This is a genomic window from Cypionkella sp., assembly GCF_030652235.1.
Lineage (GTDB): Bacteria > Pseudomonadota > Alphaproteobacteria > Rhodobacterales > Rhodobacteraceae > Cypionkella.
In genome coordinates this window covers 1-54,759 of the sequence record NZ_JAUSBA010000070.1, presented here as the reverse complement: position 1 = coordinate 54,759, position 54,759 = coordinate 1, and the positions used below count along the sequence as shown (strand labels likewise).

Genomic DNA, 54,759 nt, shown 5'->3' with positions numbered 1-54,759 from the left:
AATTCCTTCATCCTGGTCTCGACGGCTTGCGGCAAACGTCGCGTCACGACAACGTTTAAGCGTGTTGCGGGCATGAAGGCCTCCCTGCACTTCCAAATCAGCGTATTGTTTGGCAAAGTGGCGGGAAGCGGGGCAAGGCACAAGCCCCCGTCTGTAATTGGGGCGCGGCGGGATGAACAGGAAACAGTTTTTGGCAGGGATGGCGGCGGCTTTGCTGGGCGAAAGTCTGGGGGTTGGTCGGGCGCAGGCACAGGAAGAACTGCCCGTGGCGCCTGCACCAGATGATAAAATCCCGCGCGATCCCAATAAAGGCCCGGTGACCAACCTGCCGCTGCCGCGCTATGTCAGCCTGAAGGGGCGCGAGGGCAATGTGCGGCGCGGGCCGGGGATGACGAACCGCATCGACTGGGTGTTCACCACATCGGGCATGCCTTTGCGGATCACAGCGGAATATGACCGCTGGCGGCGGGTCGAGGATTATCAGGGCATGGGCGGCTGGATGATGTTCAACCTGTTGTCGGGGTCGCGCTCGGTTCTGGTGACGCAAGATATGGCCGAGTTTCGCGACAGCCCGGATGCTCAGGCGCGGGTGTTGTTTCAGGCCGAACTGGGTGTGATCGGCAAGCTTTTGGAATGTAATACAGATTGGTGCCGGGTGAATGCGGGCGGCGAGAAGGGCTGGATCTTGAAAACCGCCCTTTGGGGTGTCGATCCTGCTGAGACTTTAAACTAGCGCCCTGCGGGTCGGCCTTGCTGGCGCAGCACGCTTGCACAGCGGCGGCGGCTTGGGTATGGCGCGGGTCCGGGTTTGAGGAGCGTAAGATGAACACATCCGCCAGCATGAAGTTGAATCTGTCGGCGGGCCTTGCTTCGGTGGCGATTGCCGGGGTGATGGTAGGGCTGAAGCTTTGGGCCTATGGCACGACGGGGTCGTTGTCGGTGGCGGCTTCGCTGGCGGACAGCGCGATGGATCTGATGGTGTCTTTGGGCGCGATGGCGGCGCTGATCTATGCCGCAAAGCCTGCGGACGAGGACCATGCGTTTGGCCATAGTTCAGCCGAGGATCTGGCGGCTTTGGGGCAGGCGTTTTTCGTGCTGATCTCGGCGGGGGTGATCACTTGGGCGGCGGTGGCGCGACTTTTGGGGCCAACCCAGCCGCATCTGGTTGGCGAAAGCGAGGGCATGCTGGTGATGGGCGTCTCGGTGGCGCTGACGGTGGTCTTGGTGTGGTGGCAGGGCCGGGTGGCCAAGCGCACAGGCAGCCGCGTGGTGGCGGCAGATCGTTTGCATTACATGGGCGATCTGCTGCCGAACATGGGGGCGATCATCTCGCTGTGGGCGTCGAAAAGCTTTGGGCTGGGCAGTATCGATTCGGTGGTGGCGCTGACGGCGGCGGCAATTATGGCGGTGGGGGCACTGCGGATCGGCAAGGGCGCGTTCGATGCGCTGATGGACCGCACCGCAGACGAGGCCCTTGTCACGGGAATTGCGGCGATGGCCGCGGCATGGCCGGGGGTGCGCGGCTTTCACGATCTGAAAACCCGGATGGCGGGCAGCAAAGTCTTCGTCAACCTGCATATCGAGTTGGATGGCGAACAGTCTTTGCGCGACGCCCATGCGATTGGCGCAGCCCTACGGCGCGCGATTTTGCAGGCCTATCCGCAGACGGATGTGATCATCCACAAGGATGTGGCAGATGTCACCGCAGCCTCCAAGCGCCAGAACCATTAGCGCAAAGCCTCAGCCACCTTAGATTTCACCGCTTTGTGGTCAAGGTAATTTGCGCTAAACAAGTGACTGTACGCAGCATTGGCGTTTTGCGCATAAACCAGCAAAATTTTCCGTAAGACTTGCAACACCTGCAACTCCGCCTCATATTAACCTCGAATTACACGCTCGTATAACAAGAATGGCTCACGATGGCAGACCGCCGCCCCTACCGCCGGGAAAGTGAAGAACGTCGCCGCGAGGATTTGATCGCGGCGGCGCTTGATCTGGTTGCGCAAGGCGGGCTTCATGCGGCAACCGTGCGGGCGATTGCGGATCGTGCGGGCGTGACGCCGGGGTTGATCCGGCATTATTTCACCTCGAAAGAAGACCTCACCCGCGCCGCCTATCATCGGCTGATGGAACGGATGACCTCGGATTCGGCGGCGGTGCTGCTGGGCGGGCCAGATGACGCCATGGCGCGGCTGGCGAATTTCGTGGTGGCCTCGGTCAGCTCTCCGGTGGCGGACCCAGTGGCGGTAGGGCTTTGGGCGGCGTTTGTGCATGATGTGCGCTGCGATGCTGCGATGCGCGACATTCACACCGCGAACTATCTGGCGTTTCGCAACATGTTGCAGGGGCTGATTGCCGCCCTGCCCCGCTCTGTCAGCGACGCACAACTGCGCAGCGATGCTATCGCCTGCAATGGGGTGATTGACGGGCTGTGGCTGGAAGGCTCGATCCTGCCCGAAGCTTTCAGCCTTGGCGAAATCCCCGCCATCGCCCTGACCTCGGTCGGTGCCATTCTGAACATTGACCTTGTTGCGGCTTATCAGCCAGATCGGACCTTGCCATGAAATATGCCGCCATTACCGAACGTCTTGCCCATCTGGGCGGAGCGAAATGGGAAGTTCACGCCCGCGCCAAAGCCATGCAAGCTGCCGGCAAACCCGTTATTCAGTTGACGATTGGCGAGCCGGATGTGGCCACTCCACCTGCGTTGATTGCCGAGGCACAGCGGTCGATGGATGCCGGGCGTCTGGGCTATTCCGACGGCCGGGGCGAGCCTGCTTTGCTTGCGGCATTGGCCGCGCGCTATTCCAAGCGCACCGGCCGCGCCATCTCCACTGAGCAGATCGCCTGCCTGCCCGGCACACAAACCTCGCTTTATGCCGTGCTGTTGACCTTAACTGGGCCGGGCGACGAGGTTCTGGTTGGTGATCCTTTGTATGCGACTTACGAGGGTTTGATTGCCTCCACGGGCGCGGTCGCGGTGCCAGTGCCATTGCGCGCCGAGCACGGGTTTCGGATGCAGGCGGCGGATGTGGCCGCCCGGATCACGCCGCGCACTCGGATGATTTTCCTGAACACGCCGCATAATCCGACCGGGGCTATTCTGACGGCGGATGATATTGTAGCCTTGGGCGCTTTGGCGAAACAACATGATCTGTGGATGTTGAGCGACGAGGTTTATGAGGAATTGGTGTTTGCGGGTGGGGTGTTTGCCTCGCCGTTGGACAATGCAGATCTGGCAGATCGGGTGGTGGTGGCGGCCTCGATCTCGAAATCCCATGCAGCACCGGGGTTCCGCTCGGGGTGGTGCGTCGGGCCAGAAGAGTTTTCGGCGCGGTTGTTGCCGCTGGCGGAAACCATGCTGTTCGGCAACCAACCGTTCATCGCCGATATGACCGCTATGGCAGTCTCGGGGCCCTCAGAGGTCGCGCGCGGGATGGCAGAGCGCTTCGCGCGCCGTGCCGCGTTGATTTATGAAAAACTGAACGGAGTGAATGGCTTGCAGGTGCATAAGCCCGATGCCGGAATGTTCACCGTGGTGGATGTCAATGCCACGGGCCTAAGTGGTGAGTGTTTTGCTTTGGGGCTGCTCGCCGATGAAGGTGTCGCCGTGATGCCCGGTGAAAGCTTTGGCGCGGCGCTGACGGGCTGGATCAGGATCAGTCTGACGCAAGACGATGCTTTGGTGATCGAGGCGTGCAAGCGGATCGCACGCTATGCGGCGCTGAAGCAAGGACTGGCGGCATGAAAACGGTTGGTGAGCGTTTGGTTGAAGGTCTGGCTGCGCGCGGGGTTGAGGTGATTTTTGGCATCCCCGGCGTGCATACCGTCGAGATGTATCGCGGGCTGTCGGGGTCGCCAGTTCGGCATGTTACGGCGCGGCACGAGCAGGGCTGCGCCTTTATGGCCGATGGCTATGCGCGGGTGTCCGGCAAGCCGGGGGTGGCCTTGGTGATCACCGGGCCGGGGATTTTGAACGCTTTGACCGCGATGGGGCAAGCGGCGGCGGATTCGGTGCCGATGTTGGTGATCTCGGGCGTGAACCGCCGCGATTCGTTGGGCTTGGGCTTGGGCTTGCTGCATGAGCTGCCGGATCAGGCGGCGATGGTGCGGCCCTTGTGCCCGACGCGGCAGATCAGGGATGCGTCTGAGGTCGGTGAGGTTTTGGACTGGGCCTTTGCCACGATGGCAACCGGGCGACCGGGGCCTGTGCATATCGAAGTGCCGACCGACGTGATGCCATTGGACTGTGCGGAATTGCCCGCGCCTGCCGCGTTACCCGTGGCAGCGGTGCCGGATGTTTCGGTGGCGGTGGCGAAGTTGAACGCGGCGCAGTCAGTGGTGATCTTGGCAGGCGGTGGGGCGCGCGGGCAAGAAGCCGCGTTGCAGGCCTTAGCTGAGAAGCTGGACGCTCCGGTTGTGCAGACGGTGAATGCGCGCGGCATGATGTATGGCCATCGGTTGGTGGTGCCGGCCTCGCCCAGCTTGGATGCGCCGCGCGCGTTGATTGCGCAGGCGGATCAGGTGTTGGCGATTGGCACTGAATTTGGCCCGACCGATTACGACATGTATGTGCGCGGCGGCTTTCCCGATCTGTCGGGGATGATCCGGGTGGATATTTGTGCCAAGCAGTTGGAGCGGCACAAGGCGGGCGTTGCACTGCATGGCGATGCCGGGGCGGTGATGGCGGCGCTGTCGCCTCTGGTGTCGCAGAAGAAGACGGATGGCGCGGCGCGGGCGCAGAGGACTCGGGTGGCGGCGCGCGCTGAGCTTGGCGAGCTAGATGTACTGATGCCGGGGCGGCTGGAAATGGTGGAAACCATCCGCAGCGCCATGCCGGGCGCACTGATCGTCGGCGACAGCACCCAAGCCATCTATGCCGCGAACCTGTATTATGATCACGATCGCGCGGGGGGCTTCTTCAACGCGGCCACGGGATTCGGCGCTTTGGGTTATGGGCCGGGCGCTGCCGTAGGAGCGGCTTTGGCGGCACCGGGGGCGGAAGTGATCTGCCTGATCGGCGATGGCGGTTTGCAGTTCAGCCCCGGCGAGTTGCGCACGGCGGTGGATGAACAGCTGCCGATCACCTATGTCGTGTGGAACAACGCGGCCTTCGGCGAGATCGCCGATGCGATGCGCGGAGCAAATACCGAGGTGATCGGGTGTTCGCCCTCACCCCTCAACATGGAACCGTTTGCGGCGGCCTGCGATCTGCCGTTTGCGAGCGTGGCGCTGGACCCCGAGGCGCTGCACGCGGCGCTGATCCAGCCGCACGACGGCCCACGCATGATCGAGGTGCGGGTGGCAAGGTAGCCGATTTTCGCGCGAAAATCGTAGACGGAATTCGCGCAAATTCCGATTTCGGGGCGCAGCTGTTGCGCCCCTTTCTTTTGATCAAATTATTTGGCATAAAGCGATAAGTCCTGAAAGGTTCCCTGATGTCCCAGTCTCTGATCGCCGGAATTCACCCAGACCGTCTGGAAAAGCTGCGCGCCCGCGAAGCCAAACGCTTTGCGCAGGGCCGCCCAAAAGCGCGGGCAGCACTGGATCACGGCGCGGATGTGTTCCTTGACGGCGTGCCGCTGCATTGGATGAAAGACTGGCCGATGCCGCATCTGCCACTGATCACCAAGGCCAAGGCTGCACGGATCACCGATATTGACGGCTATGAGATCGACGATTTCTGTCTGGGCGACACCGGCAGCATGTTCGGCCATTCGCCTGCCCCCGTCGCCAAAGCCATCCGCCGCCAAGCCGCGCGCGGGCTGACCTATATGCTGCCCTCCGAGGACGCTTTGGACGCCGGCCGCCTATTGACCGAACGTTTCGGCGATTTCCGCTGGCAGATCGCCACCACCGCCACAGATGCCAACCGTTTCGCAATTCGCGTCGCCCGCGCCATCACGGGCCGCGCGAAAATTCTGGTGTTCAACGGCTGCTATCACGGCACTGTCGATGACACGATGGTCGAGCTTTCCAACGGTATCACGCAGAACCGCGAAGGGCTGATGGGGCAAGTGGCCGACCTCACCCTTGGTGCGGTTGCTTGCGAATTCAACGACCTAAGCGCGGTTGAGGCGGCGCTCGCCAAGGGCGATGTCGCCGCCATCCTGACCGAGCCGGTGATGACCAATTCGTGCATGGTGTTACCCGATCCCGGTTTTCATGCTGGCCTGCGCGCGCTGTCCCTGAAATACGGCGCGTTACTGATGATCGACGAGACTCATACGATTTCCAGCGGTTTGGGCGGATTTACGGGCGTGCACGGCCTGACGCCCGATATGTTTGTCGTCGGCAAATGCGTGGCGGGCGGTATGCCCACCGCCGTCTGGGGCCTTACCCCGGAAACCGCTGCCCGTTATGAGGCCGTCAACGCCGCCCGCCCGCCGGGACATTCCGGTATGGGCACCACGCTTTCGGCCAATCCGATGCAGTTCGCCTGTCTGAAAGCCACGCTTTCGGACGTGATGACGGCGAAAAACTATGCCCATATGGAAAGCCTCGCGCATCGCCTGGCGCAGGGTCTTGGCAAGTCCATCGCCCAGCACAAAGCGCCGTGGCATGTGGTGCGGGTTGGCGCGCGGGTGGAGTTCATCTGCGCCCCCGGTCCGTTGCACAATGGCACCGAGGCTGCGTTGGCGCATCAGCCGAGCGTCGAATCCGCGCTGCATGTGGCATTGCTCAATCGCGGCTGCCTGATCGCGCCGTTCCACAATATGATGCTGATCAGCCCCGCCACCAAGAAACGTCAGGTCGATCGCCTGATCGCCGCCTTTGACGAAACCCTTTCCGACCTATTTTGAGATAGCCATGACCGATACGCACAGCCCCTCCGGCTCCACCCTCGCCGAAGCCGAAGCCTTCCTTGATGCCCACCCCGAAATTGAGGCGTTTGACATCGTGCTGCACGATGCCAATGGCATTGGTCGCGGCAAGATCATCCGGCGGCATGAACTTTTGGGCATGTTCAAATCTGGGCGGCATTTGCCAATTTCGATCCTTGGCCTCGATATCTGTGGCGAGGATGTGCATGAAACCGGGTTGATCTGGGATCAGGGCGACGGGGATCGGCGGGCTTGGCCGATTCCGGGTACGTTGCGCCCGATCCACGCCACCAAACCACCGCGCGGCGAAGTGTTGATGTGCGTCTATAACCTTGACGGCACGCCGATGTCATCGGACCCGCGCCATGCCATGCAACGCCAAGTCGATGCGTTGGCCACCGAAGGTCTGCACCCCGCAGGCGCGTTCGAGTTGGAATTCTTCCTGCTGGCCAATGAACGCGGCCCTGATGGTAAAATGGTGCCCGCCCGCGATGTTTTGGACGGGCGGCGCAACTCTAAGACTGACGTGTATTCGGTGGATCAGCTGCACGGTATGTTGCCTTTGTTCAACGATGTATACGCCGATGCTGCGAAGGCCGGGATCAAGGCGGAAACGCTGATTTCCGAATTTGCGCCGGGGCAGTACGAGCTGACGTTGCACTACCGCGAAGACGTAATGCAGGCGGCGGATGATCTTTTGCGGTTAAAACGGATGGTGCGCTACCATGCCCGTCAGCATGGTGTGACCGCCTGTTTCATGGCGAAACCGAATGAGAATTACGCCGGATCGGGCATGCATTTCCACGTCTCGATGCTGAATGATCAGGGCAAGAACATCTTCATCGAGGCAGTCGAGGGCAAGTATAACGACGCGGTCCTACACGCGATTGGTGGCCTGCGCGCCACAATGGCCGAGTCGATGCTGGTGTTCGCGCCGCACGCCAATTCTTGGCGCCGCTTTGCCTCCAACTCTTACGCTCCGGTGTCGCCGACTTGGGGCGTGAACAACCGCTCGGTCGCGCTGCGCATCCCCGCAGGCGATATCCGCGCCCGCCGCATTGAACATCGCCCGGCAGGTGTGGATGCCAACGCCTATCTGGTGGCGGCCACCGTGCTGGCTGGCGTGCGGCATGGCATGACCAACCGGATAAATCCGGGGCCGGAAACCACCGGCAACGGCTATACCGATGCGTCAGACGCCCCACCAATTCCGGTCGATTGGCGATCAGCGATTGAGGCGGCTAAGGCTTCATCGTTCCTGAAAGATGCCTTGGGCGAGGATATGCACCGCACCTTCACCGCGATCAAATCGGCAGAATACGCGCGGGTGATGCGGACGGTGTCAGAGGTGGATTTCGATCTTTATCTGCATACGGTTTGAGGGCTGAGAGGTCGGCTGCCTCCGGCGGGAGTATTTAGGCCAAGATGAAATCATTGGCGGCAGGGTCATCCTCTGTGCTCAAATATCCCCGCCGGAGGCTGCTTTGTTCTGCAAAGAGAGTGGCGTTAGCCGCGCTTATACCGACACTCCTGCACACAAACCGGACTTGCCACCCGGATGGCTTCGGCGATCAGGGCTGGGATTTCCGGGCGCAGGCCGAGAGCGGGCAGCAGGGTTCCGCTGAAACCTGATTGCGTCAGGGAGGCGGGGATATCGGTGGTGACATGGCCGCCCGAGGCTGCGAAGAACGGCAGACAGATGGATTGATCTCCGAGCGGGGGGAGGTCTTTCAGTTGGGGGGGCTGGTCGATGAAGGCGACATGAACCTTGCAGCCAAGTTCTGCGTGGATCTTGGCCGCGACATGGGTGGCGATGTCAGACGGGACCGAGGTTTTGGACGAGCCGTGCGCCGCCAGCAGGATCGGGCCTTGGCGGGTTTGCTGGGCTTCGCGTGCCACCTTTACGACGAGGTCGTGCAGGGCGGTGAGGCAGCCCAGCGGCTCTAGCACCTGCCAGTCTTGTGCCCCTGCGGCGGTCAGGCGGGCGGGAAGGTGGGTGCGGGTGAACCAGCCGCCAGCCATGAACAGGGGGAACAGCAGGCCGCCGGGCCCGAGTTTGGCAATGGCTTCGCTGAGGGCTTCGGGTTCGGCGAGGGTGGCCGAGGCGACGATTTGGCCGGGTAGGAATTGCGCCACTTTGGCTGCCAGATCGGCCAGTTCTGCCGCAGCGAGGGCGGGGTTGGAAGGTTGGCCGTGGGCTGTGATCAGGACGGGGGGCATCGGGGTTCCTTTGTTATTTCGCAATCTAGAGCAAGGCGGGCGCGCGGCAAGGGTTTTGCTGTGGCGGGCCTTGTGTCCACGCGTGGACAAGGCGATGGTTTATATGATTTCAAAGAGTTAGATCTATGGCGTTCACGGCTTGTTAAGCTCTGCGCTCTGCCCTGCGCGATCAAAACAGTGCCGCAGCGCTTGACACTTCGCCACCTTGAAGGCCTGATGCGCCCGATCAGAACCGGGATTGCCATGACCGATACGCGCTTGGGCGAGTTGTTGTCCTCCGCCCCTCCAACGCTTTGCGATGCCGAGGCCGCAAAGCTTGCGCGCGCGCATTTTGGCGTGACGGGCGCGCTGAAACGGCTGACCTCGGAACGCGATCTGAACATCCGCATCACGGCCACAGATCAGGCGCCGACGCAGGCATATGTCTTGAAACTCGCCAACCCCGCCGAGCCGTTTGCGGTCACCGATTTGCAGACCAAGGCGTTGCTGCATCTGGAGGGGTCGGGGTTGCCGGTGCCAAAGGTGATCCGCACCACCAGCGGGGCGACCGAGGTGATCATACCGCAGGGCACCTTGCGGCTGCTGACCTATCTGGAAGGGGTGCCGCAGCATGTGACGCCGCGCAGCCCGGCGCAGGCCCGCGCGATGGCGGCGATGGCGGCGCGGTTGACGCTTGGGCTGGCCGGGTTTGCGCATCCTGCGGCAGGCTATGTGTTGCAATGGGATATCAAGCAGGCCAGCGCCTTGCGCCCGATGCTGCCTGCGGTGCCTGATGATTTGCAGGCGCTTGCGGTGGCGGCGCTGGATCGGTTTGACGCGATAGCGCCCGCATTGGCGGGGCTGCGCTGGCAGGTGGTGCACAACGATCTGAACCCGCATAATGTGCTGGTATCCCCGGATAATCCTGACGAGATCGCCGGGGTTTTGGATTTCGGCGATATGGTGCGCACGCCGCTGATCTGCGATGCAGCGATTGCAGCGTCTTATTGCGTTGATCCGGGTAAGCCGTTGCAAAGCCTACTGAACTTCGCGCGTGCCTATCACGCGGTCTTGCCGTTGACTGCCGCTGAGGCGCGGTTGTTTCCCGATCTGGTGGCGACGCGGATGTTGACGACGATCACCGTCACCTCGGCGCGGGCGCAGCGCTATCCTGATAATGCACCCTATATTCTGCGCAATGTCGCCACCGCGCGGGAGGGGTTAACCTCGCTTGCCGCCGTGCCCGCCGCCGATTTGCTTAACGCCTTGGAGGCCCTATGAAAAACGACGGAACCATGGTGAATGCCTATGTGCCGGGCAAAGGCGATTTATCGGCTGCCGATCAGGCGTTGGTGGCGCGACGGGCAAAGGCTTTGGGGCCCGCCTATCGGTTGTTCTATGAGACCCCGGTGCATCTGGTGCGCGGTGAGGGGGTGTGGCTGTACGATGGCGCGGGCAACGCCTATTTAGATACATATAACAATGTGGCGAGCGTCGGGCATTGTCATCCGGCTGTGGTGGCTGCAACAGCGCGGCAGGCGGCCATTTTATCAAGCCATACGCGCTATTTGCACGATACAGTGCTGGATTATGCCGAGCGGTTGTTGGCGACGTTCCCTGCCGCATTAAGTCATGTGATGTTCACCTGCACGGGTTCCGAGGCCAATGATCTGGCGTTTCGGATTGCCCGCGCCCATACCGGCGGCACCGGGTTTATCGTCACGGAAAACGCTTATCACGGTGTGACGTATGCGATGGCAGGGATGTCTCCCAGCCTTGGCGAAGGCGTGGCTTTGGGCGAGCATGTGCGCACCGTCCGCGCGCCTGATCCGTTGCGGATGACGGGGGATTTGGGCGCGGACTTTGCGGCAGAAGTGCAGGCGGCGATTGACGATATGCTGCGGCATGGCATCAAGCCAGCCGGGCTGATTGTCGATACGATTTTCTCGTCCGATGGCGTGTTTGAGGCGCCCGCGGGGTTTTTGGCCCCAGCTGTGGCGGCCATTCGGGCGGCGGGTGGGGTGTTTATCGCCGACGAGGTGCAACCGGGATTTGGCCGCTGTGGCGAGACGATGTGGGGGTTTCAGCGCCATGGTCTGGTGCCCGATCTGGTCAGTTTGGGCAAGCCGATGGGCAATGGCTATCCGGTGGCGGGGCTGGTGATGCGGCCAGACGTCATCGCGGCGTTTGGCGCAAAAGCGCGGTATTTCAACACCTTCGGCGGCAATGCGGTGGCTGCGGCGACGGCGATGGCGGTGCTGGAGGTGATCGAGTCCGAAGGCTTGCAGGAAAATGCGCGGCTGGTGGGCGGCTATTTTGCCGATGGTCTGCGCGGGCTGGCTGGGCGGTTTGATTGCCTTGGGCCGTTGCGGGCGGCGGGGCTGTTTTTGGGGCAAGAGATTGTCTCGGGCGGGCCGCTTGCTGCGGATGCAGCGAAAACCGGGCGGATCGTCAACGGCTTGCGCGCGGCGCGGGTGTTGATCTCGGCCACCGGGCCAAGGTCGAATGTTTTGAAGATCAGGCCGCCGCTGGTGTTTTCAAAGGCCAATGTTGATACGTTCATGGCGGCGTTTGAGGGCGTTTTGGCTAGGGTGTAGGGTGGGGTTTCACCCCACCGCGCATGTCATGATGGGGTGAAACCCCATCCTACATCTCGACCCAGAGCGGGTGATGATCTGAGGCGATTTGACTGTTATCTGTCCAAGCGTGGCGCAGATATGGGATCAGATCGGCGGTCACAAAGCAATGGTCCAACTGGCGCAGTCGGGTTTGCCCGGCGATGATTTTCTCATGTGTGTGCAGGGTTTGGCCCAGATGCGCGACGGCGTTGGTCAGGCCATCGGCATAAAGCGCGCCGGGGTGGTAGGGCGTAGCCCCCGTGATCCGGGCGTGTTCGCGGCTTTCGGGTTCGCAGTTGAAATCGCCCATCCAGATCGCGGTTTGTGGGCAGGGCGGTTCGGGCTGGGATTCGGTCCAGTTGCGGGAGGGTTCGTCATCTGTGCCGCTCCACGGGCCGCCTGTGCGCGGGGTTTGGGCATGCAGGTTCAGCAGGTGGTCGATTTGGGTCAGACGTTCTTCGGTGCCGACATGCGCGAGGTGGATCGACAATACGCGGATCGGGCCGAGCGGGGTTTGGATAAGGGCTTCCAGCGCCGGGTTTTGGGTGTTGAGCGGGGTGATCATCCGGCGCATTGGCAAGAGGTGCAGGCGGGTCCAGATGATCGGCCAGCGCGACAGGATCATGGTGCCGAACTGGCGGCGGCGGTTGATCACGCGGGTGCCATCGGTGGTGGAGGCGTCCATGTCGAATGCCGGGCCGTAGGCAGTGTAGTGGTTCGGCAAGAGGCGTTCGAGGATGGCGGGTTGATCGTCGTGGCCCGTGCGCGACCAGTGGCGCTCGACCTCTTGCAGGGCGATGATATCGGCACCGCCCACGACTTTCGCGGCGCGGGCAAGGTCATACTGGCCGTCGGCGCCAAAGCCGTATTGGATGTTATAGCTGAGCAATTTCATGAGGTGCAGGCTAGCGGAGATGCCTTGGCTTGGCTAGGCTGGGGGCGACATGGGATGGGGAAACGTGATGATTATTCGGCCAGTGGCGGCGGCGGATTTTGCGGCATGGGCGCAGCTTTATACCGGCTATGCAGCGTTTTATGGCGTGGCGCAGACGGATGCGATGCGGGCCACGGTCTGGGGCTGGTTGATGGATGCAGGCCATGGCACCGAGGGGCTTGTGGCTGAGGTCGATGGCGTGGTGGTGGGGCTGGCGCATTACCGTGCCTTCGCGCGGCCATTGTCGGCGACGATCGGGGGTTTTCTCGACGATCTGTTTGTTGGGCCTGAGGCACGCGGATCCGGGGCGGCAGAGGCTTTGGTGCAAGGGGTGGCGGATGTGGGGCGTAAGCGCGGCTGGTCGCTGATCCGCTGGATCACGGCAGAGGATAATTACCGCGCGCGGGGGTTGTATGACCGGGTGGCCGAGAAGACGAAATGGGTGACCTATGATATAAAAGTTTAGGGTGTCCTTTGCCTTCGGTTACAGGCTGTGACGCTTTGATGACCACCGCGACAGTGGGTTAACTCTGATTTGGGCGGATTGTGACAACACATCAACCTTGTTGCACCACCCACGGCTGTGGGTAGCGGTATTCTTCCAGGTTCGCGCTGGGGCCGATGCGGTCCACGACCACGAACAGGCCGGGCGCATGTAGGGGGGTGAGGACGCCGTGCCAGGTGCCGCGGTGCAGGTTGATGGCTTGCGCGCCGTTGGTGAGGAAGGCGCGGGGTTTGTCGGTGGGGTTGGAGGCCACGATCACCAGAAACGGGTGTTGCGTCATTGGGATGAAGGCTTGGCAGCCTTCGGGATGACGCTCGATCAGATCGAACATGTAGGGCAAAGCGCGCGGGGTCGCGTTAAAGATTGAGAGGCCGGGGCGGTTTTCCGGACTGACTTCAGGCGCGAAATCGAGGCGGGCGCGGTCGTGATGGCGCTGGCAGAGGCCGTTGTTGATCAGGCGGAAATCGCCCGTTGCTGCGAGCACATCGCCGAAGGGGGCGAAGGCTGAGGGCGTCAGGGGTTCGGTGCGGATATCGGACATGACATGATATGCTTTGCGGCTGATGGTGGGCTGGGGGTTTCACACCCCCAGACCCCTGTGGAGTATTTTTGCCAAGATGAAAACTTTAGATAAGTTTTAAACAGATTTAGCGGCTGGGGCGATAGCCTCCGGGGCCGCGCAGATTGGCGTGGCGGTTTACATCTTTGTAAAGCAGGTAGCGGAACGGGCCGGGGCCTGCGGCGTAGCAGGCTTGCGGGCAATAGGCGCGCAGCCACATGAAATCGCCCGCCTCGACCTCGACCCAGTCTTGGTTCAGTTTGTAAACCGCTTTGCCTTCCAGCACATAAAGCCCGTGTTCCATCACATGGGTTTCTTCAAACGGGATCACGCCGCCAGGCTGAAACGTGACGATGTTGACATGGGCGTCGTAGCGCACATCGGTCGGGTCAACGAAGCGGGTGGTGCCCCAGACGCCGTTGGTGTCGGGCATCATGCTAAGGCGCACGTCTTTTTCGTTGATCACGAAGGCGGGGGGGATGTCGACGCCGGGGGCGGGCTCGTAAAGTTTGCGAATCCAGTGGAAACGGGCAGGCCCACTGCCCTCAGCCAGCAATCGCCATTTTGCCCCCGGAGGGATAAAGGCGTAGCCGCCTGCGTCTAATTCGTAGCCTGTGCCGTCGATGGTCAGGGTGATCAGGCCGCCCGTGACGAACAGGAAATGTTCGGCCCCGACCTCAGCGTCGGGGGCGTCAGAGCCGCCACCTGGCTGCACCTCCATCACATATTGACTGAAGGTTTCGGAAAACCCCGACATCGGCCGGGCGATCAGCCAGAGTTTGGTGTGCCGCCAGCCGGGCAGGCAACTGGTGAGGATGTCGGAAAAGCAGCCTTTGGGGATGAAGGCATAGGCGTTGGTGAACGTAGCACGGCCTGTCATCAGCGTGGTTTGCGCGGGCAGGCCGCCGGGGGGTGTGTAATATTGGCTCATGGCAGTTGATCCTTCAGGCGCAGGGCGGCGATGCGTTCGACTTGGGCGCAGGCGGTTTTGAATTCGATTTCGGTAGTGTTGGCGATGCGGGTTTCAAAAGCCGCGAGGATGCTGGCTTTGGAGTGGTCGCGCACGGCGATGATGAAGGGGAAGCCGTGCTTTTGGGTGTATTGGGTGTTCAAGGTTTGGAATTGGGCGCGCTCAATGTCGGTGAGGGCGTCCAAGGCGGCAGCGGCTTGCTCGGAGGTCGAGTCGGCGGTGAGTTGTTTCGCGGCGGCGAGTTTCCCGGCGAGGTCGGGGTGGGCTTGCAAGACTTGCAGGCGTTCGTCAGCGGAGGCCGTGCGGAAGACGCGGGCCAATGCGTTGTGCAGGCCTGTGGCGCTATCATGCGCGGGTCCGAGTTCGAGATCGAAGGCACGGTCAGCGATCCAGGGCGAATGTTCGAAAATTGAACCATAAGCTTCGATGAAGCGGTCGCGGCTCATCTGCGTTGGCCGCTTGAACCGCTTGTGCGGATGGACCTTTGCCCAATGCTCGGCTATTTCGATGCGGCGGGGAAACCACACGTGATTGTGGGATTTTGCATAGTCGAGGAAGCGCTTCAGCCCAGCGATTTTACCCGGACGGCCAATCAGGCGGCAGTGCAGACCGATGGATAACATCTTCGCCCTGCCCTCTTGGCCCTCGGCATAAAGCGTGTCGAAGCTGTCTTTCAGGTACTGGAAAAACTGCTGGCCTTCGATGTAGCCGGGGGCTGTCGCAAAGCGCATATCGTTGGCTTCCAGCGTGTAGGGAATCACCAGTTGATCGCGGGGCCCGACCTCGCGCCAATAGGGCAGATCGTCGTCATAGGTGTCAGATATCCAGTCGAATTGACCGGTTTCTGCCGTCAGATCCACGGTGTTGAGCGAGCAGCGCCCGGTGTACCAGCCGCGCGGGGGATCCCCAACGACTTCGGTGTGCAGGCGGATGCTCTCGGCGATCTGGCGGCGTTCTTCCTCGATCGGCATGTCGCGGTGATCGACCCATTTCAGGCCGTGGCTGGCGATCTCCCAGCCTGCGGATTTCATTGCGGCAACCTGTTCGGGGTTGCGGGCGAGGGCTGTGGAGACGCCGTAAATGGTGACCGGAATATCCATGCCCGTGAACAAGCGGTGCAGCCGCCAGAAGCCCGCGCGGGCGCCGTAATCGTAGATCGATTCCATGTTCCAATGGCGCTGACCGGGCCAAGCGGCGGCCCCTGCGATGTCGGACAAAAACGCCTCGGAGCCTGCATCGCCGTGCAGGATGTTGTTCTCGCCGCCCTCCTCGTAGTTCAGCACCAAGGAGACCGCGATCTTTGCGCCATTTGGCCAAGCGGCATCGGGGGCGTCTGGGCCATGGCCTCGGAAATCACGGGGGTAGCGGGGCATGGGAGACTCCTGTTTAGTCTAGACTATATCGAATATTGACGAGGGTTTATCAAATAATCCCGAAAAGAGTTTTGCGGCTTGGCAGGGGGTGCGGGGGCGGGCAAGCTGGCGTAGGCTGGCGCAAAGGGGAATACTGATGGGTCGTTTGACAACGCATGTGCTGGATACGGCCAAGGGCAAACCAGCGGCCGGGGTGAAGATCATGCTGTATCGGATCAGTGGCATAAGCCACAACAAGATCGCAGAAACCGTGACCAATGCCGATGGCCGCACCGATGCGCCGATGCTGGAGGGCACGGCGCTGACGGCAGGCGTTTATGAGCTGGTGTTTTGCGCGGGGGAATATCTGATAGCCTCGGGGCAAGCCTCGGCTGAGGTGTTGTTCCTCGACGAAATCCCGATCCGGTTTGGCGTGGCGGACCCAGAGGGGCATTATCATGTGCCGCTGTTGATCTCACCCTTTGCGTATTCGACCTATCGCGGCAGTTGAGGGGCTTGCCAAAGCTATCGCGCGGCACATCTGAGAACGACGGAATAGGCTTTGGCGCGCGTACAATGCCCAAAGCGGCAAAGGGTGCAGATGCAAAGCAGCGATGACATTGCCAGACTATTGGCGGGGGCTGGGGCCAAACGGCGGCGCTGGCCTTGGGTGGTGTTGCTGCTGGCGGTTTTGGTCGCAGGCGCGGGTTGGTATTACATCGGCAGCAAGGCCGGGGCGGCGGAGGTGCTCTATACCACCGAAGCCGTTGCCAAAGGCGATCTGGTGGTGGTGGTGACAGCCACCGGGACGGTGCAGCCGACGACAGAGGTTGAAGTGTCTTCGGAACTGTCGGGGACTTTGGCCAGCGTTTTGGTGGATTACAACGATACGGTTACGGTCGGGCAAGTGCTGGCGCAGTTGGACCCCACCAAGCTGGTGGCGCAGGTTGATAATGCGCGGGCACAGCTGGCCTCGGCCAAGGCGCGGGTGACGCAAGCCGAGGCTTCGGCACGGGAAGCGGCGGCGGTGTTGAAAACCCAGCAGGAATTGGCGGCGCGCGGCGTGGCGACGCGCAAGGATATGGTGGGGTTTGAGGCCAGCGATCAGCGCGCGCAGGCGGCGGTGGAGATCGCGCGGGCGGATTTGACTTTGGCAGAGGCCAATCTTGATCTGGTCAGCGCCGATCTGGGCAAGGCCGAAATTCGCAGCCCAATCAATGGCGTGGTGCTGGATCGCACGGCTGAAGCCGGGCAGATCGTCGCGGCAAGCTTTGAAGCACCTGTGCTGTTCAAGCTGGCGGAAGATCTGGAGCGGATGCAGTTGCTGGTCGATATTGATGAGGCCGATATAGGCAAGATCAAGGTCGGCAATCTGGCGGATTTCACCGTCGAGGCCTATCCAGCGCGCAGCTTTCCCGCCGTGATCACGCAAGTGCGCTTCGCGCCGGAAACCACCAATGAGGTGGTGACCTACAAGGCGGAGCTGTCGGTCGCCAACCCGGATGGTCTGCTGCGCCCCGGGATGACGGCGACGGCGGCGATCACGGTGGACAGGGTGACAGGCGCGCTGCTGGTTCCGAATGCGGCGTTGCGCTATGCGCCGCCGCTGCAAGAGGCTGAGCGCGGGCCTTCTGGTGGTCTGGTTGGGTTGATCCTGCCGACGCGGGGCGGTCGTGGCTCGTCTGGCCTTGGCAGCGGCAAGTCGGTCTGGCTGTTGCGGGCGGGGACTCCGCTTGAGGTGGCGGTGAGCTTGGGGGCGACGGATGGGCGCGCGACTGTGGTGACAGGGGAATTGGCGGAAGGCGATGCGGTGATCACCGATCAGACCGCAGGATCGCGTTGATGGTGCCGCTGATCCAGTTGTGTGGCGTGTCCCGCAGCTATGGGCGCGGTGAGGCAGAGGTGCGGGCGCTGGATGGGGTGGATTTGAGCATCGCACGCGGCGAGTTCGTCGCGATCATGGGGCCGTCGGGATCGGGCAAATCCACCGCGATGAATATCATCGGCTGTCTTGATCGGCCAACGGCGGGGACATATCTGTTTCAGGGGGTTGAGGTGCAAGATCTTGACCAAGACCGCCGGGCGCTACTGCGCAGGCATTGTCTGGGCTTTGTGTTTCAGGGCTTTAACCTGCTGGCGCGGCAATCGGCGTTGGAGAATGTCGAATTGCCCTTGATCTATAAGGGGTTGCCGAAAGCGCAAAGGGTGGCGCGGGCGCGGTTGGCTTTGCAGAAGGTTGGGTTGCAGGGGCGTGAGGGCCATGATCCGTCGCAGTTGTCAGGCGGCCAACAGCAGCGCGTGGCGATTGCCCGCGCGCTGGCGAGCGATCCGATGGTGATCTTGGCGGATGAGCCGACGGGGAACCTCGACAGCCAGCGCAGCCATGAGATCATGCAACTGTTACAGGGGTTGAACCGCGACGGCATCACCATTGTGATGGTGACGCATGAGCAAGACATCGCGGCCTATGCCCAGCGCTTGCTGGTGTTCACCGATGGCAAGCTGAGCCATGACGCGGCCACCCCTGCCCCCGTTGTGCGGAGCGCCTGAGCATGCTGTGGGAGACCATAACCCTTGCCTTCACCACGATCATCCGCAACAAGCTGCGCACGTTTTTGACCGTGCTGGGCGTGGTGATTGGGGTTGCTGCGGTGATCGCGATGGTGACGATTGGGCAGGGTTCCTCCGCCCAAGTCAGCGCCAGCGTGGCCGCATTGGGCACCAATGTGCTGACGGTGCGCCCCGGCACCCGTGGTTTTGGCCCACCGACCGGAGGAGCTGCCGCGCCCCGATTTAGCCTGAAGGATGCCCAGGCTTTGGCGGATTTGCCCGTGGTGGGCTTTGCAGCACCAGTGGTCAGTTCGGGGCAAACCGTGGTGTTCGGCAACGCCAATACGGCGACGCAGGTCTATGGCACCAGTGGCGATTACACCCGCGTACAGAATTGGGCTTTGCGCACCGGCCGCAGCTTTGAGCCGCATGAAGAAAGTGCCGGATCGGCGGTTTGTGTGCTGGGCCAAACGGTTGCGACAAAGCTGTTCGGAAATTCTGATCCAATCGGCCAAAGCATAAGGGTGAAAAACGTCGCCTGTCAGGTGCTGGGGGTGCTGAGCACGCGCGGTTCGGGCAGTTTCGGGCAGGATCAGGATGATCTGGTGTTGATGCCCGCCAAGGCGGTGCAGCGGCGGCTGGAAGGCAATGCCAATGTCGATAGCATCGCAGTGGCTTTGCGCAAATCAGTCAGCGCGGAAACTGGCATCGCGGCGGTGCAATCAGTGCTACGCGAGCGTCGGCGGATCGGCTTGACGCAGCCGGATAATTTCAGCGTATCGGACAGCAAAGAGCTGTCGAATATGCTGGGCGGCATCAATACCGTGCTGACCGGGCTGCTGTCATCTGTGGCGGCGGTCAGCCTGCTGGTGGGCGGCATTGGCATCATGAATATCATGCTGGTGTCGGTGACAGAGCGCACGCGCGAGATTGGCATCAGGCTGGCGGTGGGGGCGAGTGCGGGCCAAGTTTTGCTGCAATTTCTGGTCGAAGCGGTGGTTCTGTCGCTTTTGGGCGGGGCGATTGGCATCGGCTTGGGGCTGGCGATTGCCTATGGTGGGTCGGTGTTGATGGCGATCCCGTTTGCGCCCTCGGGTGCGGTGGTGGCGCTGGCCTTTGGGTTTTCGGCGCTGATCGGGGTGGTGTTTGGCTATTTCCCGGCGCGTAGGGCGGCACGTCTCGATCCGATTGAGGCGTTGCGCTATCAGTAGGGCTTGCTGCGCGCAGTCAAACTGGATGGACTTGTGGCAACAAGAAAGGCCGCCGTGCGGGTGTTAGTCTGGGCTATGCACAACCTATGCAACCAAGCCCAGCTATTCCGCTTCGATTTCGCTGTGGATGGCGTGAGCTTTGAGATCGGCATGGATGGGATTTCCGCAACGTTTGATCTGCCAAAGCTGGGACAGAAGGATGTGGCGCTAAGCCTTGGCCCATGGCGCATGACGACTAGGCTGCCGGTGGGGGATGTGGCCGCGCCGTGACAGTTTGCCTTCAAGCTGGACAATATCGCGACCAATGCGGCGGAATGGGCGGTGCTTGACCCAAGCGCCGGGTTTGGGCATGACCCGGCGCAGATTGATCTTGATCTGTCGGGCGTGATGACGATGTCGGTGGCGCAGATCCTGGCAAAGCAGAATGCCGTGATCTATGCGATGGATCTGAACCGCTTGGTGCTACAGGCGCTGGGGGCTTTGTCCAAGCCTAACAATAGTGGGCTGGCGGGTGCATTCGTCTAGGGTATGGCACAGGCCTTGCTGCCCGCCGCTCTTGCCGGGGCCAGCATTGCCGCCGCGCACTATCGGTTCGCGCCCGAGGCGATGGGATTGCTCCCGGGTTTGATGCAGATTCTGATCGCGCTTGACCTGTTCAGCGCGGGTGCGTGGCTGCCCACCAGCCTGCGGATGGCCGGGGTTTGGTATTTTCTGGTCGGGATCGGGTCGCTGATTTTGGCCAGCACTGGCGGGCTGTCGCCGTGGCGGATGGGGCTGCCGTTTGGTCTGGGGTAACTGTTGGTGATGCTGTGCTTGTATCTCGCGGGGCGCCATCATGGTTAAACCGCCACTCGATAAGCCTATGATGGGCTGGACCGGGTGATGCATGAGAAGGCACGGCCAAGTTTGCTGACCGCGCGGATCGCCGATCCGAAGGGGCTGTCGTTCACCGAGTTGAAGCCACATTGCGGCCTGACCGATGGCAATTTTAGCTTCCATATGAAAGAGTTGCAGGACAGCGGGCTGATCGAGGGGTGAGGGGCTATGAAGACACGTAACCCCATACTGCAGTGACGATCACCGCAGTGGGGCAGCGGCACTTTATCGACGACCTCGGCGTGCTCGCGCAGGTGCTGCGCGCTGCGGCCCCCCTTGGCCGCAAGTTTTCCCGCCATATTTCGCGATACCGAACCGAATTTGGCCTGAGCTTTTATCTGTGAGGTAACTTTGCAAAGTAACTTGCGAGGCGCCGAAGCCTTGCTGTTGCCCGCCTGCCCTTGCTGTTGGAGCGCGCCTTGCAGTCCGCGGCTGCGTTCAACGGCTTTAAGCTTCGTGATCCGCGCCCATTCGAACCGCCGCGGCACTGAGCATTGCGCGCCGACCCTTTTTGCGGTGGCCTTGGTGTTTATAGCCGAGCTGTTGAACACCGCCCTTGAGCATTTCTGCGTTGTGATCTCGCCGCAGCCCCCCCCCAATCGGCAAGACCAAAGACGCAGCAACGGCTGCCGTGTTGATCGCCGCCCTGACTGCCTGTGCGGTGCTGTGCGGTGCTGGCGACGATCCTGCTGCCACGGCTGTTGCCCGCCGCCAACACACTCTGCGGTGGCTGAGGCCTAACAGCGCAGTTCATAGCTTGCCCTTCTGTCGCCAGATGCGCCAAACTGCAGCCCTGACCAGATTTCGGAACCATGGGGCGTGTTGTGATCTATTCAAAGGCCGCGCGATGATCCCCGGCCATCTGACCCCGCCCTATCGCTTCATCGCCTTTGATGTCGAAACCGCCAACCGCAATGCGCATAGCATTTGTCAGGTTGGCCTCGCTTGCGTCGATGATTGGGGCCAGATCGACAATTTCAGCCTGCTGGTCGACCCTGCCGAGCCGTTTTCCGACTTCAATACCCAACTGCATGGTATAGATGCCGCTACGGTCCGCCACGCCCCGCAATTCCCGCAGCTGATCGCCGCCCTCGCCCCGCTGATGGCGCAGCAGCCGATTGTGCAACACTCCCGCTTTGATCAACGCGCGGTAGAAGCGGCGTGCGGGTGGCATGGCCTTGATGTGCCGCCGCTGCATTGGGTCGACAGCGTTACCATCGCGCGCCGCGCTTGGCCCGAGTTCAAGGGCAACGGCGGCCATGGACTTGGCCATCTGAAAAAGGCGCTATCGTTGCAGTTTCAGCACCATGATGCGGGCGAGGACGCCCGTGCAGCGGCGCAGGTGGTGTTATGCGCCGAGGCAAAAACCGGACGCAGCTTTGTCGAAATCCTCGCCAAGCAAGGCGCTAAAAGTCCACAAAGCTGGCGTCCCACCGCCGCTTATTACGAACCATTTGAATAAAATTTGTTTCATCTTGGCGGAAATACTCCACGGGGGTCTGGGGGTGTGAAACCCCCAGCTTGGTCAACCAAACCACCGCCTCAAGCCGCGCTACTTCTCAAACGGCTGCCCCAAAGAGGCAATCGTGTTCAGCCGCATCCGCCGACGGTTGGAGGAAATCACCGCCAGCATCAGGATCGTCACGATATAGGGCACGCAGGCCAAAAGCTGCGACGGGATGTTGACGCCTGCCGCTTGCGTCGTCAACTCGCCCAACGACAAAGCTCCAAACAAAAACGCGCCAAACACCACCCGCCCGGTTTGCCACGTGCCAAACACCACCAGCGCCAAAGCGATCCAGCCACGCCCGGCGATCATGCCATCAGCCCATAAGGGGGTGTAGACGGTGGAGGCATAGGCCCCAGCGATCCCCGCCAGTGCGCCACCAAAGGCAATCGCCGCGCAGCGTATCGGCAAGACCCGAAAGCCAATCGCGCGGGCGGCATGCGGGTTCTCGCCCACCGCCCGGATGATGAGGCCGAGTTTGGAGTGGTTCATCACAGCCCAGATCGACAGCGCGAGGGCGATTGTCAACCAAACCACCACATCCTGCACGAACAGCGCCGCCACCACGGGCAGATCCGACAGCAAAGGCAGTGCCATTTTCGGCAATCCGCTGATCGTCAGGCTTTCAAAGCTTTTGCCAAACAGCGCCGACAGCCCAGTGCCCAAAATCCCAATCGCCAACCCCGCCGCCACCTGATTGGCAACAAACCCCAGAACGATCAGCGCGAACACCAGCGACAGCGCCGCCCCACCCAAGCCTGCCGCCAGAAAGCCCAAAGCATGGCTTTGATAGGTGTAAGTGGTGATAAACCCCAAAGCCGCGCCCAGCGCCATCATGCCCTCCAGCCCAAGGTTCAGCACTCCGGACCGCTCCACCACCATCTCGCCCAAAGCCGCCAACAGCATCGGCGTGGCGGCGGCGAGCATTCCCGCCAGAATGAAATCAACAGCGTTCATGGCTTGGCCTTACGGATGAAGCTGACGCGGTGGCGGATGAAGGTGAGGCCCGCGAGGTAGAAGCACAAAAGCAAGCCTTGGAACACCCAGACAGCGGCGATCGGAAGATCCGCCGACACCATTGCATTATCGCCGCCAATATAGATCACTGACATCACAAAGGCCGATATCACGATACCCCAAGGGTTCAGCCCGCCCAAATACGCCACGATGATCGCCGAATAGCCGTATCCAGTCGAGACCGAGCGTTGCAGCTGCCCCAGCGGCCCCGCGACCTCGGCGGCCCCCGCCAGCCCCGCCGCCAGCCCTCCCAGCAGCAGACTGACCCAGATCGCACGGGCTTCGCTGAACCCGGCATAGCGGGCAGCGCGGGGCGCTAGCCCGCCGACCAACAGTTGAAACCCGGCAAAGCGGTGGCGCATTAGGATAGAGGCCAGAACGCTGGCGATCAGCGCGAACAGCAGTGAGATATTCACCCGTGTGCCGGGCAAAAGGATCGGCAGCAAGGCGGCATCGGGGAACATCACGCTTTGCGGAAAGTTAAAGCCATGCGGGTCTTTCCAAGGCCCCAGCAGCAGATAGTTCAACACCTGTGCTGCAATCAGCGACAGCATCAGCGTCACCAGAATCTCATTGGCATTGAACCTTGTGCGAAACAGCGCCGCGATCCCAGCCCAAGCCATCCCCGCCCCTGCCCCCATCAGCAGCATCGCGGGCAACATGAAAGCACTATCGCCCTGCGGATACCACACCGGCAGTGCCGAGGCCGCAATCGCGCCGATGATCAGTTGGCCCTCGGCCCCAATATTGAACACATTGGCGCGGAACCCGATGGCCAGACCTTGGGCGATCAGCAGCAAGGGGGCCATCTTCAGCAGCACTTCCGAGAAGTTATACCATGTCAGGAACGGCTCCAGCAGCAGCGAATACAAAGCCTGACCGGGGGCCTTTCCCAGCAGGGTGAACAGCACCACGCTTGCCACAATCGCGCAAGCGAAGGCCGCCACCGGGGCCACCAGCATGGCGGTGCGAGAGGCGCGTTCGCGGCGGATAAAGCTGATCTTCATGCCGCCACCTCGGGCGATTTTCCCGCGCCGATCATATAGGTGCCGACTTCCTCAACCGTCGTTGCATGGGTCGGCAAACACGGCGACAGATGCCCCTTGTGCAACACATGCAGGCGGTCACAGATCTGGAACAACTCCTCCAATTCTTCCGAGATCACCAGTATCGCCGCCCCCGCATTGCGCATCGCCACCAAGCGCTGCCGAATGTCAGTGGCCGCGCCAATATCGACGCCCCAAGTCGGCTGCGACACCAGCAGCAGTTTGGGCTCCAGCATCATCTCGCGGCCCATGATGAATTTTTGCAAATTGCCGCCGGAAAGCGCGCCCGCTTCGGCCTCTGGCCCCGGCGTGCGTACGTCATAGCGGGCGATGCAGGCGGCGGTATAGGCGCGCTCGGGTGTGCGGCGGATGAAACCGTTCTGCACAAGACCCGCACCATGCGCGGTCAGCAAAGCATTGTCGGCAAGCGACATTTCCGGCACCGCACCGCGCCCCAAGCGCTCCTCTGGCACAAAGGCAAAACCCATCTTGCGGCGCTGCGCTACGCCCACCGCCCCCACGGCATGCCCCAACATGCGGATCATATCGCCCGGTTGCACCACCTCACCCGAGATCAGCGCCGCCAACTCCTGCTGACCATTGCCGGAAATCCCGGCGATGCCGACGATCTCGCCACTGTGCACCCGCAAGGAAATATCCGACAGCGAGACGCCGAACGGATCGTCATTGACGAAATCCAACCCGCTCAGCTCCAGCCGCACCTCACCCACCGCCTGCACGGTTGCAGGCAACGGCGGCGGCATCGCGCGGCCAATCATCAGAGTGGCGAGATCCTTGGCAGAATGGCCGCGCGGATCGACGCGGCCCGTCACTTGGCCCCCCCGCAGGATCGTCGCCGTGTCACACAACTCTTTGATTTCTTCCAGTTTATGGCTGATGAACAAGATCGCCACGCCGCGCGCCTGCAAGGCCCGCAACGTCTCAAACAACCGCGCAACGCTTTGCGGCGGCAGCACCGAGGTCGGCTCATCCAATATCAACAACTCAGGGTTCAACAGCAGACAGCGGATAATCTCCACCCGCTGCCGCTCACCCACCGACAGGGCATGCACCATCGCCTCGGGGTCGACGTTTAGGCCAAATTCATCGCCCAAAGTCCGGATGCGGCGGGCCAAATCCGTCTTCCGCCCCGGCACGATCAGCGCGATATTTTGCACCACCGTCAGGGTTTCAAACAACGAAAAATGCTGAAACACCATGCCAATCCCCAAGGCCCGCGCCTCGGCAGGGCTGGAGAGGTTAACGGGCTGACCCTTCCACAGGATCACGCCCGCATCGGGCGACTCTACACCGTAAATCAGCTTCATCAGCGTGGATTTCCCCGCGCCATTTTCGCCCAATATGGCATGGATAGAACCGGGATCGACCACCAGATTAATCCCGGCATTGGCTTGCACCGCGCCATAACGCTTTGATACGGATTGCAAAGATAACAGCGCGGTCATCGGGTTATTTCGGCAAAGGCGTCGTGACGCCCTTCACATGCCAATCCATCGACAAGATCGCATCGTCACCCAAAGTCACGCCCGCCGCCACAGCCTCAGCCCCGTCTTGGTTGGTCAAAGGCCCGGTGAAAGGGCTGAAGCTGCCATCCAGCAGGGTGGCATGGACCGCCTCAATCTTCGCCACCATATCCGGCGCAATATCGGGGTTCCAGTCGGCCACGAACACGCAGTTATCGGCCATCCCGAGCCAGGCGCTCGCCCCCGCAAACGTCCCCGCCAAGTGTGCCGCCACGCTCGCCTTGAAATACGGTGCCCAGTCGGTGCCCACCACGCCCAGATATTTCTTCGGCGCATAGGTCTTCATCGACGAGTTCAGGTTGAACACAAAAGCCCCGGCCTCTTCACACGCGGCGACCACCGAAGGCGTGTCCTGCGCGTTCGAGAACACCACATCGCAGCCCTGCGACAGCAGCGCCTTGGCGGCTTCTTGCTCGGATGCAGGGTCAAACCACGAGTTCACCCAGACCACCGACACTTCAATCGCAGGGTCCACCGATTGCGCGCCCAAAGTGAAGGCGTTGATCGAGGTGATCAGTTCGGGGATCGCAAACGCGCCGACACAGCCAAGTTTCTTCGACTTCGACAAGGATGCAGCCGCCATCCCCATGAGGTAAGTGCCCTGATAATAGCGCGCGCCAAACGGCGAGAAGTTGGGCGCGGTTTGATAGCCCGAGGCGTGCAGGATCGACACTTCCGGGTGCGCTTTGGCCAGCTTCAACCCGCCGTTCATATAGCCAAACGAGCCGAGGATCAGGAAGGTATTACCGTCGGCTACGGTCTTGTTCATGATGCGGTCGCCATCGGGGCCTTCGGCGATATTCTCCAGCAAAGTGACTTTGATCTTGTCTCCATATTCGGCCTCCAACGCCTTGGTGCCAAGCTCCAGCGTGTGCGACCAGCCGACATCGGCGGCGGGAGACGGCACGATCAGCGCGACATTCAGCACAGCGTCTTGCGCAAAGGCCGGGATCGGCAAAGCCAAGGCGGTGCTGGCGGCGAGGGTGGATTTGAGAAAAGAGCGGCGGGTCTGGGTCATCGGGTTTCCTTTGGGACTTTGGGATTTTGGATCAAGACAGGATGCGGTGGAGGGATGCTTCGGCGCGTGCGAACAGGTCGTGCTCATTCAGGCCGGGGAATTGACCGTCGCGCCAGACGATGCGGCCGTTGATCATGGTCATATCGACGGGGCGACCGACCCCCACCTTGGGGATCAGGCTGGCCGGGTCATGGCGGGTGCCGACATATTCCAGACGGCGGGTGTCGATGGCGAACAGATCAGCGGCCATGCCGGGTGCAAGGCGGCCTATATCTTTGCGGGCGAGCAAATCAGCCCCGCCGGTGGTCGCGTAGTGCAGGAACGCGCTGGGTTCCGGCACCGGGTATTGCCGAGTCGAGGCGACCAGACATTGCAGCATATAAGCGGAATGGATGGCATGCATCAGGTTGGAATTATCATTCGACGCAGCGCCATCGCAGCCCAAACCGATCCGCAAACCCATGGCCTGCATCGCCGGAATATCGGTGACTTCGGCCCCGACCAGATAGACCGGCTCTGGGCAATGCGACACGCCGGTTCGGGCAGCGGCCATCTGCGCCAACTCGCCATGAGTCAACTCCCAGCAATGCGCATACCACGTGTCAGGGCCAGAAAACCCTATCTCGTCAAGGTATTGCACCGTCCGCCGCCCCGTGCGCGCCTCGATCACCGGGCTTTCGCCTTCGCCGACATGGGTGTGCAGCAACACGCCTTTGTCGCGGGCGAGGCGGACAGATTCCTCGAAGGTGTCTTTGTAGCAGTTGACGGGCTGGCAGGGGGCAACCGCGACCTGACGCATGCTGAACGGGTTGGCGTCGTGATAGGTGTCAATCAGCCGCTCGCAATCGCCGATGAATTGCGCGGTGGTTTCCAGCATCTCATCGGGAATGGTGCTACCTTCGGATTTCGGCAGGGTATTGCCGCCGCGTCCGGCATGAAAGCGGATGCCAAGCAGGTCTGCGGCCTCAAACTGCCGGTCGACGATGCGCGTCCCGGCATGCTTGGGGAAGTTGTATTGATGGTCAAACGCCGTGGTGCAGCCATGTTTGATCAGTTCCGCCAACGCCACCACCGACGAATGGTAAAACTGATCTTCTGTTAGCCGTGAGAAGATCGGATAGATCAGATCCAACCATTCGATCACCGAAAGCTTGGTCCAATCCAGATCGGCGCGGTTGCGCACAAAGCATTGAAAGAAATGGTGATGCGTATTGATCAAGCCGGGGTAGAGAAACCAGCCCGACGCATCGATCACTTCCGCGCCGGGGGCGTGCAGGTTCGGGCCGATCGCCGCAATCTGTTTGCCCTCAATCAGCATATCCTGCCCGGTCAGCACCAGATCGCTGGCCGAGGGCACAATCGCGGCGCAGTTTTTCAGCAGATAACTCATAGCGACTCCAGCGGCGGCACGGCTTCGGGCGTGGGTTTCAACTCGTGCAGGCGGTGAATTCCCGGCATCTCGATAAATCTTGGCAGCGCGCGGACGGCCCGCGACCAGAGGCGGATTGAGGGGTAGTCGTCAAGGCTAACCCCGCCATCCGGGGCGAGGGCGACATTTGGAAAACAAGCGATGTCGGCGATGGTGGGGCTGTCGCCCACAAGGAAAATCCGGCCCGCAAAGCGCGCCTCGGTCAAATGGGATTCCAACTCACGCAAGCACTCAACGCCTGTCCTGCGAAACGCCTCAATATCGCCGGGATACAGCAGCATATCATGCAGCCGCGCCATGCCCAGACTGGCCCCCAGCCGTGCCGAGAACGCCAGCCAGTTCTGCACTTTGGCGGCTGAGGCTGGGGTGGCATCGCCCAGCCAAATCTTGCCCGAGGCTTGCGCCAGATAGACCAGCATCGCGGTGCTTTCGCTCAACACCAGATCGCCATCGACCAGCACAGGCAGCGTTCCGGCGGGATTTATCGCCCGGAACGCTGCGGATTTATGCGCCTGCCCCGGATGAAAATCCACCGCCTCAAGCTCCAGCTTGACCCCCATCAGCGCCGCCAGCAGCCGCACCTTGTAGCAACTGGCGCTGAGGACATAATCATAAAGCTTCATGCCGCCACCATCTGCGCACCGTAAGTCAGCCCCTTGCGTTTCAACCAGCGGCGATAGGCGATCGAGGTGAGATCGGCCTGTGTCGGGATCTCCTTCCCCGGATCAAGTGGCAGCAAACGCGGGATCTGGTTCTCTAAAATCGAGCGATCTTGCAGGAAGATCATCTGCTGAAACTGAATCAGATCGGCCTGTGGCGTGGTGTCATCAAACAACGCCATCCACGGCCAAACCTCGCAAAATTCCTCGGTCAAGGGCTGCACGAAAATCCCGATCACATCCCATGCGTCGGGCTGGTTCGGGCAGGTCTTGTACAGCACCGCCGCCGTAGGTGCCGCCACCCGATACATATATTCCGTCACAATCCCGCCCGCCGCCGATTTCGCGGCTTGCGGTTGGTAGAAATGCACCTTGGTCGCCCAAACCTCGTCGCTGTCCTCGCGGATTTGCACCTCATAGCGGCCGACTTCGGTATGTGGCTCGGCCCCCAGCACATCGGTATGCACAAAGGGGAAGTGGGCGATATCAAGGAAGTTTTCCACCGCCCGCAACGGTGAGCATTTCACCCGCACCACGCCGCAATCCACCAGCCGACGCCCCGGCTGATCGGCCTCGGGGATTGGGAACAGATCATGCGCAGGCGTGCCGGGGCAGGCCCAGACATGGCCATAGCGCAGCGTAACGGCTAGGCGCTGACCTTTCGCGCCCTGCACCACGATTTGACCGTCCTCCAGAAACACCGCAATATCGCTGCCCAAAAGCTGGGTCTGCCGCCCCGGCCGCGGCCCGACCAACGCGATCATCGCCACCGGATACCATTCGTTCAACACCGCCTGCGGGATCATGCCAAAACCCCCTGTTCTGCCAAGCGCATCATACCATCCAGCCAGCGCGACACCTTAACCCGGTCGCCCGTACCCAATGCGTGTATGCGCACCAAGGCACCGCGATCTTGCACCACCAACGCCACCGCCGCACCGTCCAACTGCCCGCGCCAAACCGCGCCCTCACAGACAAACCCCGGCAAAGCATGGGCGACCTCGGCCAGCCCAGCCTGCACCGTAACCGAGCGCACCGCGGCCAGCCCGCTCAAATCCGGCAAATCCACATCGCTCCCCGCAGGGGCCACCCAGATCACGCCCTCCGCCTCAACACATTGATAAACCTCGGCCTTGATCGCGGCAGGCGGCACCATCGCCGGATGCGCCGGGATCTTGCTGCAGGCGCCATCGGTGCCATAGGCCCAACCGTGATAGATGCAGGACAACGTCTCCCCGCGCACAAAGCCATGCGACAGCCGCATGCCGCGATGCGGGCAGCGATCATTCCAAGCCGACAGCCGCCCAGAAGCCGAGCGCCAGATCGCAAGCTCTGCCCCCTGCCATGCCCCCGCCATCACGACGCCCAGCGGCAAATCCTGCGACAAGCCATTGGCCACCCACATCCCCGACATCATAGCCCCCACAATCCCCGACCGAACATTGCTGCGCTGCGCGCAAACCGAAAGGGCGAAAGCCCTTCGCGCACAAAGCCGCCGCAGCAGATGCCGCAAATTTCAGCACGTTTCCCGCATATGATCATAAGTTAATCAGCTATCGAAGCGAATTCGTTCAAATTTTGCAGAGCGGTTTCAGTGCGATCAATCCGCTCCACCCAAACCTCTTGTGGACCAAGGCTACAGCCCAAAGCCATCGCATCCAGCAGGTCGGGCAAGCCGGTCACCACCATCTCGACCCGCCCAGCGTCATGCCGCAATATCGCCCCACGCAGGCCCAGACGGCGGGCATGGCGGGCGATCCAAGCGGCAAAAATCGGCGCGCCGACATCGCCCAGAACGGCAAAACTTTGGCTCTGCTCCCGCGCAGGGTCTGCGGCTGGAGAGGGGGGGACGTGGTGATCCATCGCGGCCTCGGGCTTGGGGTTCGCGCCAAACTGGCAGGCCAAGGCCAAGCTGTCCAGTGGGGGCAATCGACCACCGGGGCTGATTGCCCTCCCCCGGCGCCCGGGTTACGGAGGCGCAGCCCTGCCTTCGACTTCCTGCTGAAAGGCGCTCGGTTGTCGCAGACCCCGCCAGCCTGAACCCGACGCCAGACACGGCAATGGGCCGCCCTCGCGTTGCTGTCGGTGCTGATCACCACCGGGCTTGAGCGGCTGCACCTGCCCGCCGCCCTGCTGCTGGGCTGGCTTTTGGCGCGCGCGGGAGCATGGCCGGCACCATAAAGGCGCGACCGTTGGCGTAGCAGAACGGATTCTAGCCCCCCGTTCTAAGCCAGCACGATCACATCTTGGCCGCGAAACCGCAAAGCCACCTCTGCCCCCAGTGGTGGTGGCGGCGCATCAGGCCGGTTGAACAGATCCAGCGAAATTTCCCCCGCCGCCGTCTCTGCCTTGACCCGGATCACAGCACCCAAGAACTGCACCGCCGCAATCCGCGCGGGCAGCGCGAAATCGCCCCGGCTGATTTGGGCGGTGTCGGCCTCCAAATGCACCACCTCGGGCCGCAAAGCCAATCCCACCGTCGCCCCTCGCAGCGCCGCAATCGGCTGTGGCAGGCGCAGCGGCTGGCCCTGCACCGTCACCTCACCGCCCGCCGGATCGATGACAATGGCGTCCAAGGTGTTCAAAGTGCCGACAAACTGCGCCACAAACCGGGTTTTTGGATGGTTATAAATCTCAAACGGCGCGCCGACCTGTTCCGCCCGCCCGCCGTTCATCACCACAACCCGGTCTGACATCGACAGGGCTTCTTCCTGATCATGCGTCACAAAAATCGTGGTGATGCCCAACTTGCGCTGAATATCGCGGATTTCCGCCCGCAAACTGACCCGGATCTTGGCATCCAGCGCAGAGAGCGGCTCATCCAACAACAACACCCGAGGACGCGGCGCCAAAGCCCGCGCCAAAGCCACCCGCTGCTGCTGCCCGCCCGAAAGCTGGAACGGATAGCGCGCACCCATGTCCGGCAGGCCGATCAGCGCCAGCATGTCCGCCACCCGCGCCGCCGTTTCAGCCGCCGACACCCCGGCAATCTTCAGCCCAAACCCAACATTCTGCGCCACTGTCAGGTTCGGAAACAGCGCGTAAGCCTGAAACACCATGCCGATATTGCGCTGATTGGGCCGCAGATGCGTCACATCCTGCCCGTCAATTTTAATCGCCCCAACAGTCGGCGTCTCAAACCCCGCCACCATCCGCAAAACCGTGGTTTTCCCGCAGCCCGAAGGGCCCAAAAGCGAGACAAACTCGCCCTTGGCCACGCCAAGATCAAACGATTTCACCACTTGGTTCGCGCCAAAGGATTTTTGCAGCGCGGTAAGGTCCAGATACGCCATCAGTGCGGCATCCTTGTGTGTTTGGAGAATTTGGTGGCCAGTTGGATCAGCATCATGCAGGCCCAGGTCAGCGCAAAGGTCATCACGGCCAACGCCGCCGGTTCATAGGCCTTGTTGCCGCCCGCCCAGACCAGATAAGGCCCAAACGCAGGCCGATCCAGCAAAGCCGCAAAGACATATTCGCCGATCACGATGGCAAAGGTCAAAAACGCCCCCGACAGCACCGCCACCAGCACATTCGGCAAGATCACGCGTGCCAGCACAGTGATCCACCCTGCCCCTAGGCTCTGCGCGGCTTCGGTCAGCGTGCGCAAATCTATCGCCGCCAAACCCGTGTCAACCGCGCGATACATATAGGGCAGCGCCAGCACAGCGTAGCCGCACATCAGCAGAAAATCGGTGCCAAGGGCGGAACCCGTCAGCGGCAACCAACTGGAAGTATTGAACAAACGGATATAACCAAACACGATCACAATCGGTGGGATCACCAAGGGCAGCAGGGTGATAAACTCCATGAACGGGCGCAGCCGCGGCAGTTTCAACCGCACCCAGAACACCGTCGGCACCACCACCAGCACGCCAAACACAATCGTAAGACACGCCATCAGCACCGAATAACCAAAGGTCGCCTGAAACTGCGGATCGCCCATCACCGAACGGTACGCGTCAAGCGAATACTCGCCCCGCCGCATTTTCAACGAAAATTCCAGCATCCCCACCAGCGGCAGGAAGAAATACACCACACCAACCGCAATCGCGGCCCAAGACAGGATACGCTTCATTTGATCCACCTTTCGGCGCGGGTCCGCATCACGACGTAGACGCCGTTGGAAATCCCCGTGATCACGATCATGCCAAAGGCCAAGGCATAGCCCAAATGCGGGTCTTGCAGCACATCGCCACGGATTTGGTTGAACAGCAGGATCGGCGCGATCGACAAAAGCGACCCCGTCAACGCAATCGCCGTTGCCACCGCACCAAACGCATTGGCAAACAGCAACGCCAGCGTGCCCAGCAGCGACGGCCCCAACACGGGCAAAGCCACCATCCGCCAATATTGGCCGCCCGTTGCGCCCAAAACCTCTGCCGCCTCGCGCCATTCGCGCTTCAGCCCATCAATCGCGGGGGTGATAATCAGCACCATCAAGGGGATCTGGAAAAACACATAGGCCGCGACCAGCCCCCAAAAGCTGATCATATTGAAGCCCAAAGCGTAGATATTCACCCCAAACCAATCGCGCAACAGCAGCGTCACAAAGCCCACCCGGCCCAACGTCGCCACATAGGCAAAGGCCAGCGGCACCCCGGCGAAGTTCGAGGTGACGCCCGAAAACGTCATCACAATGCCACGCAGCCATCTGGGCAAGCCACCCAAAACCACCGCCAAGGCAATCGCAAACCCCAAAGCGCAGCCGATCAAAGCCGAGGTAAAACTCAAGCGGATCGACAGCCAAAACGCATTTATAATCTCAGGTGTCGCCAGATTGAAAATATTTTGCAGCGTAAAGCCGCCCGCGTCATCCACAAACGCCCCCGCCACGATATTCGCGGTGGGCAGCAGCAAAAACAGCAGCGCGAACAGCAGAAATGGCAATATCCCCAAGCCGTTCCACGGCAGGGCGCGCCAAAGGCGGGAAGATCTCATGTCTATGATCCTAAAAAGAAAACCGCCCCCAAGCGTAAGCCAGGGGGCGGTTTAAAAGATTACTCGACCTTGACGCCGACGGTTGCATCCCAACCAGCGGTCACGGCCTCTTTATGCGCAGCCTGTTCTTCCAAGGTTGGGAAAACGGCTTTCTCATAAGCAGCGGCGGGCGGCAGTTTCGCCAGCATATCCGCCGGGATCACGCCGCGCGCGGCCAGATCGTTGAAGCGGATCGGGTGGCAATAGCCGTTCAACCAGCCAAGTTGGCCTTCGTCAGAGTAGATGTATTCCATCCACAGCTTCGCGGCATTCGGATGCGGTGCATAAGCGCTGATCGCCTGCACATAAACCCCCGCCAAAGTGCCCGAAGCCGGGATGATCACTTCGGCTTTCGGGTTGCCTGCCAGCGTGTCGCGCCAAGCCAAAGCGTTGTAATCCCAAGCTGCAACAATCGGGGTAGCGCCTTGAGCGATGGTGCCGGTTTTGCCAGCGACGGGCACGAAGTTGCCAGCCTTGTTCAGCGCGCCCATGAATTCCAGCCCTTTGGCGGCCGAGTCAGCCCCCGGAGCCCCGCCCATCGCCATGCCAGCCGACATCACCGACATCAGGCCTTGGTTGCCCGAGCGCGGATCACCGGTAAGAGCGAAAGCGCCGGCATATTCCGGCTTCATCAGGTCCGACCAATCGGCGGGGACGTTCTTGACCATATCGGTGTTCACGATGAACGCCATCACGCCATAATAGTCGCCATACCAGAAGCCATCGGCATCCTTGGCGCTGTCCGGGATGCTGTCCCAGGTGCTGACTTTGTACGGCTGGATCAGGCCTTCTTCTTTGGCAGCGGGGCCAAACGACAGGCCAACGTCCAAAACGTCCGGCGCTTGCGGGCCGGTGTTGCCTTTGTTGGCACGCACGGCCTCCAGCTCATCTGCCGACGAGCCATCCGGGTTCAATTCGTTCACGGCGATCTCGGGGTACTTCTTCTTGAAGCCCTCGATCACGGCACCATAGCCACACCAGTCATGCGGCAGCGCGATGGTGGTCAGATTGCCTTCAGCTTTCGCCGCTGCGGTGATTTCCTCAAGGCTCTGCGCCGAGGCAGCACCAGCCACCAGCATCGCCATCAGGCTGACGCCCGAGGTCAAGGTTTTGAAAACGGTCATGGAAGTCTCCTGTTAAGCCGACCCGCCGAGGTTTGCCCGCACGGTTGCTAAAGCGGTGATCTAGGGGCCTCGCATGACGGGGAGGTAACAAACTGATGAAGTTTCTGTGTCGCATCAGTTGGTTGCACCGACGGCGCTTTGTTACCCAACCGTCACACCCGCGACAACCAACCGTCACGAATCCGGCGTATCAGCCGCCCTAACCAAAAGGAGACCGCGATGCTGAAGGTCGAAAATGTCACACGCTTGTTCGGTCACAAAGCCGCCGTGGATCATGTCAGCTTTCAAATCGATCGCTCGGCTTTCGTCGGCGTGATCGGGCGTTCGGGGGCGGGCAAGTCGACTTTGCTCCGGATGATGAACCGTCTGACCGATGCAAGCTCTGGCGAGATCACCTTTGAAGGTCGCAACGTGTTAACCCTGAACGGGGCGGAAAAGCGCGGCTGGCAGGGCCAATGCGCGATGATTTTCCAACAGTTTAACCTTGTGCCCCGGATGGATGTGGCCTCGAACGTGCTGCACGGGCTGCTCAACCACCGCTCCACTTTTGCCACCATGTTCAACCTGTGGTCGGATGCCGACATCGGCCGCGCGATGCAGATCCTTGACCGCTTGGGCATCGCCGACCAAGCCCCCAAACGCGCCGAAGCTTTGTCGGGCGGCCAGCAACAGCGCGTCGCCATCGCCCGCGCGCTGATGCAAGACCCCAAGGTTATTCTGGCGGACGAACCCATCGCCAGTCTCGATCCGATGAACGCGCAAGTGGTGATGGATGCCCTGCGCCGCATCCACGAGGAAGACGGTCGCATGGTGATCGCCAACCTGCACACGCTGGATACTGCGCGCCGCTACTGCGACCGCGTCATCGGCATGCGCGATGGCCGTGTGGTGTTTGACGGCACCCCGGACCAACTGACCACTGGCGTCGCCCGCGATATCTACGGTGCCGACGCCAGCTTCAACGAATCCGCCACATCCACCGCAATCACCGGCCCAAAAGACGACGCGTACGCCGAGTCGATGCTGGCCTGACCCCCACCAAGTTTACCAAGGCCCCCAATGGCCCATAACCGGAGACGACCATGAAAAAGCTGCTTGCCGTTCTGGCTGCCACCACCTGCATCACCTCTGCGCATGCGCAAGAGTTGAAAGAATTCAACATCGGCATTCTGGGCGGCGAGAACGCCCAAGACCGCATGACCTCGAACGAATGCTACCGCGCTGCGATTGAAAAAGAGCTGGGTGTTCCGGTCAAGGTCTTTACCCCTGCTGACTATGACGGCGTGATCCAAGGCCTGCTCGGCGGCACGCTTGATATGGCGTGGCTCGGCGCTTCGGCCTATGCCAAGATCTACCTGACCGACCCGAACGCCGTCACGGTTGAACTGACCAAGCAAAACCTTGACGACTCGACCGGCTATTACTCCATCGCCTTCGCCCGCGCTGATTCGGGCATCAAGACGGTCGAAGACGCCAAGGGCAAGAAATTCGCCTTTGGCGAGCCGAACTCGACCTCGGGCTACCTCGTGCCTGCGGCTGAAATGATCGCAGCCTACGGTCCGCTGGACAAATTCTTCTCGGAAGTGAAATTCTCGGGCGGGCATGAGCAAACCATCGTCGGCGTCAACAATGGCGATTTCGATGCGGGCGTGTCTTGGGCCGATGGCATCGGCAACTGGGAAGACGGCTATGCTTCGGGCGCCTTCCGCAAAGCCGCCGATGCAGGCCTTGTTGACATGAACAATCTGGTGGAAATCTGGCGCTCGAAGATGATTCCCGAAGGCCCGATGGTGGTGCGCGCCGCCCTTCCGGCGGATGTGAAAGCCAAAGTCACCAAACTGACCGCTGACCTTTGGGAAACCGACGCGAAATGCGCCTACGGAGTCGCCGCGGGTGACGCGAAAGACTTCGTCCCCGCCAGCCACGACATGTATCTCGGCATTGTCGAAGCCCGCAAACTTTCCGGCGAGTAATTTCAGCACCGATCGCCGGGCCCGCGCAAGCGGGTCCGGTTTTTCATTTGGAGGCCACATGGTTGACATCACCTTCGGGCCAGAGCCGGGCAAACGCCCCGATCTGAACAACCCCACCGAGGCCTATATCCACCAGACCCGCCGCAAGCGGCTTTACGGGTTCATCCTGCTGATCCTGTTCGTGGCCCTGATGGCCTCCGGCTTCAAAACCGCCCAAGACCGCAACGCCGGAGATTTCCTGTCCGGCCTGCACCAACTGCACGCCTTCCCCGCCGAAGTCCTGTCCGAAGCATGGACAAACCGCGCCAACATACCGGCGCTGCTGTGGCAATATCTGCCCTCTCTGATCGAAACCATCAACATCGCCGCTGCCGCCACCCTGCTGGGCGGCGCCTTCGGAGCCTTCCTCGCGCTCGGCTCCACCCGCCACCTTGCGCGCTTCCCCATCCTCACCCCGCTGTTCCGCCGCTCTGCCGATATCATGCGCGCCATCCCCGAGATCGTTATCGCGCTGATCCTGATCTTTATCTTGGGCGGTGGCCCCGTCCCCGCTGTGCTCGCCATCGCCTTCCACACCGCTGGCGCTTTGGGCAAACTGTTCTCGGAATCTGCCGAAAATGCTGATTTGAAACCCGTCGAAGGCCTCGCCTCGACCGGCGCTTCGTGGAGCCAGCAAATCTGGCTCGGCATCCTGCCACAAGTCGCCCCGAACTGGCTGTCCTACGCCCTGCTACGGTTCGAGATCAACATCCGCGCCTCTGCCATCCTCGGCTTCGTAGGCTCGGGCGGCATCGGTTATGATCTGAAACTGGCAATGCAATGGGGTGGCGGTAAATACGATCAGGTCATCGCCATCTTCGCCCTTCTGTTCTGCGCCATCGTGGTCTTCGACCAACTGTCGGGCTACGCCCGCAACCGTCTGGTAAAGGGACAGTAAGATGACTGATGCAAGCCAGTTCGGCACCGCCTATGCCACCGTGCAGCACCAATTCAAAACCCGCCGCCTTACCGCCTTTTCCATCCCGGTGCTGCTGCTGATCTACCTGTCGTATCTGTTCATCAGCTTTGACATCCCCGGCCTTGCCGCCCGCGCCCGGATGGACAACGCCAAGATCCTGCTGTCCGATTTTGTTGCCTATAAAACCCATGTCACCCGCGACAACCGCACCGACAAACTCTCCGTCTCGATTGAAGGCGAAGCAAAAGCCACCTTCGCCCCCAACCAATATCCGGCTTGGGTCAAGACCGATGGCGACACCACCACCATCGACCTCGGCAAAGATAACATCGTCACCTATGACACACGCGGCGCGCGCTACAACGTCCCCGGCTATGGCGTGATCGACATCCAGCCCGAAAGCGGCAAGCTGAAACTGACCGCCCCGCAACCCATCCCCGACTGGATCAACGTCACCGACACCCGCATTTCCGTCACCACCCCGCAAGGCCGCTTCGCCTATTCGCGCTCCAAGGTGGAAACCTTCAAATACCAACCCGGCTGGGCTTTGTTCTTCTTCACCCTCGACAGCCCATTCTACGACAAATCCTACGGCCAGTTGACCGCGATACTGGGCGGCGAACGCCTCGACCCCGCCCGCAGCAACCTCAGCTATATGGCGTCGGAGTTCTGGCACAACAAACAATGGCACCACGGCGATGTCGCTTGGGCGCTGTTTGAAACCGTGCTGATGGCCTTCCTTGGCACCATGGGCGCGGCACTGATCGCTTTGCCCCTCGCTTTTCTCGCCGCGAGTAACTTCACCCCCTTCCGCAGCGTGCGCTTCGCCTTCCGCCGCCTGTTCGATTTCGTGCGCGGCGTCGATGGCCTGATCTGGACCATCATCCTATCCCGCGCCTTCGGCCCCGGCCCGATGACCGGCGCTTTGGCGATCCTGCTCACCGACAGCGGCACCTTTGGCAAAACCTTCTCCGAAGCGCTGGAAAACATCGACGAAAAACAAGTCGAAGGCATCCGCTCCACCGGCGCAGGCCCGCTGCAACGCGCCCGCTTCGGCGTGCTGCCGCAAATAGCACCCATCCTGCTCAGCCAAGTGCTGTATTACCTCGAATCCAACACCCGCTCGGCCACGGTGATCGGTGCCATCGTCGGCGGCGGCATCGGCCTGTTGCTGACCCAAGCCATCATCACCCAAAAGGATTGGGAGGATGTCGCCTATTACATGATCCTGATCGTGCTGATGGTGATGGCGATGGACAGCTTCTCGGGCTGGCTGCGCCGCAAACTGATCGGGCGGTAAAGCAAAAGCCGCGCCCCGGTCGAATTGCTCTTTTCAAAATACTCCCGCCGGAGGCTCCCGCCTTTCAGCCCAACCATCCGATAACCAGATGCCGCCCTCAGGGGCATCGAGCCCCCTCCTGCGGCAGCTGCCGCTGGAAAGTTCAAACCGCCCGCGCAATCTTTCCCCGGCAGCGCCGTTCAAAGGGGCTCGATGCCCCTGCGGACGGCCCCTACGTTCAGGTCAAATCGTTAACAAGCGGTGAACAGGTTCCCCTAACCCATTGAAATCACATAGACCTCCTCCCTGTCCACGTGCGGACAAGAAAGCCAAAATGACCAAACTCTCCGCCAACACCCCGCTGATCCACCCCGACGGCCAGATCAAAAATACCAGTTTCGGAGCCTATTGCGAGATCGGCCGCTTCAGCCGCATCCTCAACTCAAGCTTTGAGGATTACAGCTACTGCGACCAATTCTCCGACATCACCAACACCACGGTGGGCAAATTCGCCAACATCGCCGCGATGACAAGGATCGGCCCCACCGACCACCCGATGCAAAACGCCAGCCTGCACCATTTCCTGTATCGCAGCAGCGCCTACTGGGATGATGCGACCGATGACGATGCCTTTTTTGAAGCGCGCCACGCCCGCCGCACCATCATCGGCCCCGACACCTGGATCGGCCACGGCGCCATTATCAAACCAGATGTCACCATCGGCGCAGGGGCGGTGATCGCCAGCGGTGCCGTGGTCACTAAAGACGTTGCCCCCTACATGATCATGGCCGGCCTCCCCGCCACCCCGCTGCGTCCCCGCTTCCCCGCAGCGATAGCCGAGCGCCTGCAAGCCCTCGCTTGGTGGGATTGGAGCCACGATCTGCTCCGCACCGCCCTGCCCGATTTCCGCAGCTTGACCGTCGAGGCTTTCTTGGAAAAGTATCACGGCTGACCGCTCACCAAGTGCCGCCCTCGGGGGCATCGCGCCCCCTTCTGCGGCGTTACCACGGGAAGAATGATCGGGCCCGCGCAGTTTTGCTTCGGCAGCGCCGTCCAAAGCGGCTCAATGCCCCTTTGGACGGCACTTGCATATTGGTCAGACTATAGGCCGAGAAGCGCGGAAACGTTAAAAATCCTTTAAATTCATATCATTAAGTATCTGAAATAAAACGAATAAAAAAGGTCCCGAGTTGGGACTTCACTCCGCCGCCAACCGCAATGCCTCAGGCTGGCTGACAAACCGCCGCGCGGCCTCGCCTGCCAGATAGCTTAAACGGCCTGCCGAAATCGTCGCCTCAATGCCGCGAGTCTCGGCGTTTACAATCACCATATCGGCGCGCAATCCCGGCTCCAGCCGACCCCGATCGACCAGCCGCATAATCTCCGCCGGGCGGCTTGAAACCAAAGCCCAAGCCTGCGCCAACCCCATCACGCCACGATCCACCAGCCCCCAGACCGCCAAAGGCAGCGCCGGGATGTGGTAATCCGACACCAGCACATCGCACAGCCCATCCGACACCAACGCGAGCGCCGAGACATTCCCCGCCTGCGAGCGCCCCCGCACCACGTTTGGCGCGCCCATGATCACCGGGCTCATCATCGCATGCGCCGCCGACGCCGCACGGCGGGTCAGCGGAAATTCGGCGATCTTCGCGCCGATCATCGAATAGAACTCGCGAGTTTCGCCATCGGGGTCATCATGGCTGCCGTAAAGCACGCCCAAGGCATCGAAATTCTCGGCCAAGGTGCACAGGCTGCGCGGCACCTCTTTGGCGCGGGCGGCGGCAGATTCGATGGCCTCGGCGAGCTCCTCGGCGGTTTTGCCAACTTTGCGCGCCCAAGCGGCGAAATCGGTGGGCGCGATGCGGGCCATGTGCAGGCCTTCGGACAGATGATCATTGAACACCACATAGCCGATCCGATGGCGTTTGACAGCGGCGATCAGGCGAGCGGTTTCACTGACCAAATGCGTCTCAGCGCGGATTTGCAGCCGCAGGTCGGTCAGGGATTGGGCACGGTAGCTGTCGAGGGCGATCATCAAGGCTTCGGCATGATCGGGGCCACGGTGGCCGCCTTCCCAGCTCCACCCCTGCGCCAGATAGGCAGTTGTCACACCATGCGCTGCAGCTTCGCGGTCAAACGAGGCGAGGCCAGCGGCAAGCGGAAACGGGGCCGAGGGGCGAGGGGCCATGTGACGCTCGAACCCGTCGCCATGTAGGTCGATGATGCCGGGAAGGATCAGAAATCCTGACAGATCTACCTCGGGCAGTGGGCCGCGGGTGATCTTGCCATCCGCTAGCCCGATGGAGCGTTGCTGCATGGCGCCATCGCGCAGAATATGCGCGCCGGTCAGTCGCAGGGGGGGCAAGGGCAGTGGCATTGCGGGCTCCGGGAACGGGGGCAACTGGGGATTATCGGCTGGAGTACCAGTGCCACGCAACGGGCTTATGACAGTTTATCCACAGTTTCACCTGCATCGATGGCCTCTGGTGAGACTGTCAAAGTCACGCGGTCACCTGCGAACCATGTGGTGCCGAATTCGATGGGTTGCCCTGCGGCATCGACATTCACCGCGACAGAGCGCAGCAGCGGAGCACCTTGGCTCTGCCGCAGATGCAGCGCCAGCAAGGCATCGGCAGCAATCGCGGTGATGCGGGTTTCCGCGCGGGTGTAGTCGGTGAGGCCCGCCTCGGCCAAGGCGGCAGTGACCGATCCGTGGCGGGTCATCGCCGCCAGTAGATTGGGGAAGCGCGCGGCGGGGAAGATCGAGCGGAACATCGCCAACGTGGTGCCATCGGCGAGAGAAAGGCCCTCGACCACCTGCACCAAAGCGCCTGCGGGCAGGTGCAGGGCGGCGGCTTCGCCGGGGTCAGCCGCGCGGGTTTCTTGCCGCAGGATCTGCCGCGAAGGGGTGCGACCTGAGGCCAGCACGTTTTGATGGAACCGCACCCGGCGGCTGAGGGCGTAATCGGTGGGGGTGGCGGTGACAAAAACGCCTGCGCCACGGCGGGCATGCACAGCGCCTGCCTCGGCCAAGCTTGCCAAAGCCTGACGGACGGTGTGGCGGTTGACGCCGAAGCGGGCAGAGAGAGCGGCCTCGGTTGGGAGTTTGTCGCCGGGGCGGTAATGGCCCGAGGAAATCTCTGCGCTGAGGGTTTCGGCGATGGATCGCCAGATTGTTGGCTTTGTCACCAAAACTTCACATGCATTTCGCAGGCTCCTCGGATAATGATTTGTCTAGTTGTATAGATTAATGGACAACTTCGCAAGATGTCGGGATCAAGATGACGCAAACACCGCTTGAAGCTGCAACCCCATGTTCTGAGACTTTGGCCGCCCGCAAAGCTTGGATGGGCCTGTTGGCCCGCGCCAAACCCGCGCGGCTAGCCGATTTGTGCCCCGAAATCCCGACACATGACTTGCTGCGAGCGCCGGAGATTGGCGCGGTGATGGTGCGGGGCCGGATTGGCGGCAACGGGCTGCCGTTCAATTTGGGCGAAATGACGGTGACGCGCTGCGCTTTGCGGTTGGGGTCGGGTGCGGTGGGCCATGCCCATGTGCAGGGCCGAGACAAGGGCCATGCTGTGCGGGCGGCTGTGGTGGATGCGTTGATGCAGACCGATCAGGCCGAGGCTTTGCGGGCGGCTGTGCTGGCTCCGTTGCAGGCCGAAGAAATCGCCCGGCGGACCAGTCGAGCGGCGAAGGCGGCTGCGACGAAGGTGGAGTTTTTCACTTTGGTGCGGGGGGAAGACCAATGAATGACGCGTTGTTGGGTGGGTTTGTGGACGCTGCTGTGCAGTCGTCGCATGCGTTCCGCGCGGCGCTGAGCGTGCTGTCGCAGCCGGGGAACATCCGGGATCTAAGCGGGGCTGTGCCGCCTGCGCCGCTGTCGGTGGCGGCGGGGGTGTTGTTGTTGACATTGTGCGATGGCACGACGCCGCTGCATTTGGCGGGGGCGTTTGACTGCGCGCCGGTGCGCGATTGGATCACCTTTCATTGCGGCGCGCCTTTGGTTTCGGCTGAGGCTGCGGTGTTCGCTCTGGGCGATTGGCAGGCTTTGCAGCCCTTGGGGCAGTTTGCCATCGGTTTGCCGGATTACCCGGACCGCGCTGCGACACTGATCGTCGAAATGCCTGCGTTGGAGGCGAAAGGGGCTGTGCTGCGCGGGCCGGGGATTGCCGATGTGGCTTATCTGTCGCTGCCCGAAGTGGCGGCTTTTCAGGCGAACCGGGCGCTGTTCCCGTTGGGGTTTGATTGCTTCTTCACCTGCGGCACGAAAGTCGCCGCCCTGCCCCGATCAACCTATGTGGAGGCTGTCTAATGTATGTGGCGGTAAAGGGCGGCGAGCGCGCGATAGACAATGCCCATGCGTGGTTGGCCGAAGAACGGCGCGGTGATCTGGGCGTGGCGGAGTTATCCGTGGCGCAGATACGGGCGCAGTTGTCGCTGGCCGTGAACCGGGTGATGGCAGAGGGGTCTTTGTATGATCCAGACCTCGCCGCTTTGGCGATCAAACAGGCGCGTGGCGATCTGATTGAGGCGATTTTCCTGATCCGGGCTTATCGCACCACCCTGCCCCGGCTGGGCGCGTCTTGCCCGGTGGATACCGCTGAGATGGCTGTCATTCGGCGGATTTCGGCGACGTTCAAGGATTTGCCGGGGGGACAGGTCTTGGGGCCGACCTTTGACTACACACACCGTCTGCTGGATTTCAAACTGGCGGCAGAGGGCGAGGTATCGCAGGCCGCAACCGCTCCGGCCGCGATGGAGGCGGTGCCGCATGTGATGGCGATGCTCGACCGTGATGGCATGATCGAGGCGGAACCTTTGGGCAACGATGTGCCTGCGGATTTGACGCGCGAGCCGATGGAATTGCCGGGATCACGCGCGCTGCGTTTGCAGGCCATCACGCGGGGGGATGAGGGCTTTATCCTGTCGATGGCCTATTCGACCCAGCGCGGCTACGGGCGCACTCATGCTTTTGTCGGCGAGTTGCGGATTGGCGCGGTTGCGGTGGAAATGGAGATCCCAGAGTTGGGGTTTGCCGTGGAGATCGGCGAGATAGAGTTGACCGAATGCGAGACGGTGAACCAGTTCAAAGGCAGCAAAACCGAGCCGCCGCAGTTCACCCGGGGCTATGGTTTGGTGTTTGGCCAAACCGAGCGCAAGGCGATTGCAATGTCTTTGGTGGATCGGTCATTGCGCTGGGCCGAACTGGGCGAGGATTACACCGGGGCTCCGGCGCAGGATGAAGAATTCGTGCTGATGCATGCCGATAACGTGCAGGCGACCGGGTTTCTCGAACATATCAAGCTACCGCACTATGTTGATTTCCAATCCGAACTGGAACTGGTGCGCCGTCTGCGCGCGGAAGTGTTCGCCACGCAGGAGGCCGCAGAATGACCGATCAGGCTTATAACTTCGCTTATCTCGATGAGCAGACCAAGCGGATGATCCGGCGCGCGATCCTGAAAGGCGTAGCGGTTCCTGGCTATCAAGTGCCGTTTGCCAGCCGCGAGATGCCGATGCCTTATGGCTGGGGCACTGGCGGCGTGCAGGTGACGGCGGCGTGCCTAACTCCGGATGACACGCTGAAGGTGATCGACCAAGGTGCCGATGATACCACCAACGCAGTGTCGATCCGCAAGTTCTTCCAGCGCACGGCGGGGGTGGCGGTGACAGAAGCGACGGCAGAGGCCACGCTGATCCAGACCCGCCACCGCATTCCTGAAGCGGCGCTGACGACGGGGCAAATTCTGGTCTATCAGGTGCCAATTCCCGAACCTTTGCGCTTTCTGGAGCCTCGCGAAACCGAAACCCGCAAGATGCACGAGTTGGAAGAATACGGCCTGATCCACGTCAAACTTTACGAGGATATCGCGCGGCACGGAACCATCGCCACCTCTTACGCCTATCCGGTGAAGGTCGAGGGCCGCTATGTGATGGATCCCTCGCCGATCCCGAAATTTGACAATCCAAAACTGTCGAACAGCCCGGCACTGCAACTGTTTGGCGCGGGGCGCGAGCAGCGGATTTATGCGCTGCCGCCGTTTACACATGTCGTGAGCCTCGATTTTGACGACCACCCGTTTGAGCCCAGCAAAGCCCCACATGACTGCGATCTGTGTGGCGCGGGCGAGAGTTATCTCGATGAGGTAATCATCGATGATCTGGGCGGACGGATGTTTGTCTGCTCGGACACCGACTTTTGCCGCACCCGGTGTGAGGCGGGGCATTTGGGGGCCTTGGGTGTGCCAGTTCTGAAAGGCGGTGCGTGATGGGCGCGGTGGATTTGAGTATTTGGGCCAAGGTGAATGCAGATAAGCCACTGCTTTCTGTGCAGGGGTTGAGCAAAAATTATGGCAACCGGATTGGTTGTGCAGACGTATCGTTTGATCTGTTTCCCGGTGAAGTGCTTGGCATTGTGGGGGAAAGTGGCTCTGGCAAGTCGACGCTTTTGTCGTGTCTGGCCGGGCATCTGGCCCCAGACACGGGCCGGGTGATTTTTGAAACCGCCCAAGGCCCGCGCGATACTGTGACGATGGCAGAGGCCGAACGCCGCAAGATGGCGCGCACCGATTGGGCGTTTGTGCATCAAAACCCGCGCGATGGCTTGCGGATGGGGGTTTCGGCGGGCGGCAATGTGGGCGAGCGGTTGATGGCCGTCGGCGCGCGGCACTACGGCGATATTCGTGCGACGGCGGTGGATTGGCTGGGCAGGGTCGAGATCGCCGCCGACCGCATTGACGACCGCCCACGTGCCTTCTCGGGCGGCATGCAGCAACGCCTGCAAATCGCCCGCAATCTGGTGACTGGGCCGCGACTGGTATTCATGGATGAGCCGACCGGGGGGCTTGATGTTTCGGTGCAGGCGCGGTTGTTGGACCTGTTGCGCGGGTTGGTGCGGGAGATGGGGCTGTCGGCGATCATCGTCACGCACGATCTGGCTGTGGTGCGGCTGCTTGCGGATCGACTGATGGTGATGAAGGGCGGGCATGTGGTGGAACAGGGCCTGACTGATCAGGTTTTGGACGATCCGCAGCACAGCTACACGCAACTTCTCGTCTCGTCCGTGTTGCAGGTCTGACATGCTGTTTGCCTATCGCCCGGAAGCAGGTGGGTTGATCCAGATGCCGCTGCCTGTCGACCTGTCGGCAGCGTTGTGGATAGACCTATATCGCCCACTGTCCAACCAAGCCGCCGATGTCGCGCGGCTGGGCCTGCCCGTGCCGACGCTGGCGGATATGGAGGAGATCGAAATCTCCAACCGCCTGTATCGGGAAGGTGGGGCGGATCATATGACGGTGGTTTTGCCCGGACTGTCCGAAAGCAAGGCGCCGATTTCTGGCCCGGTTTGCTTTATCCTTTCAGCGGATCGCCTGATCACCGTGCGCCACCACGCGCCGCGCCCGTTTGAGACCTACCCGGGCCGCGCCGACAAAGTTGGGCCCGGCTGTGACCGACCAGAGCGGCTGTTTCTGGGGTTGATTGAGGAAATAATTGGCCGGATGGCCGATATTCTGGAGGGCATCGGGCGCGGCTTGGATGATGTCGCCTCGGGGATTTACAGCGGCGGGGCGAAGGGCTTGCAGGCGGATACCCTGCAAAACGCGTTGGAAAGGGTCGGGCGTGAGGGCGACCTTTTGGGCCGGGTGCGACTGGGTCTGCTCACGGTGGAGCGCGCGGTCAGTTTCTTTGGCCAAACCCTTTCCGACCGGAGCGAGGGCGATGTTTTGCGGCCCTTAGTTAAGGGCCTGATGCGGGATTTGCAGGCGCTGGAGGTGCATGCCGATTTCTTAGGCTCGCGTCTGGCGCTGACCTCGGATGCGACACTTGGCATGATCAACCTGTCGCAAAACGTCACGGTGCGGATCGTGTCGGTGGTCGCCGCTTTGTTCATGCCGCCGACACTGATCGCCAGCCTGTATGGGATGAACTTTGCCTATATGCCGGAACTTGCGTGGCAATACGGCTATCCTTTGGCACTGATCTTGATGCTGGCCTCGGCCAGCGGAACTTATCTTTTCTTCAAATGGAAGCGCTGGCTATGATTGAAATTCGGGATTTGGCGAAAAGTTTTACCCTGCACAATCAAGGGGCTGCGGTGATCCCGGTGATGGCGGGGGCGAACTTGCATGTGCGCCCGGGTGAATGTGTCGGGCTGATCGGCGCCTCGGGTGCGGGCAAATCGACGCTAATTCGGATGGTTTGGGGCAATTATCTGGTGGCCTCGGGTGTCATTATGGTGGGCGGCCTGGATGTGGCGCAGGCGCAACCTCGGCAGATCATAGCGCTGCGGCGGCAGGTGCTGGGCTATGTCAGCCAGTTCCTGCGGGTGGTGCCTCGGGTGCCAACACTGGATGTGGTGGCCGAGCCGCTGCTGAACCTTGGCGTGCCGGGGGATGCGGCGCGAGAGCGGGCGGCGGAACTGCTGGCGCGGCTGAACATTCCGCAGCGGTTGTGGGGGCTGTCGCCGACGACGTTCTCGGGCGGTGAGCAGCAGCGGGTCAACATTGCGCGCGGTTTTGCACATCCCTATCCGGCGCTGTTGCTGGACGAGCCGACCGCCAGTCTGGATGCGGTAAACCGCGAGGTTGTGCTGGGGTTGATCGAAGAGGCCAAAGCAAGGGGCGCTGCGATTTTAGGGATTTTCCATGATGAGGCCGCTCGGGACCGGGTCTGCGATCGCGTGGTGGATGTGCGCGATTTTACCCCCAAGGCTGCGGCATGACGGGCCGGGTGTTTCTGGTTGTTGGGCCTTCGGGGGCGGGCAAGGATACCCTGCTGGCGGGGGCGGCGGCAGCGGAGCCTCGGTTGCACTGGGCGCGACGGGTGATCACGCGGGACAGTGTGGCGGGGGGTGAGCCGTTTGAAGGGGTGACTGAAAGCATTTTTCAGGAGCGCCTGCAGGCGGGAGAATTTGCGCTGCACTGGCAGGCGCATGGGCTTTGCTATGGCGTGCCTGTTGCAGAGTTGAAACCGCTGGAAGACGGGCGGGATGTGTTGATCAATGGCTCGCGCGCGGCGATGACTGCGGCACTCGCGGCGTTTCCGGGGCTACGGGTGATCCAGATTTCAGCACCGCTAGAGGTGTTAGCGGATCGGTTGGCCGCACGCGGGCGGGAGAGCCACGCCGACATCATCGCGCGGTTGCAGCGGGCTAATTATGCTTTGCCTGAAGGGGTTCCGGCAATCGAGATCCGCAATGACGCGACGCCCGAGAAGGGCGTGGCAAAGCTGATTTATGCGCTGAGGGCGTAGCGGTGCAGCAGGTGGAAGCGCCCCGTGGCATCCTCGCCGCACAGGCAGATTTCGCGGATGTGAAACGGTTGCGGGATCAGGCCCGCGAAGTGATTGGCGGCGGCTTTGGTGACAGCGGTTTCGCCCTCATCCAGCGGGCCGGACAGAGTCAGGTGAAACTGAAACTGGTCCATCACATAGGGATAGCCGTAGATCGAAAGCAGATCGCGCTGGCGCGGCGTCAGACGTTCCGGGCGGCGGCGAGCGGTTTCGGCGGATGTCAGAGTAGCGCGGTGGGGATCCAGCGTACGGACCACTTCGGCAGCGAGGTTTTGCAGCGCAGAGGTGTCACCCGCAGGCGTCAGGGCGAGAAAACCTTCGAGGTTGACCATCTGAAGCCCCGGCAGCTCCAGCGGGGCAAGGCTGGTGGCCAGTCGTGCCGTAGCCCACGTCAGATCGGCGGGGCTGACGCCGTCAGCCAAACGGAACGGCGGCTTCAAGGTAGCGTGAAAGCCGTATTTGCGCGGCTCGGCGGTGATGTCGGCCAAGGGGCGCGGCAGGTCGGGCATGGGTTGCGGCACGGGCGCGCCCAGTGCCAGATCCCAGCCGAGCCAGCTTGCTGCGGCATCGGCGAAGGCTCCCGGTTCGGGCACATAGTAGATCGCAAAGCGTTTCATCTGGTCCATAGCCGCCGCCTTTACCCGCCCATCGTCACACCGTTGTGACAGTTTTCTGCCATCTGTTTCACACAAGCACAATGAAGGCCTGATGATGACCGAGACGATCCTTGCCAATGCCACGCTGGTTCTGCCAACTGAAGTGATCCATGGGGCGATCCGCGTTGAAGACGGCGTGATTACTGCGATAGATCAAGGCACTGCGATCCCACAAGGCGCTGTGGATTGCAGGGGCGATCTGCTGATGCCGGGGTTGATCGAGTTGCACACCGACAATCTGGAACGCCATATCGAGCCGCGTCCGAAGGTGAACTGGCCGCATGCAAGCGCCATTATCGCACATGATGCCGAACTGGCGAGTGTAGGGATCACCACGGTGTTCGACGCGCTACGGGTGGGGTCGATCACCTCGTCGAAGAAGATGAATTACGGCGAATACGCCCGGCATTTGGCCAACGAAATTCTGGGGCTGCGGGAAAAGGGCGCGCTGAAAATCAGCCATTTTCTGCACCTGCGGGCGGAAGTGTGTTCCGAAACCCTGATCGCCGAACTGGCGAAATTCGGTCCTGCCGACCGCATCGGCATCGTGTCGTTGATGGATCACACCCCCGGTCAGCGGCAATTCCGCGACATCACCCAGTTGCGGGCCTATGTTTGCGGCAAGCATGGGCTTTCGGAGAGCGAGTTCGAGAGCCATGTCGCCGAACAGGTGGCGATTTCCACGCGGTTGGGCGCAGCGCATGAGGCGGCGGCGGTGGCGGAAGCCCGTCGTTTTGGAGCGGTTCTTGCCAGCCATGACGACACCACCGCCGGGCAAGTTGCAACCTCGGCCCAGCACGGCGCACATTTTGCCGAGTTTCCAACCACGGTGGAGGCAGCACGAGCCTGCCATGCGCAGGGCATCAAGGTGATGATGGGGGCGCCGAACCTGATCCGAGGGGGCTCACATTCCGGCAATGTCGCGGCAAGCAAGCTGGCCGAGGCGGATTTGCTGGATATTGTGTCGTCGGATTATGTGCCGTCGGCGCTGCTGTCGGCGGCTTTGCTGCTGGGCGATCTGTGGGGCGATGTGGCGCGCGGGGTGCGCTGTGTGACGCAAGCGCCGGCGCAGGCGGCGGGGCTTATGGATCGCGGAACGCTAACGCTTGGCGCACGGGGTGATGTGATTAGGGTGGCGCGGGTTGCTGGCGCTGCAGCTTTGCGGGGGACTTGGGTGCAGGGGCAGCGGGTAGGTTAATCCGCCATCCAGCGATAACCGATGCCGGGTTCGGTGCGGATCAGGTCGGGGGCGCTGGGGTTGGACTCAATCTTCTGGCGCAACTGGCCGATGAAGACGCGCAGATAAGGCACATCCTCGCCATGCGCCGGGCCCCAGATTTGCAGCAATATCTGGCGGTGGCTGAGCACCCGGCCCGGATTGCGCGCCAGCATAACCAGCAGATCGAACTCTGTCGGCGTCAGATGCACCGGCGCTCCGTCGCGGGTCACGGTATGGCCAGGAAGGTCGATCACCAGCGGGCCTTGACGCAGAATATCCTCGGGCTGCGGGGCCTTGCGTAGACAAGCACGCAAGCGGGCGAGAAGTTCGCCGATGCCAAAGGGCTTGGCGACGAAATCATTTGCCCCAAGGTCTAGCGCCATGATTTTTTCCATCTCCTGATCATGCGCCGATAGCACGATGATGGGCAGGTTGGATTTGGCGCGCAGGGTTTCGATCACCGCCTTGCCGTTCAGATCGGGCAGGCCGAGATCAAGGATCATCGCGTCGGGCTTTTGCGCTGCCACGGCCTCTAAAGCGCCCTGCCCGGTGGCGGCAAAGCAGGTGTCATAGCCAGATGCAGCCAAAGCGTGGCCGAGAAAGCGTTGAATCTGCGGCTCGTCGTCGACGATCAGGATCAAGGGCTTTGGCAGGGTCAGCGGTTTAGACAAGATTGGGAGGGTACTCATGCTGAGACTTTCGGCAAGGGCAGCGAGATGTGCATCGCGGTGCCGTGGCCGTCTGCAACCGGGCTTTCGGCGGTCAGGCTGCCACCCAGCGCTGCGGTGATGCCGTGGCAGATCGTCAGGCCAAGGCCAGTGCCGGGCAGGTTGGGATTGGCGCGAAAGAACGGCGTGAAGATTTGCGCAAGCGCGTCGGGCGCAATACCGGGGCCTTGATCTGTGACGGTCAGGGTCAGGCTTGCGGGCAGCACGCGGGCGGTAATTGCGATCCGCGCGGGTGGGGTTGAGAATTTCACCGCATTGTCGATCAGGTTGAACAGGCTTTGCTCCAGCAGCGCAGATTCTGCGCGGATCATCGGCAGGTCGGGCAGATCAGCCGTAATCTCGGCCAGCGGGAAGGCCCGGCGGGCGCGTGCCACTGCCGCTGCGATCACATCCGCAGGATCGACCCAGATCAGATGCAGTGACAATCCGGCTTGCAGCCGGGTCATGTGCAACAGGTTGTCAACATAACTCGCCAGCCGCTGCGCTTCTTCTTCAATCGCCAAAGCAAGATCGTCGCGCGCGGCGGGCGGCAGGGTCGCGCCCAACTGGCGCAGGCTGGTGATCGCGCCCAGAATAGTGGCCAAAGGCGTGCGCAGATCGTGGGAGAGCGAGGTGAGCAAAGCCGCGCGCAACTGCTCACGCGTGGCGGCGGTGCGGGCATCTTCGGCGGCTTGGGCAAAGCGCAGGCGTTCCAGCGCAAGATTGGCTTGGTGACAGATCACCTCGATGGCGGCGGCGCGGGCAAAGCGATCGGGCCACTGGGCATCAAGGCGGTGATAGCCCAACACCAACACAACCTGCCCCTGCTGCATCAACGGCAGGAAAGTATAGCGGCCGCCCTGCTGCCCCGGCTCGGCAGCGTCTTGCGGAATGTGGCGGCGAAAAGCGCGCTCGGCCGCTTGCAGGTCTGGGGCTTGCAGATCGGGCGGTTGCAGATCGGTGACCTCCAAGCTGGCGTTAGGATCGCGGGCGTGCAGCACCAGCGCAGGCCCATGCGCCAGCGCAGTGGCATGGATCACCAACGCCTGCTCGACAGCCAAGGGCTCATCCGCCTCGGCTAGATCGCTGGCAAAGGCCGAAAGCACTTCTAGCACCGCCGCACGGGATTTGGCGGCATTGGCTTCTTCGCGCAACCGCCCGGCCAGAAAGCCGGTCAGCCCCGCGACACACAGGAATTCCGCCAGCACAAGCAGGTCGCCGGGCTTGGCGATGGCCAGTGTATAAAGTGGGGCCACGAACAGGAAATTGAACAGCGTGAAGGCCGCAATGGCGGTGGCAATGCCGATCCAAAACCCAAAGCGCACGGCGGCCAACAGCACGGCGAAAAAGAACAAAAACAGCCCTGAAGGTTCGGGGAGACTATCCTTTGTCAGATGCGTGCCCAAGGCCGCAGCCGCCAGAAACAGCGCGGCCCCCAGCATTTGCGGCAGTCTGGGCAGAGCGGCCCAGCCTTCCTGTTGTGGCAGCAATGGCACAGACGTCAGCATCGCCGAAGTCTTAGCCGCGTAGGCTGCGCTGTCCATGATCTTTACGCAATCCTTATGCCGGGGCGCAAACCCCCTGTCGCATCCTTATGCAGCAATCCCCAGATTGCCCACAATCCGCCAGAGATGGCTTTTTCAGGATCAATGCCGTGACCACCACAGACCTTAGCCGTCCCATTCGCAAACATCCCGGCGTTCTGGCGCTGTCATTGGGCTCCATCGGGGTGGTTTACGGTGATATCGGCACCTCGCCACTTTATGCCTTCCGCGAGGCGGTGCGGGCGGCGGGCGATGCGGTGGGTGACACCGGGCGCGAAAGCGTGTTGGGGGTGTTGTCGCTGATCCTGTGGGCGCTGTTCGTCGTGGTGACGCTGAAATATGTGGTGATCCTGCTACGCGCCGATAACCAAGGCGAGGGCGGTACGCTGTCGCTGTTGGCCTTGGCGCAACGGGCGATGGGGCGGCAAACCACGTTGGTGCTGATGGCCGGACTTGTGGGGGCGGCGCTGTTTTACGGCGATGCTGCTATCACGCCTGCGATTTCGGTACTGTCTGCGGTGGAAGGCTTAAGCCTGGTGACCAGCCAGCTTGACGCCTATGTGCTGCCGATCACCCTGGTGATCATCGTCGCACTGTTTGCGGTGCAATCGCGAGGCACGGCGGCGGTGGCCAGCCTGTTTGGCCCGATAACACTGGTGTGGTTTGGCGTGCTGGCTTGGGGCGGGCTTGCGCAAATCGTGACCGATCCGGCGATTTTGAATGCACTCAACCCGATCCACGCCGCGCGCTTTCTGGTCAAACATGGCTCGGTCGGTCTGATCGTTTTGGGCGCGGTGTTTCTGGCGGTCACAGGGGCAGAGGCGCTTTACGCCGATCTAGGCCATTTTGGCCGCCGCCCGATCACTTTGGCTTGGGTGGCGGTGGCGCTGCCGGCGCTGGTGCTGAACTATCTGGGCCAAGGTGTGCTGGTGTTGCAGCATCCCGAGGCGCTCGCGAACCCGTTCTATCTGATGTACCCCGATTGGGCACTGCTGCCTGTCGTGCTTCTGGCCACGATGGCGACGATCATCGCCAGCCAAGCCGTGATCACCGGCGCGTTTTCCCTCACCCGGCAAGCGATCCAGCTGCGTCTGCTGCCGCGGTTGAAAATCCGTCATACCTCGGAAACGCAGGAAGGCCAGATCTATCTGCCCAGCGTCAACGCCCTGTTGCTGGTGGCGGTGCTGGCATTGGTGGTGGGCTTTGGAAATTCGGCGGCGCTGGCTCATGCTTATGGTATCAGCGTGACGGGCACGATGGTTGTGACAGCATTGCTGGCGCTGATTGTGGTCAATAAACATTGGGGCTGGCCGCTTTGGGCCGCAACCCTGCTTATGGCCCCCTTCCTGTTGATCGATTTGATCTTTCTCGGCGCGAACCTGCTGAAAGTGTTTGACGGCGGCTACGTGCCGCTGGCTTTGGCCGCCTTGGTGATCTGCGTGATGCTGACATGGCGGCAAGGCACCGCCGTTCTGGTGCGCAAGGAACATGAGGCCGAGGTGGCTTTGACCACCATTCTGCGGCAGATCGAAACCAAGCCGATCCCGGTGATCCCCGGCACCGCGATCTACCTGACCTCAAGCCCCGACACTGCCCCGGTCGCCCTGATGCACAGCCTGAAGCATTTCAAAAGCCTGCACGCGCAAAATGTGATCTTGACGATTGTGACTGCCACCATCCCGCGTGTCGCCATTGAAGACCGCGTGCAGATGGAGGAAATCAACCCGCGCTTCCGCCGCATCACTTTGACCTATGGCTATATGGAAGACCCCAACGTCCCCGAAGGCCTGATCCTGTGCCGCAAGCTGGGCTGGAAATTTGACATCATGTCGACCTCGTTCCTGCTCTCACGCAGATCTTTGAAGCTGTCGAGCAAAAGCACATTGCCTGGCTGGCAACGCCGGGTGTTCATCTTTATGGCGCGCAATGCCGCCGGGGCGTCGGACTATTTCCACATTCCTGCAGGTCGGGTGGTCGAAATCGGCACGCAGGTCAATCTTTAACCAGATCTGGCTTTAACCCGGTCTGGCTGTAACCCGGTCTGGCTTTAACCAGATCTGGCTTTAGCCGGCCGCTGAAATAGTCTGGGAACTGGAACGGTTTTCCTTCGGCTGGATTGGTGAGCCTGTTGTCCGGCCCTTCGGCGCGAACGGCCGTCGTGTGTGTTGCCGATTTTCGGCGTTATGCCCTCAGCAACCTGGGCA

Annotated in this window: 59 protein-coding genes (1 of these 59 only partly in view); 35 read left to right on the top strand and 24 right to left on the bottom strand. The window is 61.5% G+C overall.

All coding sequences use genetic code 11. The annotated features are described in order from the left end of the window. On the bottom strand, window positions 1-74 hold the 5' end (the start) of the coding sequence (locus Q7V03_RS22195; RefSeq protein WP_304927759.1) for a D-glycerate dehydrogenase. It extends 913 nt beyond the left edge of the window; only the first 74 of its 987 coding nucleotides appear in the window; the start codon lies at window positions 72-74; its stop codon lies off the left edge, out of view. Window positions 75-172: 98 nt separating this feature from the next. Here Q7V03_RS22195 and Q7V03_RS22190 point away from each other — a divergent pair, with 98 nt between their 5' ends. The 7 genes from Q7V03_RS22190 (at window position 173) to Q7V03_RS22160 (ending at window position 8,205) form a co-directional block, all read left to right on the top strand. Continuing rightward, window positions 173-733: an SH3 domain-containing protein gene (locus Q7V03_RS22190; RefSeq protein ID WP_304927758.1), complete on the top strand. Its 561-nt coding sequence runs from the start codon at window positions 173-175 to the stop codon at window positions 731-733. An 89-nt stretch (window positions 734-822) separates the two neighbouring features. Continuing rightward, window positions 823-1,731, top strand: coding sequence for a cation diffusion facilitator family transporter (locus Q7V03_RS22185; RefSeq protein WP_304927757.1), 909 nt, complete (start codon window positions 823-825; stop codon window positions 1,729-1,731). 188 nt (window positions 1,732-1,919) lie between these two features. Continuing rightward, complete coding sequence (locus Q7V03_RS22180; RefSeq protein ID WP_304927756.1) at window positions 1,920-2,564, top strand: TetR/AcrR family transcriptional regulator; 645 nt, start codon at window positions 1,920-1,922, stop codon at window positions 2,562-2,564. Continuing rightward, complete coding sequence (locus tag Q7V03_RS22175; protein WP_304927755.1) at window positions 2,561-3,748, top strand: pyridoxal phosphate-dependent aminotransferase; 1,188 nt, start codon at window positions 2,561-2,563, stop codon at window positions 3,746-3,748. The genes Q7V03_RS22180 and Q7V03_RS22175 overlap by 4 nt, the downstream gene beginning before the upstream one ends. Next, a complete protein-coding gene (locus Q7V03_RS22170; RefSeq protein WP_304927754.1) occupies window positions 3,745-5,313 on the top strand; it encodes a 5-guanidino-2-oxopentanoate decarboxylase in 1,569 nt (522 codons plus the stop codon). The genes Q7V03_RS22175 and Q7V03_RS22170 overlap by 4 nt, the downstream gene beginning before the upstream one ends. A gap of 125 nt (window positions 5,314-5,438) precedes the next feature. Further along, window positions 5,439-6,803: an aspartate aminotransferase family protein gene (locus Q7V03_RS22165; protein ID WP_304927753.1), complete on the top strand. Its 1,365-nt coding sequence runs from the start codon at window positions 5,439-5,441 to the stop codon at window positions 6,801-6,803. 7 nt (window positions 6,804-6,810) lie between these two features. Beyond that, window positions 6,811-8,205: a glutamine synthetase family protein gene (locus Q7V03_RS22160; protein ID WP_304927752.1), complete on the top strand. Its 1,395-nt coding sequence runs from the start codon at window positions 6,811-6,813 to the stop codon at window positions 8,203-8,205. A gap of 125 nt (window positions 8,206-8,330) precedes the next feature. On the opposite strand, the gene Q7V03_RS22155 is transcribed toward Q7V03_RS22160, so the two are convergent. Then, window positions 8,331-9,044, bottom strand: a complete 714-nt coding sequence (locus Q7V03_RS22155; protein ID WP_304927751.1) for a sirohydrochlorin chelatase — start codon at window positions 9,042-9,044, stop codon at window positions 8,331-8,333. A gap of 216 nt (window positions 9,045-9,260) precedes the next feature. Between Q7V03_RS22155 and Q7V03_RS22150 the strand changes: the two genes are divergently transcribed. Together Q7V03_RS22150 and Q7V03_RS22145 are read left to right on the top strand one after the other, a co-directional pair. Beyond that, entirely contained in the window at window positions 9,261-10,304 is a 1,044-nt protein-coding gene (locus Q7V03_RS22150; protein WP_304927750.1) for a phosphotransferase, read from the top strand. After that, on the top strand, window positions 10,301-11,620 hold the full coding sequence (locus Q7V03_RS22145) for an aspartate aminotransferase family protein (protein ID WP_304927749.1): 1,320 nt from the start codon (window positions 10,301-10,303) through the stop codon (window positions 11,618-11,620). Before Q7V03_RS22150 ends, Q7V03_RS22145 begins: the two co-directional genes overlap by 4 nt. 49 nt (window positions 11,621-11,669) lie before the next feature. Here the strand turns inward: Q7V03_RS22145 and Q7V03_RS22140 are convergent, their stop codons facing one another. Then, window positions 11,670-12,536 carry an endonuclease/exonuclease/phosphatase family protein gene (locus Q7V03_RS22140; protein WP_304927748.1) on the bottom strand — a complete coding sequence of 289 codons (867 nt, stop codon included), beginning with the start codon at window positions 12,534-12,536 and terminating at the stop codon, window positions 11,670-11,672. Window positions 12,537-12,603: 67 nt separating this feature from the next. Here Q7V03_RS22140 and Q7V03_RS22135 point away from each other — a divergent pair, with 67 nt between their 5' ends. Further along, window positions 12,604-13,041, top strand: a complete 438-nt coding sequence (locus Q7V03_RS22135) for a GNAT family N-acetyltransferase (protein WP_304927747.1) — start codon at window positions 12,604-12,606, stop codon at window positions 13,039-13,041. 91 nt (window positions 13,042-13,132) lie between these two features. Here Q7V03_RS22135 and Q7V03_RS22130 read toward each other — a convergent pair whose 3' ends face one another. The 3 genes from Q7V03_RS22130 to puuE all read right to left on the bottom strand — a co-directional run bounded on the left by Q7V03_RS22130 (window position 13,133) and on the right by puuE (window position 15,982). After that, entirely contained in the window at window positions 13,133-13,621 is a 489-nt protein-coding gene (locus Q7V03_RS22130; protein ID WP_304927746.1) for an ureidoglycolate lyase, read from the bottom strand. Window positions 13,622-13,727: 106 nt separating this feature from the next. Further along, window positions 13,728-14,570 carry a bifunctional allantoicase/(S)-ureidoglycine aminohydrolase gene (locus Q7V03_RS22125; protein WP_304927745.1) on the bottom strand — a complete coding sequence of 281 codons (843 nt, stop codon included), beginning with the start codon at window positions 14,568-14,570 and terminating at the stop codon, window positions 13,728-13,730. Continuing rightward, complete coding sequence (puuE, locus tag Q7V03_RS22120; RefSeq protein ID WP_304927744.1) at window positions 14,567-15,982, bottom strand: allantoinase PuuE; 1,416 nt, start codon at window positions 15,980-15,982, stop codon at window positions 14,567-14,569. The genes Q7V03_RS22125 and puuE overlap by 4 nt, the downstream gene beginning before the upstream one ends. 136 nt (window positions 15,983-16,118) lie before the next feature. Between puuE and uraH the strand changes: the two genes are divergently transcribed. The 10 genes from uraH to Q7V03_RS22070 all read left to right on the top strand — a co-directional run bounded on the left by uraH (window position 16,119) and on the right by Q7V03_RS22070 (window position 22,060). Then, window positions 16,119-16,472, top strand: a complete 354-nt coding sequence (gene uraH / locus Q7V03_RS22115) for a hydroxyisourate hydrolase (RefSeq protein ID WP_304927743.1) — start codon at window positions 16,119-16,121, stop codon at window positions 16,470-16,472. 90 nt (window positions 16,473-16,562) lie between these two features. Next, entirely contained in the window at window positions 16,563-17,804 is a 1,242-nt protein-coding gene (locus Q7V03_RS22110; RefSeq protein WP_304927742.1) for an efflux RND transporter periplasmic adaptor subunit, read from the top strand. Further along, entirely contained in the window at window positions 17,804-18,511 is a 708-nt protein-coding gene (locus tag Q7V03_RS22105; RefSeq protein WP_304927741.1) for an ABC transporter ATP-binding protein, read from the top strand. Before Q7V03_RS22110 ends, Q7V03_RS22105 begins: the two co-directional genes overlap by 1 nt. 2 nt (window positions 18,512-18,513) lie before the next feature. Then, window positions 18,514-19,722: an ABC transporter permease gene (locus Q7V03_RS22100; RefSeq protein WP_304927740.1), complete on the top strand. Its 1,209-nt coding sequence runs from the start codon at window positions 18,514-18,516 to the stop codon at window positions 19,720-19,722. Between the two features lie 33 nt (window positions 19,723-19,755). After that, window positions 19,756-19,992 (top strand): hypothetical protein, encoded by a 237-nt coding sequence (locus Q7V03_RS22095; RefSeq protein WP_304927739.1) that lies wholly within the window; start codon window positions 19,756-19,758, stop codon window positions 19,990-19,992. A 51-nt stretch (window positions 19,993-20,043) separates the two neighbouring features. Then, on the top strand, window positions 20,044-20,247 hold the full coding sequence (locus Q7V03_RS22090; RefSeq protein WP_304927738.1) for a hypothetical protein: 204 nt from the start codon (window positions 20,044-20,046) through the stop codon (window positions 20,245-20,247). Window positions 20,248-20,250: 3 nt separating this feature from the next. Then, a complete protein-coding gene (locus Q7V03_RS22085) occupies window positions 20,251-20,517 on the top strand; it encodes a hypothetical protein (RefSeq protein ID WP_304927737.1) in 267 nt (88 codons plus the stop codon). A gap of 87 nt (window positions 20,518-20,604) precedes the next feature. After that, on the top strand, window positions 20,605-20,760 hold the full coding sequence (locus Q7V03_RS22080) for a helix-turn-helix domain-containing protein (protein WP_304927736.1): 156 nt from the start codon (window positions 20,605-20,607) through the stop codon (window positions 20,758-20,760). A 32-nt stretch (window positions 20,761-20,792) separates the two neighbouring features. Then, a complete protein-coding gene (locus Q7V03_RS22075) occupies window positions 20,793-20,942 on the top strand; it encodes a hypothetical protein (RefSeq protein ID WP_304927735.1) in 150 nt (49 codons plus the stop codon). A gap of 503 nt (window positions 20,943-21,445) precedes the next feature. Next, window positions 21,446-22,060 carry an exonuclease domain-containing protein gene (locus Q7V03_RS22070; protein ID WP_304927734.1) on the top strand — a complete coding sequence of 205 codons (615 nt, stop codon included), beginning with the start codon at window positions 21,446-21,448 and terminating at the stop codon, window positions 22,058-22,060. Window positions 22,061-22,150: 90 nt separating this feature from the next. On the opposite strand, the gene Q7V03_RS22065 is transcribed toward Q7V03_RS22070, so the two are convergent. The 13 genes from Q7V03_RS22065 to Q7V03_RS22005 form a co-directional block, all read right to left on the bottom strand. Further along, window positions 22,151-23,062 (bottom strand): ABC transporter permease, encoded by a 912-nt coding sequence (locus Q7V03_RS22065; protein ID WP_304927733.1) that lies wholly within the window; start codon window positions 23,060-23,062, stop codon window positions 22,151-22,153. Continuing rightward, entirely contained in the window at window positions 23,059-24,129 is a 1,071-nt protein-coding gene (locus Q7V03_RS22060; RefSeq protein ID WP_304927732.1) for an ABC transporter permease, read from the bottom strand. The genes Q7V03_RS22065 and Q7V03_RS22060 overlap by 4 nt, the downstream gene beginning before the upstream one ends. Then, window positions 24,126-25,634 (bottom strand): ABC transporter ATP-binding protein, encoded by a 1,509-nt coding sequence (locus tag Q7V03_RS22055; RefSeq protein ID WP_304927731.1) that lies wholly within the window; start codon window positions 25,632-25,634, stop codon window positions 24,126-24,128. The genes Q7V03_RS22060 and Q7V03_RS22055 overlap by 4 nt, the downstream gene beginning before the upstream one ends. A gap of 4 nt (window positions 25,635-25,638) precedes the next feature. Continuing rightward, a complete protein-coding gene (locus Q7V03_RS22050; protein ID WP_304927730.1) occupies window positions 25,639-26,730 on the bottom strand; it encodes a BMP family ABC transporter substrate-binding protein in 1,092 nt (363 codons plus the stop codon). 31 nt (window positions 26,731-26,761) lie between these two features. Continuing rightward, on the bottom strand, window positions 26,762-28,120 hold the full coding sequence (locus Q7V03_RS22045; RefSeq protein ID WP_304927729.1) for an amidohydrolase: 1,359 nt from the start codon (window positions 28,118-28,120) through the stop codon (window positions 26,762-26,764). After that, window positions 28,117-28,782, bottom strand: coding sequence for a glutathione S-transferase family protein (locus Q7V03_RS22040; protein WP_304927728.1), 666 nt, complete (start codon window positions 28,780-28,782; stop codon window positions 28,117-28,119). The genes Q7V03_RS22045 and Q7V03_RS22040 overlap by 4 nt, the downstream gene beginning before the upstream one ends. After that, window positions 28,779-29,624: an aromatic ring-hydroxylating dioxygenase subunit alpha gene (locus tag Q7V03_RS22035; protein ID WP_304927727.1), complete on the bottom strand. Its 846-nt coding sequence runs from the start codon at window positions 29,622-29,624 to the stop codon at window positions 28,779-28,781. The genes Q7V03_RS22040 and Q7V03_RS22035 overlap by 4 nt, the downstream gene beginning before the upstream one ends. Further along, window positions 29,621-30,232, bottom strand: coding sequence for a Rieske 2Fe-2S domain-containing protein (locus Q7V03_RS22030; protein ID WP_304927726.1), 612 nt, complete (start codon window positions 30,230-30,232; stop codon window positions 29,621-29,623). Before Q7V03_RS22030 ends, Q7V03_RS22035 begins: the two co-directional genes overlap by 4 nt. 131 nt (window positions 30,233-30,363) lie before the next feature. After that, a complete protein-coding gene (locus tag Q7V03_RS22025) occupies window positions 30,364-30,747 on the bottom strand; it encodes an acylphosphatase (RefSeq protein ID WP_304927725.1) in 384 nt (127 codons plus the stop codon). A 296-nt stretch (window positions 30,748-31,043) separates the two neighbouring features. Then, window positions 31,044-32,111 carry an ABC transporter ATP-binding protein gene (locus tag Q7V03_RS22020; protein ID WP_304927724.1) on the bottom strand — a complete coding sequence of 356 codons (1,068 nt, stop codon included), beginning with the start codon at window positions 32,109-32,111 and terminating at the stop codon, window positions 31,044-31,046. After that, window positions 32,111-32,893 carry an ABC transporter permease gene (locus Q7V03_RS22015; RefSeq protein WP_304927723.1) on the bottom strand — a complete coding sequence of 261 codons (783 nt, stop codon included), beginning with the start codon at window positions 32,891-32,893 and terminating at the stop codon, window positions 32,111-32,113. The genes Q7V03_RS22020 and Q7V03_RS22015 overlap by 1 nt, the downstream gene beginning before the upstream one ends. Next, the gene (locus Q7V03_RS22010; RefSeq protein WP_304927722.1) at window positions 32,890-33,756 is read right to left on the bottom strand and encodes an ABC transporter permease subunit; all 867 of its coding nucleotides are present in this window, start codon (window positions 33,754-33,756) and stop codon (window positions 32,890-32,892) included. Before Q7V03_RS22010 ends, Q7V03_RS22015 begins: the two co-directional genes overlap by 4 nt. Before the next feature lie 59 nt (window positions 33,757-33,815). Further along, on the bottom strand, window positions 33,816-34,919 hold the full coding sequence (locus Q7V03_RS22005; protein ID WP_304927721.1) for an ABC transporter substrate-binding protein: 1,104 nt from the start codon (window positions 34,917-34,919) through the stop codon (window positions 33,816-33,818). Between the two features lie 219 nt (window positions 34,920-35,138). Between Q7V03_RS22005 and phnC the strand changes: the two genes are divergently transcribed. The 5 genes from phnC (at window position 35,139) to Q7V03_RS21980 (ending at window position 40,081) form a co-directional block, all read left to right on the top strand. After that, window positions 35,139-35,951 carry a phosphonate ABC transporter ATP-binding protein gene (gene phnC / locus Q7V03_RS22000; protein WP_304927720.1) on the top strand — a complete coding sequence of 271 codons (813 nt, stop codon included), beginning with the start codon at window positions 35,139-35,141 and terminating at the stop codon, window positions 35,949-35,951. A gap of 50 nt (window positions 35,952-36,001) precedes the next feature. Then, the gene (phnD, locus tag Q7V03_RS21995; RefSeq protein WP_304927719.1) at window positions 36,002-36,892 is read left to right on the top strand and encodes a phosphonate ABC transporter substrate-binding protein; all 891 of its coding nucleotides are present in this window, start codon (window positions 36,002-36,004) and stop codon (window positions 36,890-36,892) included. Window positions 36,893-36,950: 58 nt separating this feature from the next. Then, window positions 36,951-37,829, top strand: a complete 879-nt coding sequence (phnE, locus tag Q7V03_RS21990; RefSeq protein ID WP_304927718.1) for a phosphonate ABC transporter, permease protein PhnE — start codon at window positions 36,951-36,953, stop codon at window positions 37,827-37,829. 1 nt (window position 37,830) lies between these two features. Beyond that, window positions 37,831-39,150: a phosphonate ABC transporter, permease protein PhnE gene (gene phnE, locus Q7V03_RS21985; RefSeq protein WP_304927717.1), complete on the top strand. Its 1,320-nt coding sequence runs from the start codon at window positions 37,831-37,833 to the stop codon at window positions 39,148-39,150. Between the two features lie 313 nt (window positions 39,151-39,463). Then, entirely contained in the window at window positions 39,464-40,081 is a 618-nt protein-coding gene (locus tag Q7V03_RS21980) for a chloramphenicol acetyltransferase (RefSeq protein ID WP_304927716.1), read from the top strand. A 246-nt stretch (window positions 40,082-40,327) separates the two neighbouring features. Here the strand turns inward: Q7V03_RS21980 and Q7V03_RS21975 are convergent, their stop codons facing one another. Together Q7V03_RS21975 and phnF are read right to left on the bottom strand one after the other, a co-directional pair. Beyond that, the gene (locus Q7V03_RS21975; RefSeq protein ID WP_304927715.1) at window positions 40,328-41,509 is read right to left on the bottom strand and encodes an alpha-D-ribose 1-methylphosphonate 5-triphosphate diphosphatase; all 1,182 of its coding nucleotides are present in this window, start codon (window positions 41,507-41,509) and stop codon (window positions 40,328-40,330) included. 65 nt (window positions 41,510-41,574) lie between these two features. Further along, window positions 41,575-42,321, bottom strand: a complete 747-nt coding sequence (gene phnF / locus Q7V03_RS21970; protein WP_304927714.1) for a phosphonate metabolism transcriptional regulator PhnF — start codon at window positions 42,319-42,321, stop codon at window positions 41,575-41,577. A gap of 92 nt (window positions 42,322-42,413) precedes the next feature. On the opposite strand from phnF, the gene phnG reads away from it, so the two are divergent. Genes phnG through phnN form a run of 8 tightly spaced genes read left to right on the top strand, consistent with a single transcriptional unit; the run spans window position 42,414 to window position 48,390 of the window. After that, complete coding sequence (gene phnG / locus Q7V03_RS21965) at window positions 42,414-42,887, top strand: phosphonate C-P lyase system protein PhnG (protein ID WP_304927713.1); 474 nt, start codon at window positions 42,414-42,416, stop codon at window positions 42,885-42,887. Beyond that, window positions 42,884-43,450, top strand: a complete 567-nt coding sequence (gene phnH / locus Q7V03_RS21960; RefSeq protein ID WP_304927712.1) for a phosphonate C-P lyase system protein PhnH — start codon at window positions 42,884-42,886, stop codon at window positions 43,448-43,450. The genes phnG and phnH overlap by 4 nt, the downstream gene beginning before the upstream one ends. Further along, entirely contained in the window at window positions 43,450-44,532 is a 1,083-nt protein-coding gene (locus tag Q7V03_RS21955) for a carbon-phosphorus lyase complex subunit PhnI (protein ID WP_304927711.1), read from the top strand. Before phnH ends, Q7V03_RS21955 begins: the two co-directional genes overlap by 1 nt. Next, window positions 44,529-45,407, top strand: coding sequence for an alpha-D-ribose 1-methylphosphonate 5-phosphate C-P-lyase PhnJ (locus Q7V03_RS21950; RefSeq protein WP_304927710.1), 879 nt, complete (start codon window positions 44,529-44,531; stop codon window positions 45,405-45,407). Before Q7V03_RS21955 ends, Q7V03_RS21950 begins: the two co-directional genes overlap by 4 nt. Continuing rightward, entirely contained in the window at window positions 45,407-46,216 is an 810-nt protein-coding gene (phnK, locus tag Q7V03_RS21945) for a phosphonate C-P lyase system protein PhnK (protein WP_304927709.1), read from the top strand. Before Q7V03_RS21950 ends, phnK begins: the two co-directional genes overlap by 1 nt. A 1-nt stretch (window position 46,217) precedes the next feature. Next, on the top strand, window positions 46,218-47,180 hold the full coding sequence (locus tag Q7V03_RS21940) for a magnesium transporter CorA family protein (RefSeq protein WP_304927708.1): 963 nt from the start codon (window positions 46,218-46,220) through the stop codon (window positions 47,178-47,180). Continuing rightward, window positions 47,177-47,860 carry a phosphonate C-P lyase system protein PhnL gene (gene phnL, locus Q7V03_RS21935; RefSeq protein WP_304927707.1) on the top strand — a complete coding sequence of 228 codons (684 nt, stop codon included), beginning with the start codon at window positions 47,177-47,179 and terminating at the stop codon, window positions 47,858-47,860. Before Q7V03_RS21940 ends, phnL begins: the two co-directional genes overlap by 4 nt. After that, window positions 47,857-48,390: a phosphonate metabolism protein/1,5-bisphosphokinase (PRPP-forming) PhnN gene (gene phnN, locus Q7V03_RS21930; protein WP_304927706.1), complete on the top strand. Its 534-nt coding sequence runs from the start codon at window positions 47,857-47,859 to the stop codon at window positions 48,388-48,390. Before phnL ends, phnN begins: the two co-directional genes overlap by 4 nt. Here the strand turns inward: phnN and Q7V03_RS21925 are convergent. After that, the gene (locus Q7V03_RS21925) at window positions 48,372-49,055 is read right to left on the bottom strand and encodes a DUF1045 domain-containing protein (protein WP_304927705.1); all 684 of its coding nucleotides are present in this window, start codon (window positions 49,053-49,055) and stop codon (window positions 48,372-48,374) included. The two genes, phnN and Q7V03_RS21925, sit on opposite strands and share 19 nt — an antisense overlap. Window positions 49,056-49,140: 85 nt before the next feature. Here Q7V03_RS21925 and Q7V03_RS21920 point away from each other — a divergent pair, with 85 nt between their 5' ends. Continuing rightward, complete coding sequence (locus Q7V03_RS21920) at window positions 49,141-50,283, top strand: alpha-D-ribose 1-methylphosphonate 5-triphosphate diphosphatase (protein WP_304927704.1); 1,143 nt, start codon at window positions 49,141-49,143, stop codon at window positions 50,281-50,283. Here Q7V03_RS21920 and Q7V03_RS21915 read toward each other — a convergent pair. Together Q7V03_RS21915 and Q7V03_RS21910 are read right to left on the bottom strand one after the other, a co-directional pair. Beyond that, window positions 50,280-50,993 carry a response regulator gene (locus Q7V03_RS21915; protein WP_304927703.1) on the bottom strand — a complete coding sequence of 238 codons (714 nt, stop codon included), beginning with the start codon at window positions 50,991-50,993 and terminating at the stop codon, window positions 50,280-50,282. The genes Q7V03_RS21920 and Q7V03_RS21915 overlap by 4 nt on opposite strands. Then, window positions 50,990-52,555: an ATP-binding protein gene (locus tag Q7V03_RS21910; RefSeq protein ID WP_304927702.1), complete on the bottom strand. Its 1,566-nt coding sequence runs from the start codon at window positions 52,553-52,555 to the stop codon at window positions 50,990-50,992. The genes Q7V03_RS21915 and Q7V03_RS21910 overlap by 4 nt, the downstream gene beginning before the upstream one ends. A gap of 110 nt (window positions 52,556-52,665) precedes the next feature. Between Q7V03_RS21910 and Q7V03_RS21905 the strand changes: the two genes are divergently transcribed. Further along, window positions 52,666-54,558 (top strand): potassium transporter Kup, encoded by a 1,893-nt coding sequence (locus tag Q7V03_RS21905; RefSeq protein ID WP_304927701.1) that lies wholly within the window; start codon window positions 52,666-52,668, stop codon window positions 54,556-54,558. The last annotated feature ends 201 nt before the right edge of the window (window positions 54,559-54,759 follow it).

Excerpts from the sequence above, each read along its gene's own strand:
- Q7V03_RS21955 (WP_304927711.1), top strand. The coding sequence starts at position 43,450 with ATGTATGTGGCGGTAAAGGGCGGCGAGCGCGCGATAGACAATGCCCAT.
- phnD (WP_304927719.1), top strand. The coding sequence starts at position 36,002 with ATGAAAAAGCTGCTTGCCGTTCTGGCTGCCACCACCTGCATCACCTCT.
- Q7V03_RS22065 (WP_304927733.1), bottom strand. The coding sequence starts at position 23,062 with ATGAACGCTGTTGATTTCATTCTGGCGGGAATGCTCGCCGCCGCCACG.
- Q7V03_RS22040 (WP_304927728.1), bottom strand. The coding sequence starts at position 28,782 with ATGAAGCTTTATGATTATGTCCTCAGCGCCAGTTGCTACAAGGTGCGG.
- phnK (WP_304927709.1), top strand. The coding sequence starts at position 45,407 with ATGGGCGCGGTGGATTTGAGTATTTGGGCCAAGGTGAATGCAGATAAG.
- Q7V03_RS22020 (WP_304927724.1), bottom strand. The coding sequence starts at position 32,111 with ATGGCGTATCTGGACCTTACCGCGCTGCAAAAATCCTTTGGCGCGAAC.
- uraH (WP_304927743.1), top strand. The coding sequence starts at position 16,119 with ATGGGTCGTTTGACAACGCATGTGCTGGATACGGCCAAGGGCAAACCA.
- Q7V03_RS22070 (WP_304927734.1), top strand. The coding sequence starts at position 21,446 with ATGATCCCCGGCCATCTGACCCCGCCCTATCGCTTCATCGCCTTTGAT.
- Q7V03_RS21940 (WP_304927708.1), top strand. The coding sequence starts at position 46,218 with ATGCTGTTTGCCTATCGCCCGGAAGCAGGTGGGTTGATCCAGATGCCG.
- Q7V03_RS22105 (WP_304927741.1), top strand. The coding sequence starts at position 17,804 with ATGGTGCCGCTGATCCAGTTGTGTGGCGTGTCCCGCAGCTATGGGCGC.
- puuE (WP_304927744.1), bottom strand. The coding sequence starts at position 15,982 with ATGCCCCGCTACCCCCGTGATTTCCGAGGCCATGGCCCAGACGCCCCC.
- Q7V03_RS22165 (WP_304927753.1), top strand. The coding sequence starts at position 5,439 with ATGTCCCAGTCTCTGATCGCCGGAATTCACCCAGACCGTCTGGAAAAG.
- phnN (WP_304927706.1), top strand. The coding sequence starts at position 47,857 with ATGACGGGCCGGGTGTTTCTGGTTGTTGGGCCTTCGGGGGCGGGCAAG.
- Q7V03_RS21975 (WP_304927715.1), bottom strand. The coding sequence starts at position 41,509 with ATGCCACTGCCCTTGCCCCCCCTGCGACTGACCGGCGCGCATATTCTG.
- Q7V03_RS22015 (WP_304927723.1), bottom strand. The coding sequence starts at position 32,893 with ATGAAGCGTATCCTGTCTTGGGCCGCGATTGCGGTTGGTGTGGTGTAT.
- Q7V03_RS22140 (WP_304927748.1), bottom strand. The coding sequence starts at position 12,536 with ATGAAATTGCTCAGCTATAACATCCAATACGGCTTTGGCGCCGACGGC.
- Q7V03_RS21920 (WP_304927704.1), top strand. The coding sequence starts at position 49,141 with ATGACCGAGACGATCCTTGCCAATGCCACGCTGGTTCTGCCAACTGAA.
- Q7V03_RS21950 (WP_304927710.1), top strand. The coding sequence starts at position 44,529 with ATGACCGATCAGGCTTATAACTTCGCTTATCTCGATGAGCAGACCAAG.
- Q7V03_RS22170 (WP_304927754.1), top strand. The coding sequence starts at position 3,745 with ATGAAAACGGTTGGTGAGCGTTTGGTTGAAGGTCTGGCTGCGCGCGGG.
- Q7V03_RS22030 (WP_304927726.1), bottom strand. The coding sequence starts at position 30,232 with ATGTCGGGGATGTGGGTGGCCAATGGCTTGTCGCAGGATTTGCCGCTG.
- Q7V03_RS21925 (WP_304927705.1), bottom strand. The coding sequence starts at position 49,055 with ATGGACCAGATGAAACGCTTTGCGATCTACTATGTGCCCGAACCGGGA.
- Q7V03_RS22130 (WP_304927746.1), bottom strand. The coding sequence starts at position 13,621 with ATGTCCGATATCCGCACCGAACCCCTGACGCCCTCAGCCTTCGCCCCC.
- Q7V03_RS22080 (WP_304927736.1), top strand. The coding sequence starts at position 20,605 with ATGCATGAGAAGGCACGGCCAAGTTTGCTGACCGCGCGGATCGCCGAT.
- Q7V03_RS21915 (WP_304927703.1), bottom strand. The coding sequence starts at position 50,993 with ATGAGTACCCTCCCAATCTTGTCTAAACCGCTGACCCTGCCAAAGCCC.
- Q7V03_RS22045 (WP_304927729.1), bottom strand. The coding sequence starts at position 28,120 with ATGAGTTATCTGCTGAAAAACTGCGCCGCGATTGTGCCCTCGGCCAGC.
- Q7V03_RS22135 (WP_304927747.1), top strand. The coding sequence starts at position 12,604 with ATGATTATTCGGCCAGTGGCGGCGGCGGATTTTGCGGCATGGGCGCAG.
- Q7V03_RS22180 (WP_304927756.1), top strand. The coding sequence starts at position 1,920 with ATGGCAGACCGCCGCCCCTACCGCCGGGAAAGTGAAGAACGTCGCCGC.
- Q7V03_RS21980 (WP_304927716.1), top strand. The coding sequence starts at position 39,464 with ATGACCAAACTCTCCGCCAACACCCCGCTGATCCACCCCGACGGCCAG.
- Q7V03_RS22100 (WP_304927740.1), top strand. The coding sequence starts at position 18,514 with ATGCTGTGGGAGACCATAACCCTTGCCTTCACCACGATCATCCGCAAC.
- Q7V03_RS22155 (WP_304927751.1), bottom strand. The coding sequence starts at position 9,044 with ATGCCCCCCGTCCTGATCACAGCCCACGGCCAACCTTCCAACCCCGCC.
- phnL (WP_304927707.1), top strand. The coding sequence starts at position 47,177 with ATGATTGAAATTCGGGATTTGGCGAAAAGTTTTACCCTGCACAATCAA.
- phnC (WP_304927720.1), top strand. The coding sequence starts at position 35,139 with ATGCTGAAGGTCGAAAATGTCACACGCTTGTTCGGTCACAAAGCCGCC.
- Q7V03_RS22005 (WP_304927721.1), bottom strand. The coding sequence starts at position 34,919 with ATGACCGTTTTCAAAACCTTGACCTCGGGCGTCAGCCTGATGGCGATG.
- phnG (WP_304927713.1), top strand. The coding sequence starts at position 42,414 with ATGACGCAAACACCGCTTGAAGCTGCAACCCCATGTTCTGAGACTTTG.
- Q7V03_RS22050 (WP_304927730.1), bottom strand. The coding sequence starts at position 26,730 with ATGACCCAGACCCGCCGCTCTTTTCTCAAATCCACCCTCGCCGCCAGC.
- Q7V03_RS21910 (WP_304927702.1), bottom strand. The coding sequence starts at position 52,555 with ATGGACAGCGCAGCCTACGCGGCTAAGACTTCGGCGATGCTGACGTCT.
- Q7V03_RS22010 (WP_304927722.1), bottom strand. The coding sequence starts at position 33,756 with ATGAGATCTTCCCGCCTTTGGCGCGCCCTGCCGTGGAACGGCTTGGGG.
- Q7V03_RS22185 (WP_304927757.1), top strand. The coding sequence starts at position 823 with ATGAACACATCCGCCAGCATGAAGTTGAATCTGTCGGCGGGCCTTGCT.
- Q7V03_RS22190 (WP_304927758.1), top strand. The coding sequence starts at position 173 with ATGAACAGGAAACAGTTTTTGGCAGGGATGGCGGCGGCTTTGCTGGGC.
- Q7V03_RS22055 (WP_304927731.1), bottom strand. The coding sequence starts at position 25,634 with ATGACCGCGCTGTTATCTTTGCAATCCGTATCAAAGCGTTATGGCGCG.
- phnE (WP_304927717.1), top strand. The coding sequence starts at position 37,831 with ATGACTGATGCAAGCCAGTTCGGCACCGCCTATGCCACCGTGCAGCAC.
- Q7V03_RS22160 (WP_304927752.1), top strand. The coding sequence starts at position 6,811 with ATGACCGATACGCACAGCCCCTCCGGCTCCACCCTCGCCGAAGCCGAA.
- Q7V03_RS22060 (WP_304927732.1), bottom strand. The coding sequence starts at position 24,129 with ATGAAGATCAGCTTTATCCGCCGCGAACGCGCCTCTCGCACCGCCATG.
- Q7V03_RS22110 (WP_304927742.1), top strand. The coding sequence starts at position 16,563 with ATGCAAAGCAGCGATGACATTGCCAGACTATTGGCGGGGGCTGGGGCC.
- Q7V03_RS22035 (WP_304927727.1), bottom strand. The coding sequence starts at position 29,624 with ATGATCCCGCAGGCGGTGTTGAACGAATGGTATCCGGTGGCGATGATC.
- Q7V03_RS22125 (WP_304927745.1), bottom strand. The coding sequence starts at position 14,570 with ATGAGCCAATATTACACACCCCCCGGCGGCCTGCCCGCGCAAACCACG.
- Q7V03_RS22145 (WP_304927749.1), top strand. The coding sequence starts at position 10,301 with ATGAAAAACGACGGAACCATGGTGAATGCCTATGTGCCGGGCAAAGGC.
- phnE (WP_304927718.1), top strand. The coding sequence starts at position 36,951 with ATGGTTGACATCACCTTCGGGCCAGAGCCGGGCAAACGCCCCGATCTG.
- Q7V03_RS22175 (WP_304927755.1), top strand. The coding sequence starts at position 2,561 with ATGAAATATGCCGCCATTACCGAACGTCTTGCCCATCTGGGCGGAGCG.
- Q7V03_RS22085 (WP_304927737.1), top strand. The coding sequence starts at position 20,251 with ATGGCACAGGCCTTGCTGCCCGCCGCTCTTGCCGGGGCCAGCATTGCC.
- Q7V03_RS22150 (WP_304927750.1), top strand. The coding sequence starts at position 9,261 with ATGCGCCCGATCAGAACCGGGATTGCCATGACCGATACGCGCTTGGGC.
- phnH (WP_304927712.1), top strand. The coding sequence starts at position 42,884 with ATGAATGACGCGTTGTTGGGTGGGTTTGTGGACGCTGCTGTGCAGTCG.